The 57,671-nt window shown below is 38.6% G+C and carries 56 protein-coding genes (1 of these 56 running past the window's edge); 26 read left to right on the top strand and 30 right to left on the bottom strand.

From position 1 onward, the window contains the following. The 3 genes from ACT3RM_RS02615 to ACT3RM_RS02605 form a co-directional block, all read left to right on the top strand. Positions 1-108, top strand: the 3' portion of a protein-coding gene (locus ACT3RM_RS02615) for an efflux RND transporter permease subunit (protein ID WP_441835032.1). Its footprint begins 2,973 nt before the window's first position; only the last 108 of its 3,081 coding nucleotides appear in the window; its start codon lies off the left edge, out of view; its stop codon occupies positions 106-108. A 95-nt stretch (positions 109-203) separates the two neighbouring features. Further along, entirely contained in the window at positions 204-2,114 is a 1,911-nt protein-coding gene (locus ACT3RM_RS02610) for a DUF294 nucleotidyltransferase-like domain-containing protein (RefSeq protein WP_441835031.1), read from the top strand. Continuing rightward, positions 2,104-2,808, top strand: coding sequence for a 3'-5' exonuclease (locus tag ACT3RM_RS02605; protein ID WP_441835030.1), 705 nt, complete (start codon positions 2,104-2,106; stop codon positions 2,806-2,808). The genes ACT3RM_RS02610 and ACT3RM_RS02605 overlap by 11 nt, the downstream gene beginning before the upstream one ends. 118 nt (positions 2,809-2,926) lie before the next feature. Here ACT3RM_RS02605 and ACT3RM_RS02600 read toward each other — a convergent pair whose 3' ends face one another. Next, on the bottom strand, positions 2,927-4,504 hold the full coding sequence (locus tag ACT3RM_RS02600; RefSeq protein WP_441835029.1) for a BCCT family transporter: 1,578 nt from the start codon (positions 4,502-4,504) through the stop codon (positions 2,927-2,929). A 380-nt stretch (positions 4,505-4,884) separates the two neighbouring features. Between ACT3RM_RS02600 and egtB the strand changes: the two genes are divergently transcribed. Together egtB and egtD are read left to right on the top strand one after the other, a co-directional pair. Beyond that, complete coding sequence (egtB, locus tag ACT3RM_RS02595) at positions 4,885-6,105, top strand: ergothioneine biosynthesis protein EgtB (protein ID WP_441835028.1); 1,221 nt, start codon at positions 4,885-4,887, stop codon at positions 6,103-6,105. After that, positions 6,102-7,079, top strand: a complete 978-nt coding sequence (gene egtD, locus ACT3RM_RS02590; RefSeq protein WP_441835027.1) for an L-histidine N(alpha)-methyltransferase — start codon at positions 6,102-6,104, stop codon at positions 7,077-7,079. Before egtB ends, egtD begins: the two co-directional genes overlap by 4 nt. Before the next feature lie 77 nt (positions 7,080-7,156). Here egtD and ACT3RM_RS02585 read toward each other — a convergent pair whose 3' ends face one another. After that, positions 7,157-7,561: a DUF6678 family protein gene (locus tag ACT3RM_RS02585; RefSeq protein WP_441835026.1), complete on the bottom strand. Its 405-nt coding sequence runs from the start codon at positions 7,559-7,561 to the stop codon at positions 7,157-7,159. 320 nt (positions 7,562-7,881) lie between these two features. On the opposite strand from ACT3RM_RS02585, the gene ACT3RM_RS02580 reads away from it, so the two are divergent. From ACT3RM_RS02580 to ACT3RM_RS02570, 3 genes are read left to right on the top strand one after another with little or no spacing between them, the layout of a single operon-like run. Continuing rightward, the gene (locus ACT3RM_RS02580; RefSeq protein WP_441994544.1) at positions 7,882-8,361 is read left to right on the top strand and encodes a YcxB family protein; all 480 of its coding nucleotides are present in this window, start codon (positions 7,882-7,884) and stop codon (positions 8,359-8,361) included. 51 nt (positions 8,362-8,412) lie between these two features. Beyond that, positions 8,413-8,820 (top strand): DUF6228 family protein, encoded by a 408-nt coding sequence (locus ACT3RM_RS02575; protein WP_441835024.1) that lies wholly within the window; start codon positions 8,413-8,415, stop codon positions 8,818-8,820. Positions 8,821-8,879: 59 nt separating this feature from the next. Further along, positions 8,880-9,260 carry a DUF2750 domain-containing protein gene (locus tag ACT3RM_RS02570; RefSeq protein ID WP_441835023.1) on the top strand — a complete coding sequence of 127 codons (381 nt, stop codon included), beginning with the start codon at positions 8,880-8,882 and terminating at the stop codon, positions 9,258-9,260. Positions 9,261-9,337: 77 nt separating this feature from the next. Here ACT3RM_RS02570 and ACT3RM_RS02565 read toward each other — a convergent pair whose 3' ends face one another. The 5 genes from ACT3RM_RS02565 to ACT3RM_RS02545 form a co-directional block, all read right to left on the bottom strand. Then, entirely contained in the window at positions 9,338-10,186 is an 849-nt protein-coding gene (locus ACT3RM_RS02565) for a PhzF family phenazine biosynthesis protein (protein WP_441835022.1), read from the bottom strand. Continuing rightward, on the bottom strand, positions 10,170-11,843 hold the full coding sequence (gene asnB / locus ACT3RM_RS02560; protein WP_441835021.1) for an asparagine synthase B: 1,674 nt from the start codon (positions 11,841-11,843) through the stop codon (positions 10,170-10,172). The genes ACT3RM_RS02565 and asnB overlap by 17 nt, the downstream gene beginning before the upstream one ends. A 265-nt stretch (positions 11,844-12,108) precedes the next feature. Then, positions 12,109-13,044: a biotin-dependent carboxyltransferase family protein gene (locus tag ACT3RM_RS02555; protein ID WP_441835020.1), complete on the bottom strand. Its 936-nt coding sequence runs from the start codon at positions 13,042-13,044 to the stop codon at positions 12,109-12,111. Positions 13,045-13,046: 2 nt separating this feature from the next. Next, positions 13,047-13,703: a 5-oxoprolinase subunit PxpB gene (pxpB, locus tag ACT3RM_RS02550; RefSeq protein WP_441835019.1), complete on the bottom strand. Its 657-nt coding sequence runs from the start codon at positions 13,701-13,703 to the stop codon at positions 13,047-13,049. 217 nt (positions 13,704-13,920) lie between these two features. Beyond that, positions 13,921-15,438: a leucyl aminopeptidase gene (locus ACT3RM_RS02545; RefSeq protein WP_441835018.1), complete on the bottom strand. Its 1,518-nt coding sequence runs from the start codon at positions 15,436-15,438 to the stop codon at positions 13,921-13,923. A gap of 214 nt (positions 15,439-15,652) precedes the next feature. Here ACT3RM_RS02545 and msrA point away from each other — a divergent pair, with 214 nt between their 5' ends. Beyond that, a complete protein-coding gene (msrA, locus tag ACT3RM_RS02540) occupies positions 15,653-16,897 on the top strand; it encodes a peptide-methionine (S)-S-oxide reductase MsrA (RefSeq protein ID WP_441835036.1) in 1,245 nt (414 codons plus the stop codon). An 85-nt stretch (positions 16,898-16,982) separates the two neighbouring features. Here the strand turns inward: msrA and ACT3RM_RS02535 are convergent, their stop codons facing one another. The 10 genes from ACT3RM_RS02535 to ACT3RM_RS02490 all read right to left on the bottom strand — a co-directional run bounded on the left by ACT3RM_RS02535 (position 16,983) and on the right by ACT3RM_RS02490 (position 27,206). Then, positions 16,983-17,459, bottom strand: a complete 477-nt coding sequence (locus tag ACT3RM_RS02535) for a hypothetical protein (protein WP_441992954.1) — start codon at positions 17,457-17,459, stop codon at positions 16,983-16,985. 268 nt (positions 17,460-17,727) lie between these two features. Further along, a complete protein-coding gene (locus ACT3RM_RS02530) occupies positions 17,728-18,606 on the bottom strand; it encodes a LysR family transcriptional regulator (protein WP_441834778.1) in 879 nt (292 codons plus the stop codon). A gap of 258 nt (positions 18,607-18,864) precedes the next feature. Further along, entirely contained in the window at positions 18,865-19,521 is a 657-nt protein-coding gene (locus ACT3RM_RS02525; RefSeq protein WP_441834777.1) for a 3-oxoacid CoA-transferase subunit B, read from the bottom strand. 12 nt (positions 19,522-19,533) lie between these two features. Beyond that, complete coding sequence (locus ACT3RM_RS02520) at positions 19,534-20,235, bottom strand: CoA transferase subunit A (protein ID WP_441834776.1); 702 nt, start codon at positions 20,233-20,235, stop codon at positions 19,534-19,536. Then, the gene (locus tag ACT3RM_RS02515) at positions 20,235-21,176 is read right to left on the bottom strand and encodes a hydroxymethylglutaryl-CoA lyase (protein WP_441834775.1); all 942 of its coding nucleotides are present in this window, start codon (positions 21,174-21,176) and stop codon (positions 20,235-20,237) included. Before ACT3RM_RS02515 ends, ACT3RM_RS02520 begins: the two co-directional genes overlap by 1 nt. After that, a complete protein-coding gene (locus ACT3RM_RS02510) occupies positions 21,176-23,143 on the bottom strand; it encodes an acetyl-CoA carboxylase biotin carboxylase subunit (protein ID WP_441834774.1) in 1,968 nt (655 codons plus the stop codon). The genes ACT3RM_RS02515 and ACT3RM_RS02510 overlap by 1 nt, the downstream gene beginning before the upstream one ends. A gap of 8 nt (positions 23,144-23,151) precedes the next feature. Beyond that, positions 23,152-23,922, bottom strand: coding sequence for an enoyl-CoA hydratase/isomerase family protein (locus ACT3RM_RS02505; protein WP_441834773.1), 771 nt, complete (start codon positions 23,920-23,922; stop codon positions 23,152-23,154). An 11-nt stretch (positions 23,923-23,933) separates the two neighbouring features. Beyond that, positions 23,934-25,544 (bottom strand): carboxyl transferase domain-containing protein, encoded by a 1,611-nt coding sequence (locus ACT3RM_RS02500; protein ID WP_441834772.1) that lies wholly within the window; start codon positions 25,542-25,544, stop codon positions 23,934-23,936. Between the two features lie 11 nt (positions 25,545-25,555). After that, positions 25,556-26,731, bottom strand: coding sequence for an isovaleryl-CoA dehydrogenase (locus tag ACT3RM_RS02495; protein ID WP_441834771.1), 1,176 nt, complete (start codon positions 26,729-26,731; stop codon positions 25,556-25,558). Positions 26,732-26,771: 40 nt separating this feature from the next. Next, the gene (locus tag ACT3RM_RS02490; protein WP_441834770.1) at positions 26,772-27,206 is read right to left on the bottom strand and encodes a MerR family transcriptional regulator; all 435 of its coding nucleotides are present in this window, start codon (positions 27,204-27,206) and stop codon (positions 26,772-26,774) included. Between the two features lie 316 nt (positions 27,207-27,522). Here ACT3RM_RS02490 and ACT3RM_RS02485 point away from each other — a divergent pair, with 316 nt between their 5' ends. The 9 genes from ACT3RM_RS02485 (at position 27,523) to ACT3RM_RS02445 (ending at position 37,807) form a co-directional block, all read left to right on the top strand. Continuing rightward, positions 27,523-28,704, top strand: a complete 1,182-nt coding sequence (locus ACT3RM_RS02485) for an acetyl-CoA C-acyltransferase (protein WP_441834769.1) — start codon at positions 27,523-27,525, stop codon at positions 28,702-28,704. An 86-nt stretch (positions 28,705-28,790) separates the two neighbouring features. Beyond that, positions 28,791-30,281: a CoA-acylating methylmalonate-semialdehyde dehydrogenase gene (locus ACT3RM_RS02480; protein WP_441834768.1), complete on the top strand. Its 1,491-nt coding sequence runs from the start codon at positions 28,791-28,793 to the stop codon at positions 30,279-30,281. An 89-nt stretch (positions 30,282-30,370) separates the two neighbouring features. Continuing rightward, complete coding sequence (locus tag ACT3RM_RS02475; protein WP_441834767.1) at positions 30,371-31,528, top strand: acyl-CoA dehydrogenase family protein; 1,158 nt, start codon at positions 30,371-30,373, stop codon at positions 31,526-31,528. A gap of 10 nt (positions 31,529-31,538) precedes the next feature. Further along, positions 31,539-32,318, top strand: a complete 780-nt coding sequence (locus tag ACT3RM_RS02470) for an enoyl-CoA hydratase (RefSeq protein ID WP_441834780.1) — start codon at positions 31,539-31,541, stop codon at positions 32,316-32,318. Beyond that, a complete protein-coding gene (locus tag ACT3RM_RS02465) occupies positions 32,318-33,463 on the top strand; it encodes an enoyl-CoA hydratase/isomerase family protein (protein ID WP_441834766.1) in 1,146 nt (381 codons plus the stop codon). The genes ACT3RM_RS02470 and ACT3RM_RS02465 overlap by 1 nt, the downstream gene beginning before the upstream one ends. Positions 33,464-33,467: 4 nt before the next feature. Further along, positions 33,468-34,358 (top strand): 3-hydroxyisobutyrate dehydrogenase, encoded by an 891-nt coding sequence (gene mmsB, locus ACT3RM_RS02460; protein WP_441834765.1) that lies wholly within the window; start codon positions 33,468-33,470, stop codon positions 34,356-34,358. Positions 34,359-34,367: 9 nt separating this feature from the next. After that, positions 34,368-35,141, top strand: coding sequence for an SDR family oxidoreductase (locus ACT3RM_RS02455; protein WP_441834764.1), 774 nt, complete (start codon positions 34,368-34,370; stop codon positions 35,139-35,141). A gap of 463 nt (positions 35,142-35,604) precedes the next feature. After that, positions 35,605-37,425 (top strand): protein kinase domain-containing protein, encoded by a 1,821-nt coding sequence (locus tag ACT3RM_RS02450; RefSeq protein WP_441834763.1) that lies wholly within the window; start codon positions 35,605-35,607, stop codon positions 37,423-37,425. Next, positions 37,418-37,807, top strand: a complete 390-nt coding sequence (locus tag ACT3RM_RS02445; RefSeq protein ID WP_441834762.1) for a DUF3859 domain-containing protein — start codon at positions 37,418-37,420, stop codon at positions 37,805-37,807. The genes ACT3RM_RS02450 and ACT3RM_RS02445 overlap by 8 nt, the downstream gene beginning before the upstream one ends. A gap of 82 nt (positions 37,808-37,889) precedes the next feature. Here ACT3RM_RS02445 and ACT3RM_RS02440 read toward each other — a convergent pair whose 3' ends face one another. From ACT3RM_RS02440 to acuR, 3 genes are all read right to left on the bottom strand, one after another. After that, the gene (locus tag ACT3RM_RS02440) at positions 37,890-38,306 is read right to left on the bottom strand and encodes a VF530 family DNA-binding protein (RefSeq protein WP_441834761.1); all 417 of its coding nucleotides are present in this window, start codon (positions 38,304-38,306) and stop codon (positions 37,890-37,892) included. A 122-nt stretch (positions 38,307-38,428) separates the two neighbouring features. Further along, on the bottom strand, positions 38,429-39,424 hold the full coding sequence (acuI, locus tag ACT3RM_RS02435; RefSeq protein ID WP_441834760.1) for an acrylyl-CoA reductase (NADPH): 996 nt from the start codon (positions 39,422-39,424) through the stop codon (positions 38,429-38,431). A 48-nt stretch (positions 39,425-39,472) separates the two neighbouring features. Next, positions 39,473-40,108 (bottom strand): acrylate utilization transcriptional regulator AcuR, encoded by a 636-nt coding sequence (acuR, locus tag ACT3RM_RS02430; protein ID WP_441834759.1) that lies wholly within the window; start codon positions 40,106-40,108, stop codon positions 39,473-39,475. Between the two features lie 438 nt (positions 40,109-40,546). On the opposite strand from acuR, the gene rmf reads away from it, so the two are divergent. Beyond that, entirely contained in the window at positions 40,547-40,717 is a 171-nt protein-coding gene (gene rmf / locus ACT3RM_RS02425) for a ribosome modulation factor (RefSeq protein WP_441834758.1), read from the top strand. 75 nt (positions 40,718-40,792) lie between these two features. Here the strand turns inward: rmf and fabA are convergent, their stop codons facing one another. Further along, complete coding sequence (fabA, locus tag ACT3RM_RS02420; RefSeq protein ID WP_441834779.1) at positions 40,793-41,308, bottom strand: bifunctional 3-hydroxydecanoyl-ACP dehydratase/trans-2-decenoyl-ACP isomerase; 516 nt, start codon at positions 41,306-41,308, stop codon at positions 40,793-40,795. Positions 41,309-41,511: 203 nt separating this feature from the next. Between fabA and ACT3RM_RS02415 the strand changes: the two genes are divergently transcribed. Genes ACT3RM_RS02415 through ACT3RM_RS02405 form a run of 3 tightly spaced genes read left to right on the top strand, consistent with a single transcriptional unit; the run spans position 41,512 to position 43,619 of the window. Continuing rightward, complete coding sequence (locus ACT3RM_RS02415; protein WP_441834757.1) at positions 41,512-42,366, top strand: 6-carboxytetrahydropterin synthase; 855 nt, start codon at positions 41,512-41,514, stop codon at positions 42,364-42,366. Further along, positions 42,359-43,195, top strand: coding sequence for a M23 family metallopeptidase (locus ACT3RM_RS02410; RefSeq protein ID WP_441834756.1), 837 nt, complete (start codon positions 42,359-42,361; stop codon positions 43,193-43,195). Before ACT3RM_RS02415 ends, ACT3RM_RS02410 begins: the two co-directional genes overlap by 8 nt. Then, positions 43,182-43,619, top strand: a complete 438-nt coding sequence (locus ACT3RM_RS02405; RefSeq protein ID WP_441834755.1) for an acyl-CoA thioesterase — start codon at positions 43,182-43,184, stop codon at positions 43,617-43,619. The genes ACT3RM_RS02410 and ACT3RM_RS02405 overlap by 14 nt, the downstream gene beginning before the upstream one ends. Positions 43,620-43,835: 216 nt before the next feature. Here the strand turns inward: ACT3RM_RS02405 and ACT3RM_RS02400 are convergent, their stop codons facing one another. Genes ACT3RM_RS02400 through ACT3RM_RS02380 form a run of 5 tightly spaced genes read right to left on the bottom strand, consistent with a single transcriptional unit; the run spans position 43,836 to position 49,495 of the window. Further along, positions 43,836-45,158, bottom strand: coding sequence for a Na+/H+ antiporter family protein (locus ACT3RM_RS02400; protein ID WP_441834754.1), 1,323 nt, complete (start codon positions 45,156-45,158; stop codon positions 43,836-43,838). Beyond that, entirely contained in the window at positions 45,155-47,173 is a 2,019-nt protein-coding gene (locus tag ACT3RM_RS02395) for a transglutaminase family protein (RefSeq protein ID WP_441993578.1), read from the bottom strand. The genes ACT3RM_RS02400 and ACT3RM_RS02395 overlap by 4 nt, the downstream gene beginning before the upstream one ends. Beyond that, the gene (locus tag ACT3RM_RS02390) at positions 47,157-48,176 is read right to left on the bottom strand and encodes a DUF58 domain-containing protein (RefSeq protein WP_441836422.1); all 1,020 of its coding nucleotides are present in this window, start codon (positions 48,174-48,176) and stop codon (positions 47,157-47,159) included. The genes ACT3RM_RS02395 and ACT3RM_RS02390 overlap by 17 nt, the downstream gene beginning before the upstream one ends. Positions 48,177-48,179: 3 nt before the next feature. After that, positions 48,180-49,085 carry an AAA family ATPase gene (locus ACT3RM_RS02385; protein WP_441836423.1) on the bottom strand — a complete coding sequence of 302 codons (906 nt, stop codon included), beginning with the start codon at positions 49,083-49,085 and terminating at the stop codon, positions 48,180-48,182. A 29-nt stretch (positions 49,086-49,114) separates the two neighbouring features. Further along, the gene (locus tag ACT3RM_RS02380; RefSeq protein ID WP_441836424.1) at positions 49,115-49,495 is read right to left on the bottom strand and encodes a response regulator; all 381 of its coding nucleotides are present in this window, start codon (positions 49,493-49,495) and stop codon (positions 49,115-49,117) included. Positions 49,496-49,982: 487 nt separating this feature from the next. Here ACT3RM_RS02380 and ACT3RM_RS02375 point away from each other — a divergent pair, with 487 nt between their 5' ends. The 3 genes from ACT3RM_RS02375 (at position 49,983) to ACT3RM_RS02365 (ending at position 53,529) form a co-directional block, all read left to right on the top strand. Continuing rightward, positions 49,983-51,311, top strand: coding sequence for a hypothetical protein (locus tag ACT3RM_RS02375; RefSeq protein ID WP_441836425.1), 1,329 nt, complete (start codon positions 49,983-49,985; stop codon positions 51,309-51,311). A gap of 240 nt (positions 51,312-51,551) precedes the next feature. Continuing rightward, positions 51,552-52,511: a sugar-binding transcriptional regulator gene (locus ACT3RM_RS02370; protein ID WP_441836426.1), complete on the top strand. Its 960-nt coding sequence runs from the start codon at positions 51,552-51,554 to the stop codon at positions 52,509-52,511. 289 nt (positions 52,512-52,800) lie between these two features. Then, the gene (locus ACT3RM_RS02365) at positions 52,801-53,529 is read left to right on the top strand and encodes a metallophosphoesterase (protein ID WP_441833797.1); all 729 of its coding nucleotides are present in this window, start codon (positions 52,801-52,803) and stop codon (positions 53,527-53,529) included. A gap of 156 nt (positions 53,530-53,685) precedes the next feature. Here the strand turns inward: ACT3RM_RS02365 and ACT3RM_RS02360 are convergent, their stop codons facing one another. Genes ACT3RM_RS02360 through ACT3RM_RS02350 form a run of 3 tightly spaced genes read right to left on the bottom strand, consistent with a single transcriptional unit; the run spans position 53,686 to position 55,360 of the window. Next, positions 53,686-54,258 carry a tRNA-(ms[2]io[6]A)-hydroxylase gene (locus ACT3RM_RS02360; RefSeq protein WP_441833796.1) on the bottom strand — a complete coding sequence of 191 codons (573 nt, stop codon included), beginning with the start codon at positions 54,256-54,258 and terminating at the stop codon, positions 53,686-53,688. A 48-nt stretch (positions 54,259-54,306) separates the two neighbouring features. Next, positions 54,307-54,945: a sulfotransferase gene (locus tag ACT3RM_RS02355; RefSeq protein ID WP_441833795.1), complete on the bottom strand. Its 639-nt coding sequence runs from the start codon at positions 54,943-54,945 to the stop codon at positions 54,307-54,309. Between the two features lie 40 nt (positions 54,946-54,985). Continuing rightward, complete coding sequence (locus ACT3RM_RS02350) at positions 54,986-55,360, bottom strand: MAPEG family protein (RefSeq protein ID WP_441833794.1); 375 nt, start codon at positions 55,358-55,360, stop codon at positions 54,986-54,988. Between the two features lie 123 nt (positions 55,361-55,483). Here ACT3RM_RS02350 and ACT3RM_RS02345 point away from each other — a divergent pair, with 123 nt between their 5' ends. Beyond that, positions 55,484-56,830: a DUF2254 domain-containing protein gene (locus ACT3RM_RS02345; RefSeq protein WP_441833793.1), complete on the top strand. Its 1,347-nt coding sequence runs from the start codon at positions 55,484-55,486 to the stop codon at positions 56,828-56,830. Positions 56,831-56,850: 20 nt separating this feature from the next. On the opposite strand, the gene ACT3RM_RS02340 is transcribed toward ACT3RM_RS02345, so the two are convergent. Further along, positions 56,851-57,570, bottom strand: a complete 720-nt coding sequence (locus tag ACT3RM_RS02340) for an SIMPL domain-containing protein (protein WP_441833792.1) — start codon at positions 57,568-57,570, stop codon at positions 56,851-56,853. Between the last annotated feature and the right edge of the window lie 101 nt (positions 57,571-57,671).

The raw sequence follows: 57,671 nt of genomic DNA, 5'->3' as shown, positions 1-57,671 counted from the left end.
TTTACGCTTTACCTTACTCCTGTTATTTATTTAGGGCTTGCACGCTTCACTTCGCCTAGAGGTGATGAGTCTAAACAATTAGCCCAAGAACTTGATAAAATGACCTGAGCTACAACTAAAATCTGAAATCGACTATTTTTCTTTGAAAAAATAGTCGATTAGGCACACAATTAACGCCTAAACCGCGATTAGGAATGCTTGTTATGCAGACCGAACAATTTGAAGTAGCACAATTTTTAACTGTACATCCGCCATTCGATAAACTCCCTATTGAAGCGCTTAACAAGCTCGCTCAACAAATTGAGGTAAGTTATTTTCGTGCCGGTACTGATATTTTGCAATTTGGTGAAGACATCGCCGACTTATATATTATTCGTAGTGGCTCTGTGGAAATGTATCGCCGTGATGGCGAATTATATAATCGTTTAGCAATTGGTGGAATTTTTGGTCAAATGGGACTACTAATGAATCGTAAAGTACGATTCCCCGCCAAAGCCCTTGAAGACACGTTAGTGTATTGCATTAATGCAGAGCTTTTTGAGCATTATTGTAGTGAGTTTGATGCTTTCGCAGATTATTTTGAATCTGATGGTAATGTGCGCTTGCATCAAGCAATTTTAGAGCAAGCCGACAGTAATGATTTAACCACCGCAAAAATTAAATCGTTACTGCATCGAGGGGTAGTAACGGCCCCTAATGATGCTTCAATAAGAGACGTTGCTGAATTAATGACCCAAGAATCGGTATCGTCAGTTTTAGTTACCGATGCACAAAAACAACTAAGCGATGACCCAGAAGAAGATGATGGTCAAGTTGTGGGTATCATTACAGACCGAGATTTACGTAGTAAAGTGATCGCCAAGGGCATGACGTATGACACTCGGGCTGATGAAATTATGTCAACAAACTTAGTTTTATTAGATGCTAATGCCTATGTGTTTGAAGCGGTTCTTGCGATGCTTCGTGAAAATTTGCACCATCTACCTGTTGTCCATAAACGTAAACCTATTGGTGTTATTTCTTTATCGGATATTTTACGTCACGAGTCACAAAGTAGCTTACTATTAGTACGTGGGATATTAGCTCAGCAATCGATTGAGGACTTAACTCATTATGCCCGCCAAGTACCCAATGTATTTGTTCGTATGGTTAACGAAGATGCTAACTCGCACATGGTTGGTACAGCAATGGCTGTTATTGGCCGTACCTTTAAACAAAAATTACTGCAGTTAGCTGAAGAAAAATATGGCCCACCACCCGTTCCTTATTGCTTTATTGCACTTGGCTCAATGGCACGAGACGAGCAGTTGATTGTAACTGACCAAGATAACGCTTTGATTTTAGATAATAGCTTTGATGAAAAACTCCATGATGGCTACTTTCAAAAACTATCCGATTTTGTTTGTGACGGTTTAGCTTTGTGTGGTTATACCTATTGTACTGGGGAGATAATGGCGTCTTTTAAAAAGTGGCGTCTGACACGAGATCAATGGCGCGAGCAGTTTGCCAGTTGGATTAAAGAGCCTAAACCACAATCGCTGTTACATAGCTCCATTTTCTTTGATTTAGATGGTGTGTGGGGTAAATTAAAATGGGCCGATGAACTAAAAAGCTATGTGGGAAGAACGGGGCGACAAAACAAACGGTTTTTAGCTAACATGGCTGCAAATGCGCGTAACAGGACACCTCCACTTGGCTTTTTTAAAGGTTTTGTACTTGAGCATAATGGCCAGCATAAACGTGCAATGAATTTAAAGCGTCGAGGCACTGCGCCGTTATCGGATGTTATTCGAGTGCATGCTCTTGCGGTGGGTTCAAGAAAGCAAAATTCTTTTGAACGCCTTGAAGATATTATCGCAGCGAAACTATTACCTGAGGGCAAAGGACAAGACTTACGTGATGCGCTTGAATACATTGCCATGATGCGTATTCGTCATCAAGCATGGCAAATAGAACAGGGTGAAGCACCAGACAATGATTTAGACCCGCATTTACTATCACCATTTGAACAGCGCAACTTAAAAGAAGCCTTTGCTATTTTAGAAAAAGCACAGAGTTACTTAAAGTATAGTTATTTGGCCAATACAAGTATGACAGTATTAAATGGTAAATAAGCAAAAAGTAAACTGGCATAGTCGCTATAAGCAATTATTTGCAAGCGCTTGTGATCAACAGTTACAAAGCTTTTATAAGCACAGCATAAGTGATGGCAACTTAGCTATTAATGAAGTCCCTATGGTGGCGTTAGATTTTGAGACGACCGGTCTAAACTTCAAAAGTGATGATATTGTAAGCGTTGGGTTAGTGCCGTTTACGCTTGCACGTATTTATTGCCGAGAAAGTGCGCATTGGTTAGTACAGCCACGACAAGACTTAAAAGAAAAGTCGATTGTTATACATGGTATAACTCATTCAGAGGTTAATGATGCACCCGATTTAAGTGTTATTTTAAATCAGTTATTAGCAGCGTTAACCGGTAAAATTATAGTAGTACATTTTGGTGCAATTGAGCGGCATTTTTTAAATAAAGCCTTATTAGCAAGACTAGGAGAGGGTATTGAGTTTGCCGTTATAGACACGATGGAAATTGAAAAGCGCGCTTTACAAGCACGACAAGGCTTATTAGGGAAGATATTTAATACTAAGCTCGATTCGTTACGCTTAGGTGATACACGTGCGCGCTATTCATTACCAGCATATAATAGCCATAATGCGTTAACAGACGCGTTGGCAACCGCAGAGTTATTGCAAGCACAGTTATGTCACCATTATCGGCCTGACACACCGCTATCAGCTCTTTGGGTTTGATATAGAGGCGTATTTATATCGCAACATTTCAAACTGCATATTCATATTAATAAATTTATACCAATAAAAAACGCCGCAAAAATGCGGCGTTTTGTTGTTTACTAATTTGTTAAATCACTTATTTAGGGCGAGGCTCTGTGCGAAGGCCTAGCAATAAACTAACACACATTAATAAAAGTACGATAGTAAATGGTAAGCCTGTTGACACCGCACCAGCTTGTAATGCTTCAATAGCTTCAGTGCCGCCAATCCAAACGAGTGCAGCAGCAATTACGCCCTCAATGGTGGCCCAAAAGATACGTTGAGGTACAGGCGCATCAACTTTACCACCAGCGGTGATAGAATCAATAACCAACGACCCAGAATCAGATGAGGTGATAAAGAACACTAACACTAATACAATTGCAATAAATGACAGTACTTGCGACATCGGCAATACGTCAAACATTTGGAACATAGCCAGAGGTACCTCGGTTAAACCGTTTTGACCCAATTCGCCAATACCTTCTTTAACTTGATCAATCGCAATGCCACCGTAAATAGACATCCACACCACAGTGACTAGAGTTGGGATAAGTAATACTGCAATTAAAAACTCACGAATAGTACGTCCTCTAGATACGCGAGCAATGAACATACCTACAAACGGTGACCACGAAATCCACCATGCCCAGTAAGCTACAGTCCAGCCATGCATCCAGCCTTCATCTTCACGTCCGTGAGGGTTACTAAGAGGAATAATATTTTCAACATAGCCCATTATAGTATTTGGAAGATTGCCCACTGCAACAGCAAAACCTACTAGACAAACAAATAGTAATAATACAAATGCTAGGCCCATATTAACGTTACTTAATAATTTAACGCCACCATCAATACCACGAATAACTGAAAATACAGCGAGTAGTGTCACTGCCGCGATGACAATTATTTCTAAGCCGATGCCACCATCTGTACCAAATACATGGTTAATACCAGCAGAGGCTTGTTGTGCACCTAATCCTAGGGATGTTGCAAGACCAAATAGGGTTGCAAGTACCGCTAAGATATCAATTATATGTCCTGGCCAACCCCACACTCTATCACCTAGGATAGGAAAGAAAATAGAACGAATTGAAAGTGGTAATCCTTTATTATATGTGAAAAAGGCTAATGATAAGGCCACTACTGCGTATATTGCCCATGGGTGTAAACCCCAATGAAACATGGTTGCTCCCATGGCAAGTTTTGCAGCTTCAGGTGTATTAGCTGCAACATTCAGTGGCGTTTCGAACCACCCAGTATAATAAGCTAGCGGCTCTGCGACCCCCCAAAACATTAAACCAATACCCATACCTGCAGCAAATAACATTGCCATCCAAGACAATCTAGTGTAGGTAGGGCGTGCTTCATCACCACCTAAACGAATTTTCCCGTAAGGAGAAACAATTAAGCCAATACAAAATAATACAAAGAAATTCGCAGCCCACATAAAAAGGCCATCGAAATTATTAATTATATCTTTTTTGATACCATCAAGGGTGGCTTTCGCTGTTTCAGCATCAGTTATTAAGACAGCGAGTAAAAAAATGATAATTAAGCCCGCACTGAACCCAAAAACGGGATTATGAACATCAAACCCCCACTTTTTCACATTATCTTGACCTACGGTATAGTCCGTATTGTCTATACTGTATTTATCATGGTTTTCGCTCATGTAATACCTCTTGTTGTTGCTATCTATTTTGATGCTAGATCAGCTGATAGGACTCTAATATAGTCAAAACTAGTTATGTCGTTTAAAAATAATACCAAAATTGGGTAAATTATTTTGAAAGTGCCCCATTAGTTTAGGTGGTATATTACAAATGTAAACAGTAGCACTGCTAAATATCTGAATAATAGGTAATATTCATAAAAAATAATGAGCTGTTAGCTATTTACTACTATACTAAATTAGTGATAAATAATTTTTATGATAAATGGGGTAGCTCTATTTTGCATAAACAATTAATCTGGGTGTCATCTAAATATGATTTAAAAGAATAGAGGCCTATTTTATTTCTAGTTAGGCAAGGATAAAGGCAGAATAATAAAATGATAGATCAAAGGATAACTGCATCGACACTCAACGAGTCACTTATTTTACGTTTTAAACAAACGCGACAAGTAACACGAAGCATTATAAGTGATTTATCAACAGAGGATTGCCAATTACAGGCAATGGCAGATGTAAGTCCTAGCAAGTGGCACTTAGCCCATACAAGTTGGTTTTTTGAAACGTTTTTACTCAAGGCCCACATGGCCAATTACACTGAGTTTAATAAATATTACACCGTGTTATTTAATTCTTATTATAACGGCATTGGTTCGCAATTTAGTCGTGCCCAGCGGGGCTGCTTATCAAGACCGAGCTTGACTGATATCCTAAGTTATCGTGAATATATAGATAACCAAGTAACCACACTTTTAAGTGCAACAGTTAATCATGAGCACTTTGAAATAGTTGAGTTGGGCATTAATCATGAGCAGCAGCACCAAGAATTAATGTTAATGGATATAAAGTATAACTTTTCAGTTAACCCTATTTTTCCAAGCTACCGCAAAAATGACGATAAACCCAGTAAACACACTTCATCATCTGCAATGGTATTTTACGACTTTGACCAATCTATAATTAATATTGGAGCGATGAGTGAAGGCTTTAGTTATGACAATGAGAGACCTTGCCACCAAGTATTGAGCCATGACTTTAGTTTAGCTAATAGGCTGGTAACAAATGGTGAATACTTAGCCTTTATAGAAGCGAAAGGCTATCAGAATCCAGAGTATTGGCTAAGTGATGGGTGGGCACATATTAATACACTCGATACTAAAGCACCGCTTTATTGGCATTTAATAGAAGGGTGTTGGTTTGAGTTTACTTTACATGGCTTAAAAAAACTTGATTTAAATGCCCCTGTTTCACATGTTTCTTTTTATGAAGCCAGTGCTTATGCGGCCTTTGCCGATGCTCGTCTGCCTACTGAGTTTGAGTGGGAGCGAGCGGCGAGTTCGCCTGAGCGTGCTTTATTTTCTCAGTTGGATGATTGCTGTTGGCAATGGACAAACAGTAGTTATTTACCCTATCCCGGATTTCAACCTATTGCTGGTGTTGCTGGTGAGTACAACGGAAAGTTTATGAGTAACCAAATGGTACTACGTGGTGGTTGCGCACTAACTCCAGATAAACACTTACGTGTTAGCTATCGTAACTTTTACTATGCACATCAAGCATGGATGCAAAGCGGAATTAGACTCGCTAAGGATAAATTATGAACCAAATTCAAGGTGACTTTAAGTTAACTGAGATGATTGATAATGATTTTTTAAATGATGTAACTACAGGACTTGTACAACAGCAAAAAAACTTACCATGTAAATACTTTTACGATGATGCGGGCGCTGCTCTTTTTGAACAAATAACTGAATTAAATGAATATTATGTAACCCGAGCAGAACTTTCAATTTTAACTAAGCATAGCCAAGCTATTGCACAGTTATTGCCAGATAATTTATCAATAATAGAGCCAGGCTGTGGCTCAGGCAAAAAAATTGCTTATTTACTGGCACATTTAAAAGCCGTTAAAAATTTTGTACCTTTTGAAATATCTGCAGAAATGTTGAACTATTCTCTTGCACATTTAGGCCCGTTATTTCCAACATTGGCAATCAGCCCATTGCTTGGTGATTTTACTGACAGTCACATGGTAAAACAGTTATCAGTAGAGCATGCATTAGATAATCAGACCAACTTAGTGTACTTTCCAGGTTCTACTATTGGCAACTTCTCACCAGTAAAAGCAATCGAGATCTTAAAAAACTTTAACCGATTGTGTGGTGTAGGCGGCTATGTATTGGTCGGAATTGATTTGGTTAAACAAAGGCAAGTGCTTCTTGATGCCTATGACGATAAAGCGGGGATTACTGCTGCATTTAACAAAAATTTATTGCAGCGTATTAATAATGAATTAGGTGGTACTTTCATGCTCGAGCATTTTAGCCATGAATCGCGCTTTAATGAGCAACATAGTCGTATAGAAATGCATTTAGTCAGTGATATCGCACAAACAGTTACTATTGATGGTCAATCAGTTAGGTTTGAAAAAGGAGAGAGTATACACACTGAAAATTCGCACAAGTACACACTCGAATCATTTAATAACTTAGCCAAACAAGCCAATTTGTCATTAGAGAATACCTGGCAAGATGATAAGAACTACTTTGCCTTATGCCTATTAAGGCCAATTTGAGTCTATTAAGCTTAGCTAATCGTAGTCAGTTATAGTTTGTTGTAGCTGAGTGTTTAATTCACCAAGCGGTAGTTACCTTATTGATACCCGTGTATATAAATATTTTCCTCGGTTATTTCTATCGGGAACCTACCAAATGCTTGCAGGCTATCTAAAAATGCATTGCTTGATGTTGTTGTATTCTCGTACCTTCCCGTTGCAGCATTTTGGCTTTTGTTAAAGCGTATTATTTTCACTGCATATATTTCCTTAAAGTACGTAGGTCCCCCGCATACACACCCATCTGCTAAGTGGTCATCAATAACATCTAACGTATGAATCTTTTGTAATGATCCGTACTTATGCTCACGTACAAAAGCTATTTGAAATATCATTTGAAACTCTGTTAGCTTTTTGAAAACATGCTTCCATTTAGTATTATTCATCAAAGCGACAGAATAATTAGCAATTGCAGAGTCGATTCTTTGTTGTACTTTACTCAATGATTAAGCCTCTTTACGGTTTAGTTTACGATTGCTGTGTTATCAAACATAAACAGCCATTAGGGCACAATATAATATGAAACATGAATGACAGCGCTTTATAAGAACAGCATGTATGATTACCAAGGTTATGTAAACAGTAAGCTATTCAGTTTAGACTAAGTTGGAAATTTATATAATTAACAAAAGCCTGTATGAAATAGTCAAACCTATGGGGCGTACGTTCGGTAAATTAATGTTAGAAGTGTTTATCAATAACTCACTAAACCATTTGGTTCATAAAACTTGCACATTAAATAAATCATAAAAAGGGTTAAAGTTTGAAAATTGAATATACATTAAAAGAATCCGAGTTTCACCAAGCGGTCAAAATAAGCGTTAAAAACAATAAAATTTTACTACCTATCTATCTAACTATGGGAAGCATTTTTTTCGTTGCGGGTTTACTAACAGGCATGTATTTATTGTTTTTCACACCGTTGGTATTTGGCTTTTTAGGCTTCTTAGGTGCCCAGCTTTGGCTCATGCCTTATATTAGTAAAAAGCATTTTACGCAAAATAAGGCGATAGCAAGTTATACTGAAGTTGAATTAACTCCTGAGTATGTTACCCATAAGAACTCCCAAACAATCAGTAAGTTTACATGGGAAGAGATTCATAAATGGGCTAATACTCCAGATCTTTACTTAATTTATATTAGCAATCAGTTTTTTCATATAATACCTAAACGAGCTGTAACAGAGCATGACGATTTTATAGCTTTAATGAGCGAAAAAGTTGGTCCTGCTGAATTAACCTAATTAGATTGTAAGTTAAATTACTAATTACAATAGGAAACTATAGCAATACAAATGAAAATAACCTCAACAGAAAATATATCAATAGAATTACATTCACCAGAAGTTAATTCCCAAGGCTGGGTTGATTTTTATTGTGTATCCTTAATCGGGAACGAATTAAGTGCTAATATTCGTGTTACTAATCATGTATACGGTGAAAGTCCGATAGATTTTTTCAATCAGTTATTTCAAAATAGAAATGGCTGGGAAGGTGAAAAATCCTGGAGTGCCCTCGAAGGGGAGTTTCAGCTTTTCGCAACTTCTGACAAAACAGGCCATATAACTTTAACAGCAAAACTATGTACAGGGACGTGGGAGCCTTTTTGGAGTACCCAAGTTTCACTTATTATAGAGTCTGGACAATTAGAGCATTTGATTTCTGAAGCAGAAACCTTTTTTCATCCAACAGTAATAGAATAAAATTTACAATTTGTTGTATTAATTTATATAGTGAGCGTTTGGTTTTTATGCCATATAAAATGAATGAGCATCAATTCAGTGCAGTGTTATCTTTAAGTGCTGAAAAACGCAGTCGCCATTTTATTGAGCGAGTCGCAGATTGGGAACAACTCTGGGGTGTGAAAAATGATGACGGTTTCTTTTTTTGTATAAATGCTGAAGGCATGAAATCGGTTCCTGTGTGGCCGCATCCCGATTATGCAGACGTTTTCACAAATAGCATTGAGAACTACGCTGTATGTGAACTATCGTTACATGAATTTATAGATTACTGGTTACCACTTTTTAAAAACGAAAGTATTAATATAGCAGTGTTTCCAAACCAACAATGGGTATTTGATGAAATTGAACCTGATGTATTAAGTGAACTTTTAAACCAAGAAACCTCTCAATACGTTTAAATTAAATAATGTTGAGCTTTAAATTGACACATTTGCTATTAAAAGGAGTACTTTATAGCTATATAAAAAGTGCTAGGTTAACTGATATTGATGACATTATTTTTTAATTGATAATTAATAACAGCACCGCTCGGTGACTCCTGTATTAGTACGGCGTGAGTTTGGGCGCTTAGTGATTTTATGATAGGTGCTATTATACTCAGTGCTGAACCTGTTGCATTATCTTCGTTGACGCCAAAATAAGGTGCAAAATACCTAAACCTCCATTGCGTCTGATGTCGTTTGTTTTTCGTTTTTTGTAAAATAATTAAAGCGAAAGGGTGGAGCTTCAGCTGTTCCACGTTAACCTTTAAATTTTTTAGGGATACTTCACTATCAATTAACGCCGTTGTATAACCCTCATGGCCAGTTGTTTGATAAAGCCTCTTTAAAGTTACCGGAACTGCTTTTGATAATATCTCAATATTGTTAATAGTGTTACTGATGATAGGTGCTAGTTGAAGTTGTAATGCGCCATTTTGACTTATTATCTTAAACTCTTCATTACTTACAATCCCTTTACCCCTTCTAAATACAGCCGGACAATACCCTTGGTATTTTTTTAAAAAATAGGCCGCCGCTAATGTACCGTGACCGCAGCGAAGAATTTCTTTATTTGGATTAAACCACCTAATTGCACATTTTGGTTTGGATATATCGGCTTTATTTAAAAAAACAGTGGCGGGTTGATCTGTTTTTTTTGCTATTTTCTGCATCATGAATGTAGTCAATCCATGTGTATAAATAACAATTAATGCAGATGAACCTTGTTGGTGTGTCTTTGTATGATAAAAAACACGCTCTATACCCACAAACTGCACAAAGCGGGTTGCTTTGTGCAGTGAGCCGGCTAATAAGTAAGGATACTTATTATTTCTTTTGGGCATAGGCGTCGTTGTGAATACCTGAGGCACGGCCTGAAGGATCTGCATTGTTTTGAAATGATGCATCCCAAGCTAGCGCTTCAGGAGTCGAACATGCGACAGACTTACCGTGTGGTACGCATTTAGCCGCGGCATCACCTGGAAAGTGTGATTCAAAAATACGGCGATAAAAATATGCTTCTTTTGAATCAGGCGTATTAATAGGATACTTGAAGTGGGCGTTAGCTAAGTCTTGGTCACTTACTTGTTCAGCGACATATTCCTTTAAAGTATCTATCCAGCTGTAACCTACGCCATCAGAAAACTGCTCTTTTTGGCGCCATAAAACTTCATCAGGTAAGTAACCTTCAAAGCCTTCGCGTAATATATGTTTTTCGATTTTTTCATCTATACACATCTTTGCTTCTGGATTTATACGCATGGCGGTATCAACAAATTCTTTATCTAAGAAAGGAACTCGTGCTTCAACTCCCCAAGCCGCCATTGATTTATTGGCGCGTAGGCAGTCAAACATATGTAGTTTTGATACTTTGCGATTAAGTTCTTCATGAAACTCTTTTGCATTAGGCGCCTTATGAAAATACAAGTAACCACCAAATAATTCATCAGCGCCTTCGCCTGATAGTACCATTTTAATACCCATAGCTTTAATTTGACGAGCCATTAAATACATTGGGGTTGATGCACGAATTGTTGTTACATCATAAGTTTCAATGTGGTAAATCACTTCTTTAAGCGCGTCTATACCTTCTTGAATCGTAAAATGGATAGGGTGGTGAATTGTACCAATCTTATCAGCTACTTTTTGTGCTGCAGCTAAATCCGGTGAACCTTCAAGACCAACAGAAAACGAATGAAGTCTTGGCCACCATGCATCGCTTTCGTCGTTATCTTCAACACGTTTAGCAGCAAAGCGCTGTGTGATTGCTGAAATTACAGAAGAGTCTAAACCACCAGAAAGTAATACACCGTAAGGTACATCACACATTAACTGGCGTTTTACGGCCGCCTCTAATGCTTCTTTAACGTCTTGGGCTTGTGCGCTGTTATCTTTAACTGCATCGAATGTTTCCCAATCACGTTTGTAATAAGGCTTAAGCTCACCATCTTTACTGTAAAGGTAATGACCAGGTGGAAACTCTTCAATCTGCTTACAAATAGGCGATAATGCTTTGAGTTCAGAGGCAACATAAAAGTTACCATGCTCGTCATGCCCAGTATAAAGCGGGATAATACCGATATGGTCGCGTCCAATAAGGTAGGCGTCTTGCTCTTCATCGTATAAGCAAAAAGCAAAAATGCCATTTAGGTCATCTAAAAACTCAGGCCCTTTTTGTTTATATAGGGCTAAAATAACTTCACAGTCAGATTGGGTTTGAAAAGTGAAATCGGTTTCTAAATTTGCTGCTAGCTCTTTGTGGTTATAAATTTCACCATTAACAGCTAAAATATTTGTTTTTTCTGGGTTATATAAAGGCTGTGCACCACTTGATACGCCGACAATAGCTAAACGTTCGTGCACTAAAATAGCTTTGTCTGATGAATAAACACCTGACCAGTCAGGTCCGCGATGACGTAGTAATTTTGACATTTCAATTGCTTGGCTTCGCAATTTGCTAGGATCAGACTTTATATCTAATACCCCAAAAATTGAACACATAGTGACTCCTCATTCCAATTATGTGTGCAGCTAACCATTCGCTAACTGCTAACCTTTGTTTTAACAGAAATATTTAACTAAGTCACATAGCTTTTAGAAAAAATATAGAATAATTAATGCACCACTATAGTGCTAGGTGCACCAAAATAGTCGGTGGTGAGGGGGTTATTTCGCCATTTGAATTTACTAGACCGATTGTGAGCACTTTCGGCGCTATCACTACACATTTTACTATGCAGTGCGCGCCATTTTGGTGCGTTGATAATTAATTTTTTTGTAAAGCAATCATCCATTGGTTTAAATGGCTGTCTAGTTTTCGCTGGGCTTTCTCAGCAGTTGCTAAATCAACATATTCAAATTGTACATTATCACCCGTTTTAAACTGTGCAAACTGATGTAGATCTGCGCTTATTACGGTACCGAGTAACGGGTAACCACCAGTCGTTTGACAGTCATTAAGTAATATAATGGGTTCACCATTAGGCGGTAGTTGAATGCTCCCTGGTTCAACGCCTAATGATGGCAGTGAATGGTTATGCTCAAGAGATATGTTGGCAGCAGATAAACGTAGCCCCATTCGGTTACTTTGCGGGGTAATTTGCCATTTTTTATTAATAAACTCATTGAGTTTTTCCTTGCCAATAAGTTCACTGTGGGCGCTGGAATGCAGACGAATAATACGACGTTTAGCCGGAGCCATAGCCCCTTTTTCTGGTTGAGGGTTGGGTTGTGTATTGAAGTTTCCAAACGTAAGCTTATCATCGCTTGCCAATGCGCGAGAATTGAAGCCGCCAAAATCAGCGCCTAAATCAGTTGATGCGCTATTCATCACAGTTGACACATCAATACCGCCTTTAACAGCTAAATAACACCTAAATCCATTACGTGCAGAGGCAAAGGTAAGCGTTTGACCTTGTTTTACTTCATGTCGCCAGCCGGGGTAAATGGGGGTGTCATCCAGTTTTGCTTTTAAGTCAGCGCCTTGTAAAGCAATGCTCGTGTCGCATTGGAATTTTAATTCAGCTAAACCTAAAGTAATTTCAATTACCGGGGCATTATCAGTATTATCAACAAGTCGATTAGCAATAATTTGTGAATACTTATCAAGTACACCTGATTTAGCCACGCCAAGGTGTCGAAAACCTGCGCGGCCAGCATCTTGTACACTCATTTGTATTCCAGGTTTAATAATTGTCAGCATGGTTAATCCTCAACTACAAATTCTAGTGTGTCACCGGGTGCTATAGTGCAAGGTGTTTCTTTACTGGTGTCAAATAAAGGATGATTTGTATGACCAATAATATGCCAGCCTCCAGGTGAGTCAGCAGGATAAATAGCGGTTTGATTGGCACCAATAGCAACCGAGCCTTTTGGTACGCGGGTGCGTGGCTCGCTGCGTCTTGGGGTGGTGAGCTTCTTATCGAGCCCGTGTAAATAAGCAAAACCTGGTTGGAAGCCTAAAAACAACACCTGATAATGTACCTGGCTGTGTAATTGGATAACTTGAGATACCGATAATTTATGTACTTGTGCAACGTAATCTAAATCAGGGCCATGAACACCACCATAGCGGGTTATTATTTTGTGGTGCGAACCTTGATGCTGCTTTTCATCTACTTCTTGCCACCAATTTGTTAAGGTCGTTTGCCAAAAAGTTAGCTCATCACTATTTATTAAATACACGGTTAATGAATTCATTGCAGGGACTACATCTACAAAAGCTTTAGATTCATTACATTTGGCAACCAAAGCCCAAATTTTTTTTTGAATCGATAAGATGTTATCACCAAGATGTGTTGCATCTAAAAGTAAGCTGTTATTACTAAGAATATAGGTAGCTACGCTTAAGTCTTTAGTCATCACTTATAACTTTATTAATAATTGATTAAACTAAGCTAACACAAATGACATAAAATGTTGATAGCGTTATTTATTGTTATATATCCAAGCGATCTAAAGATGTGAGTTTCAGTTAGAATTAAAAAGTGATTTAGGCAAGACATTTTGAGGCTGTTTGGGTATATATAAGTGACTACGCATAAATGTAAGCCTAACACTTATGCGCAGTCAAATGGCTTTAGTCTTTTAATAGCCATTCACTTAATAAACGAACTCCGTAACCTGTACCTCCTGGTGAGATTTCTCCTTTACCTTTAGTCGCTAGCGCATTACCAGCTATATCAAGGTGTACCCAGCGAGTTTCTCCAGCGAAATGCTCTAAAAAGCTTGCTGCTGTTGTTGCCCCAGGACCGCTAGAACCAATATTTGTAAGGTCAGCAATAGGTGACTCAAGGGTTTCTTTATAGCCTAAAGGTAAGCGCCATAAATTTTCATTCACTTGTTTACCCGCAAAGGTTAATTCAGTCACAAGTTCATCATCTGAAGAAAATACTGCTGCGTAATCGTTTCCTACAGCGCCAATTTTTGACCCTGTTAACGTCGCTATATCAACCATAATCTCAGGTTTATAGTACTCACGTGCATACCACATTGCGTCGCTCAACACTAAGCGTCCTTCAGCGTCAGTATTTAAAATTTCTACACTTAATCCTTCAGCAGTATTAACTACATCACCTGGTGCGACAGAAAACTGTGAGACCATATTAGCTGCCATGCCCATTACGGCTACAACATTCTTGTCCGCTTTGGCTAAGGCCATTGCTTTTACGGTGCCTAATACCGCAGCAGCACCTGCCATGTCCGATTTCATCCGCGCAATTGACGAGCCAGTCTTTATACTATAACCACCAGAGTCAAAGGTAATTCCTTTTCCGACTAAAGCAATAGGAGTATCATTTGAGCCTTTGTAGTGTGCAACAATGAGTCGTGATCCTTGTTCGCTACCACGGCCAACAGCTTCAAGTGCTCCCATGCCAAGCTCTTTCATTTTTGAGGGTTCTAAAACCTTTACCTCAACCCCTAATTCTTGAAGTTTTTTAGCCGCATTCGCAAAATCAACAGGGGTCATTTCAGTGGGAACTTCAGAGGTTAAGTCTCGCGCCAAGAAAACACCAGCTTGAATGCTTTTAAGTACTGAATACATCTTATCAGTGGTTTTAGAATCGTTAACATCAAAGGTATAGTTAACTGTATTTATGCTCGGTTTTTGTTTGTATTTTTCAAAGCGATGATCACGTAAGTTGATACCATGAGCAAAGTTTGCAGCTAAATCACTATTATTAATAGTTCCTTTTATACCTTCAAATGCAACACTTGCTGTTGTCGTTTTATTTTTTAGTAGGCGAGCATGAATATCTCCTCCTAACTTTGCTGCCGCCGCTTTATCAAAAGAGTCTTGTTCACCAGTGCCGACAATCAGTATACGTTCGAAACCGCTGTCGTGCGGGGCTAACAGCTCAACTACGCTGCCAAGTTTGCCAGTAAATTTTTCAATTTCAATTGCTCGCTTAAGCTGCTCTGTAAGTTGCTTATCTTGGGTACTTAAAGAGTACTGCTGTTCATTTTTACTATAAAAAACGACCAGCGCTTGCGCCTCGTCATTAATGCTCGATGAAAAGTTGAACTCAGCGGCGTTAAGCTGCGTACTTAATGTCATTGTTAGTGCTAAAGCCGATGCTTTAAATAGTTTACTCATGATAATGATACCTTTTAATTATAATATCAGGGGTTGTACCTTAATTAGACTACAAGGTTAAGTTATACACGCTGAGTGTGCAAAAATTAGCGATTAAAGCAGTATAAATTTGAAATAAAGTTGTTTAATGCATGGTCTACTAAAATAAGCAATTACCTAGTAAGGAATTAATATATTGAATAAATTAACAAAGGCAGGTTTTATTCTGTTTGTTATTGGCAGTACAGGTGTTACTTTTTCCTCTACCGCAGCTCAAAACAGCAAAACACAAGCCACCATGCATGTGCAAACATTGGTACTAGGTTCTGGTTGTTTCTGGGGCGCAGAGAAACGCTACGAAGCATTAAACGGCGTACTGGATGCACAATCTGGTTATGCAGATGGGAGCGGATTTCGTGCTAGTTACCGTGAAATTACAAAAGCGTCACGTAGGCACGATGAAAATAATTACGCTGAGGTAGTTAAAGTTACCTTTAATAGTACCATCATCAGCGCAGAAGCTTTATTGAAAAATTATTTTGAAGGCCATGATCCAACTAAAAAAAATCGTCAGGGCAACGATATTGGTACGCAATATCGCTCAACCGTTCTGACTTCCAGCTCTGAACAACTTGCTACTGCAAATACAATCAAAGATGAGTATCAGAAAAAGCTTACCGCAGCAGGTTATGGTGAAATTAAAACAATCATTAAACCGCTAACTACGTTTTATCCGGCTGAGGAGTATCACCAAAACTATTTGGTCAAAAACCCTAATGGATATTGCCCTGATCACTCAACTGGCGTAGTGTTTGAAAAACGTCAAGAAGAGCAGGTAAGTAACAAGGCATTATTAGCTGGAAAACACATTGTTATTATAGATTCTCGTGATTACTGCCCCTATTGTGAAAAGCTTAAAAAAGAGGTGCTTAACGATTATAAAGGTTCTATTCCCGTTACTTTTCGTAAAGCTGATCAACTTGACGGTTTAACAATTAAGTCAGCAACTTGGGCAACTCCGACTATACTGTTTATAGAAAATGGAGAAGAAGTTTATGGACGACAAGGCTATGTAACCAGTGAAGATTTTTATAAAGCACTTGGCGCATTTAAGTTAGGTAATAGTCAAGGTTATGATGTTGCTTTTGACTCTGATACAGATAGGCCTTATTGTAAGGAATATAAAGAATTTAAAAATACACCGGATGGTATTTTTATCGATAAGCTAAGTGGTGAAGCTTTATTTGATACTCGTGAGCGTTTTGACTCTGGCACGGGTTGGTTATCCTTTACTCATCCTATTGAAAGTAATATCACTGAGCACGAAGATAATAGCTGGGGTATGCGCCGTATAGAAATTCGTTCTAAAACATCTGGAATACATTTAGGACATATGTTCCCAGGCGAAGGGCCACAGGGTCAAGATCGTTATTGTATAAACGCTACAGTACTTGAGTTTGTGCCGCGGGTAGAAAGTTAATCTTTACAAGATTTAAAAGCTTTAGACAAATAAAAACAGCGCCATAGAGCGCTGTTTTTATTTGTCTAGTATAGGGTATTTAGTATTAAAGCGATAAATTCTGTTTAGCGCGATTAAGGTTATGTGAAACCAAATCGTTACCTGAAACATTAACTGCTTCATAAAAATCTGATAGTCCAGCCGTATTATTATTTGCCATTATACGTGCGATGCCACGGTTACTTAATGCAAAAGAAGTTAATTCACGACGCTTATAGCCAGGTACTTTACTGTTTTTTAGTAAGGTAATTGCCTGTGTACATAACGTTTCTGCATCGACAAATTTTTTCATTTTTATATTTGCGGCGCAGCGGTTAAATGCAAGTTCATATTTACGTTCTAAATCAATACTTTGTTCTACATTACTACTTAATACAGTTTCGTACTGGCCTGAAATAATTGCCTGAGATGTTTGCAAGTCTTTAATAACCATTAACTTATAGTCACTTTGATCAGCGACTGCTACAGCTGAACAAGTTAAAAGAGCGGTAAGTGCAATGCGTTTCAAAAGTGGGTTAAACATAATAAAAATCCTCTGGTTAAGTTGGTGTTCATCGCCAACAATTAAATTCTAGGATCTTAGCCTCAATGCGACAAACGATAAAAATAAACCTAATGAGTGAATTTTTCTAACTTGTAGACTTTAGTCTTATGCTTAACTTAAAGAGCAAAATTAAAGTTGTAATAAATTTTAACTTCCAAAGAGGTGTTGCTAAAGTTGAGCATAATTAAGTAGGGTTCAAGAGTTACCTACTTTATGCACTAATACAGAGCACCACGGTATTTTATATCTATTTTAAATACTGAAACGTATCTACCATCCATTTTGTAAATAAGTCTAGTGATGGGTTACTTTGGTTAGACTCATGCTGGACAAGATAATATTTGTCTTTCGTTTTATATGGAATATCCGTTAATTTATGGAGCCATTCTTCATCAAGCCAAGTTTGACTAATAGGTAGAGGAATTAAAGCAATGCCCATACCTTGTTGGGCGGCGCGAGTCACCCCAAACATACTGTCTATTTGGATAATTTGCTTAGGTGAAAAATCATCAACACCCGCATGATCAGCCCATTGATGCCAAGACCATGGACGAGATTTATGTAAGATCAGTGGGACTTGGTTTAAAGCATCGAGTGGATCTTCTTTCCAGCGCTGTAGGTTTTGTTTATTACATGCAGGGATATATTCAAGAGCGAATAACTCATGTACTAAACCGTCAATAGGCTTGGATGATGATAAAACAACTGATACATCGCTTAGCTGACTCAGTTCTTTTCTGGTTTTCATGGTATTTAGCTGTAAATTAATATTAGGATGCTCGGTAGTCCATGCACTCAGTTTAGGCATTAATAATTCGCTGGCAAAAAACTCAGGTAGGGTGATGCTAATACTAACGTTTTCTTGTAGCTGACTAAATTCATTAATAGTACTTTCAAGTGCTTTAACTAAAGGCGATACGGAATCGTAAAAGTTTTTACCGGCTGAGGTGAGACTAATTGAGCGAGTTTGTCTCTCGAATAGATCTATACCTAATTGTTCTTCCAATTGCTTTATCTGATGACTTACGGCTGAAGGGGTTAAAAATAGCTGATTTGCAGCTTCTTTAAAACTTAAGCTTTTTGCTGCGACACAAAATGAGCGTAATCCACGAATAGGCGTTTGCATAATAACTCTATTTCATCCATTCATTAATATTATAAGTTAAGCAATTAATGACCCAACTTGTTAAGTGTATAATAGCCCAATAATGAGTGATCATATCAGCATTTTATTACCAAAATAATGTTTTAAAATAAAATGTGCATCATAGAAGTGCAAATAGGCTGTGAATAATAACTAAAAAAAATCCCTCTTGCGAGGGATTTTGGGTAACTCAGCGCCATTGGCACTGGGAATGAGGTCGGTACAGGGTTAGTTGGTGGCTTAAACAGCCATCTCAGGAACGTCACCGTCAACAAGTAATTTACCTGCTGTTTTACTAATTATTTCATCGACTGAGACACCTGGTGCACGTTCAATTAGATGAAATGCGCCGCCTTTTACTTCAAGCACGGCTAAATCAGTTACGATTTTCTTTACACAGTTAACCCCAGTTAACGGTAAAGTGCAACTTTCTAATAACTTAGAGTCTCCATGCTTACTAGCATGAGTCATCGTAACAATAATATTTTTTGCACCAGCGACTAAGTCCATCGCGCCGCCCATGCCTTTTATCAGCTTTTTAGGGATCATCCACGATGCAATAGAGCCATGCTGGTCTACTTCAAACGCGCCCAATACAGTTAAGTCTACATGACCACCCCGTATCATGGCAAAGCTATCTGCACTATTAAATATGGCAGCTCCTGTCGCTGCTGTCACGGTTTCTTTACCCGCGTTGATCATATCAGCATCAACTTCATCTTTACTCGGGTAGGCACCCATGCCTAATAGACCATTTTCAGATTGTAACATTACTTCGATACCGTCTGGAACATAGTTTGCCACAAGAGTAGGGATGCCAATGCCTAAATTAACGTAATAACCATCTTGTAGTTCTTTTGCTACGCGCATCGCAACTTGTTCACGTGATAATGCCATTGTTATTGCTCCTTAATCGCAAGTAGTGATACGTTCAATGCGTTTTTCAAAGTTATTACCTTTAATCACGCGGTTAACAAAAATACCTGGAGTATGAATTTGGCTTGGCTCAAGTTCACCTGGCTCTACAATTTCTTCTACTTCGGCGACCGTAATTTTACCTGCTGTGGCGGCCATTGGGTTGAAGTTCATCGCGGTATGGTGAAACACTAAATTGCCATAACGGTCTGCTTTCCACGCTTTTACAATTGCAAACTCACCCGTGATCGACTCTTCTAAAATATACGGGCGACCATCAAATTCTTTTACTTCTTTGCCTTCAGCAACCGGTGTGCCATAACCTGTGGCGGTATAAAATGCAGGTATTCCAGCACCGCCCGCACGCATTTTTTCAGCAAGTGTGCCTTGAGGGGTAAGTACGACATCAATTTCACCGCTTAGTAATTGCTGTTCAAATAGGGCGTTTTCACCTACATAAGAAGCCACAATTTTTTTAATTTGTTTGTCTTTTAATAAAATGCCCAGACCAAAATCGTCGATTCCACAATTGTTTGATACCACCGTAAGAGCTTGAGTTCGTTTTCTTTTTATTTCAGCAATTAAGCCCTCAGGAATACCACAAAGACCAAAGCCTCCAGCGATAACCGTATCGCCATCTTTTAAACCTGCCATTGCAGCTTCATAACTTGAAACTACTTTATCGAAACCGGCCATTAGCTTACTCCTTCATTATTCACGGTGTTTTTAAGCGCAAGAGAAACCTTGCTCATGGGTTGTTTATTGAGTGTGCTACAAATAATCCAACCTGCTTTAGCTAGTCTTTCTAAATCAATTCCATGTTCAATGCCAAGTCCTTGTAGTAAGTAAACAACATCTTCGGTGGCAACATTCCCTGACGCACCTTTAGCATAAGGACAACCACCAAGGCCAGACACTGCACTGTCAACTGTTGCTATACCGCGGTTTAGGGCCGTGTAAATATTTGTGAGCGCTTGGCCGTAAGTATCATGAAAATGTACAGCAAGCTTGGACTTATCAATATGCGTTAATAGCAAGTCTAGTAGAGCATTTACTTTTTTTGGATTACCAACTCCAATGGTATCGCCCAAGCTTATTTCATAGCAGCCTATTTCAAGTAGTCGCTGTGATACTTTGAGTACATCTGCAATATCAACATCACCTTGATATGGACACCCCATAACGCAGCTAACATAGCCCCGTACGCGAATATCATGCTGTTTAGCAAAGTCCATCACATCTTTAAAGCGGTCGATACTTTCATCAATTGAGCAGTTAATGTTTTTTTGGCAAAATACCTCACTGGCAGCGGTAAAAATTGCAAACTCTTTAATGCCTGCTTGATGAGCTGATTCGCCGCCGCGTAAGTTTGGCGTAAGCGCGCTAAAATTTATATTATTAAGTTCCGGGCACTTATTTAGCTGATTAATTACGTCAGTGGAGTCAGCCATTTGAGGCACCCATTTCGGGGATACAAAGGCGCCAGCTTCAATATCTTTCAATCCCGCTTTTGCTAAAGCGGTGATAAGCGCTACCTTGTCATCTGTACTAACACTTGTTTCATTCTGTAAGCCATCACGAGGGCCGACTTCAACAATACGGACATGTTTTGGTAGGTTGTTTGCACTGTCAGCCATTACGCCTCCTCATCCTCAACAATAGCAAGAAGGTTGCCATGGCTCACTAGTTGACCTTCAGCGAAGCAGTAGCTTTTTAATACACCATTGTGTGGCGCAGTTAAGGTGTATTCCATTTTCATGGCTTCAATAATTACCACTGCGTTACCTTTGGTGACAGTATCGCCAATCGCCATTAAGTGCTTCACAACAGTACCATTAAGTGGGGCTGCAAGCGGAAGGGCATCGCTTTCATGGTCACTAATATAGTGTTTACTTAATAACTCAAAATGTGCCTGTAGTGCGTTTACCATTACAGTAATGTCAGCACCTGTACTATAGACATGAGCGGTGTGTTTATCACCATTAATAAATACATTCCACAAGCTATTATTCACAGTACCTGATGCTGTATAGTCAACCCCTTGAAGACTGATTGTATAGCCCTCAGCGGTTTTAGTGGCTGTGATTTCATCGTGATCAACAAACGGTATTTTGATGACTCTGGCGCTATTTAATTTAAAACCCGATAACTGTTGCCATGCATTCGCCTCGCATCCAGCTAATCCAACAGCATAGCTAAAAGCAGCAATGATAGTACTTACTTTTGTAAGATCAGTATCGACGGCGACGAGTTCTTTACCTTCATCGGCAATAAAATGCGTGTTTGGTGCGCTTTGCTTAAAGACTTCGTGGTTTGCAAGGGTATGTAAAAAGTTTACGTTACAGCTAAAGCCCGCTAGATGAAATTGCTCAAGTGCTGTTGATAAACGCCCAAGAGCAGCATCACGGTTATCATCGTGTACAATTAATTTTGCGATCATCGGATCGTAAAATGGACTTATTTCATCGCCACAGGCAACACCAGTGTCGACACGTATAAACTCAGATTCAGCAGGTATGTTCAACGCTGTTATATACCCTGAGCAAGGAATAAAGTCATTGCTTGGATCTTCTGCATAAATACGCGCTTCAAAACTATGGCCTTGCGTTTGTATATCAGCTTGCTTTAAAGGAAGCGGCTTACCTGCTGCGACATTTATTTGCCATTGAACTAAATCTACGCCAGTCACCATTTCTGTAACCGGGTGTTCTACTTGTAAACGGGTGTTCATCTCCATAAAGAAAAATTCATCACCACAAAATAAAAACTCAACAGTACCCGCGCCGCGGTAGTTAATCGCTTGCGCGCAGCGTACAGCCGCTTCACCCATTTCTTTGCGTAACGCGTCAGACAAACCTGGAGCAGGGGCTTCTTCAATTACTTTTTGGTGACGGCGCTGTAATGAGCAATCTCTATCGCCTAAATAAACACAGTTGCCGTGACTATCAGCAAACACTTGAACCTCAACATGGCGTGGTTTATTGACATAGCGCTCAAGTAATACAAGATCGTTACCAAAACCTGTAATGGCTTCGCGCTTGGCGCCTTCTAGTGCGTCCATAAATTCTTTACTGTTTTCAACCACGCGCATGCCTTTACCGCCGCCGCCAAAGGCCGCTTTAATAAGTACTGGGTAACCAATTTTTTCAGCTTCAGCATGTAAAAACTCGGCGTCTTGGTTATCGCCATAATAACCAGGTACTAAGGGTACATTGGCTGCTGCCATAATTTCTTTTGCACGTGTTTTTGAGCCCATAGCTTCAATACTACTTGCTGGTGGGCCAATAAATGCAATGTTATTGGTTTCACATACTTTAGCAAACTCGCTGTTTTCAGATAAAAAACCATACCCTGGATGAATGCAATCAACGGCCGCTTGCTTAGCGACTGAAAGTATTTTTTTAATGTCTAAGTACGAGTCTTTACTTGGCGCAGCGCCAATGTGATATGCTTCATCGGCGAGTTTAACGTGCTGAGCGTTTTTATCTGCATCAGAATAAACAGCAACGGTGCTTAATCCCATTAACTTTGCGGTGCGCATAACCCGACAGGCAATTTCACCACGGTTTGCGATAAGGATTTTTTGTAATCTAGATGTTGTCATGGGTAATCCTACTTCTGCCAGTTAGGGGCACGTTTGTCAAAAAAGGCACTAAGGCCTTCTTGACCTTCATCGGAAACACGAATATTTGCAATTCGCTCAGCAGTTAAATTAATAATCTGGCCGTTTATTTCATGCCCTGCAACGTCATTTATAAGCTGTTTAGCGGCTTTAACAGCCAATGGACCATTGTCTAATAGTGTTTCTAATATCTTTTGGACCGCACAGTCTAAATCGCCTGTTATTTGATGAATAAGCCCTAAGCTTTTAGCCGTGTGCGCATCAAATACTTCTGCGGTTAAAAAATAACGGCGTGCGGCGCGCTCCCCAATTGCTCTAATAACGTAAGGGCTTATAACAGCTGGAATAAGACCAAGCTTAACTTCACTTAAACAAAATTGCGCATCGTCTTTACAAAGAGCAATATCACAACAGGCAATTAAACCCAGCGCACCACCAAAAGCAGCGCCTTGAACTGCGCAAATCGTTGGGTGTGGGCAGGTAGCTAACACATGCATTAATTTAGCGAGTTGTTTAGAGTCAGCCAAATTTTCGCTAAAGTTGTTTTCAGCCATCGACTTCATCCAATTCAAATCCGCACCAGCTGAAAAATGTTTACCTTCGGTTTTTAATACTAAAGCACAAATATTAAGCGTGTTTGCATGCTCAATACATTGAATTAGCTCGTGAATGACTTGTTCGTTAAACGCATTTCGTTTTTCAGGGCGGCTTAATAGGAGTACAGCCACATTTGATTTAGTTATTTGTAGTGTTACTGACATGCTGTGCTCCTTTACATTCTAAATACACCAAACTGAGAATCACGTTTAGGTGCATTTTTAGCAGCGCTAAGCGCAAGCCCTAATACATTGCGTGTATCAGCTGGGTCGATAATACCGTCATCCCACAAGCGGGCACTGGCATAATAGGGGTGGCCTTGTTGCTCGTACTGATCAACAATCGGCTTTTTAAATTCACTAATATGTTCTTCAGTCATGTTTTCGCCTTTACGGGCTAAACCATCTTGCTTTACCTGTGCCATAACGCCGGCGGCTTGTTCACCACCCATCACAGAAATACGGGCATTTGGCCACATCCACATCATAGTGGGTTCAAATGCCCGGCCACACATACCATAGTTGCCAGCGCCATAAGAACCACCAATCAATATGGTGAATTTTGGCACGTCAGCACATGAAACCGCCGTTACCATTTTTGCGCCGTGTTTAGCAATGCCCTCGGCTTCGTATTTTTTACCTACCATAAACCCGGTAATATTTTGCAAAAATACCAGTGGAATATTTCGTTGAGCGCATAGTTGAATAAAGTGAGCCCCTTTTTGTGCAGACTCACTAAATAAGATGCCATTGTTAGCGACAATACCGACAGGGTGGCCATATATTTTTGCAAAACCTGTGACTAAGGTATCGCCAAAATAGCGTTTAAATTCATCAAACGACGAATCATCAACAGTACGGGCTATAACTTCGCGCACATCAAATGGCTTTTTAAGGTCTGTGCCAACAACACCGTAAAGTTCGTTAATATCGTAACGTGGTGGTTTTACGTCCTCAGCAAGTAATGGTGCAGTAGGGCGTTGATAATTAATGCGTTCAATACATTGGCGAGCAATAGAAAGTGCATGCTCGTCATTTTCAGCGTAATGATCGGCAACGCCTGATGTTTTACAGTGAACGTCGGCGCCGCCTAGTTCTTCGGCAGTTACTTCTTCACCGGTGGCGGCTTTTACAAGCGGCGGACCTGCTAAAAATATAGTGCCTTGCTCTTTTACTATAATGCTTTCATCTGCCATGGCAGGTACGTACGCACCGCCTGCAGTACACAAACCCATTACCACCGCTATTTGTGGAATGCCTTTACCTGACATACGTGCTTGGTTATAAAAAATTCGTCCAAAATGCAGCTTGTCAGGGAATACGTCGTCTTGCTCAGGTAAGTTTGCACCGCCCGAATCGACTAAATAAATACAGGGTAAGTGACAGCGCTCGGCTATATCTTGTGCGCGTAAATGCTTTTTAACGGTGAGCGGAAAATAAGTACCGCCTTTTACGGTGGCATCATTTGCCACAATCATGCATTCAACGCCTTTAACACGGCCAATACCGGCAACAACACCGGCACATGGAATCGCTTGTTCATAAACGCCAAATGCAGCAAATTGTGAAATCTCTAGAAAAGGAGATCCTTCATCTAATAGTGTTTCAACACGGTCGCGTACAAATAACTTACCGCGATCTTGATGACGCTCAATAAGTGCAGCTCCACCGCCTTGGCTAATTTGATTTACTTGCGTTTGTAAGTCATCGACCAAAGCTGACATGTTTTGATGATTTTTTACAAACTGTGGGTCGTGTGGGTTAACACTCGATTTTAAAATCGTCATAGCGTTTTATCCTATCGGCTTTCAGTGAACAGTTCGCGACCAATTAACATGCGGCGAATTTCTGAAGTGCCCGCACCAATTTCATAAAGCTTTGCGTCACGTAGTAATCGACCCGTTGCGTACTCGTTTATATAACCATTACCGCCTAAAATTTGAATCGCATCAAGAGCCATTTTAGTAGCAAGTTCAGCAGCATATAAAATAGCGCCTGCTGAATCCTTTCGGGTGGTTTCACCACGATCACATGAACGTGCTACAGTATAAACATACGAACGAGCCGCGTTCATTTGTGTATACATATCGGCTATCTTGCCTTGAATAAGTTGGAACTGGCCGATAGGGGTGTCAAACTGTTTACGCTCGTGTACATAAGGTACAACAATATCCATACACGCTTGCATAATGCCAAGTGGGCCTGCAGCGAGCACTACTCGCTCATAATCTAGGCCACTCATTAATACTTTAACGCCTTCGTTTAAGTTACCTAAAATGTTCTCTTTTGGTATTTGGCAGTTTTCAAATACGAGCTCACAGGTATTTGAGCCACGCATACCTAATTTGTCGAGCTTTTGGGCTGTTGAAAACCCAGGAGTGTCAGCTTCAACAATAAAGGCAGTAATCCCTTTAGCGCCGGCGTTTAAATCAGTTTTTGCGTAAATAACAAAGGTGTGTGCATCAGGACCGTTAGTGATCCACATTTTATTACCGTTAAGTACGTAATTATCGCCTTTTTTCTCGGCTTTAAGTTTCATTGAAACTACATCAGAGCCTGCATTAGGTTCGCTCATAGCTAATGCACCAATATGCTCACCGCTAATTAACTTAGGTAAGAATTTTTCTTTTTGTGCTTGATTACCGTTACGGTTAATTTGGTTAACACATAAATTTGAATGCGCGCCATAGCTTAAACCAATAGAGGCACTTGCGCGGCTTACCTCTTCCATTGCAATTACATGTTCAAGGTAACCTAAGCCTGCGCCACCAAACTCTTCAGAGACAGTCATTCCTAATAAGCCCATTTCACCTAGTTGTGGCCATAACTGATTTGGAAACTCGTTGTCTATATCAGTTTTTTCAGCCAGTGGCGCGATTTCTTGACTGGCAAAACTATTAACATGATCGCGGATCATATCAGCGGTTTCACCAAGGCCAAAATTCATTTCTTTATAAAGGGAAATAGTGCTCATAAATAAGTTCCTGTGAGAGTCTGTGACGATTAGTAATAGGTTAGTCGTCTAAGTTGTTGAGGGTTTCACGACAACGACGTTCTGCTGTAACCAACTCCATTAAAACAACTTTAATGTCATCCATTTGTTGGCTTAAGTCAGCTTTCTTATCTGCGATTAAATCGAGCATAGTTACTAACTGCTTGGCGCTTGATTTATCTGCATCATAAAGTTCAAACAAGCGACCTGTTTCAGCAAGTGTAAAACCTAAACGCTTACCGCGTAAAATAAGCTTTAAGCGTACTTTGTCTCGTTTTGAATAAATGCGGGTTTGGCCATTACGATCAGGTGAAATCAAGCCTTGGTCTTCGTAAAAGCGAATTGAGCGGGTTGTAATATCAAATTCTTTAGCTAATTCACTAATACTAAACGTTTGCTCGTGACTTGCAGGCTCTGCCGCAGAACTTTCAAAATTTGTTTGATTGTCTCGTTTCATGTTGTGTTCCCTCATTCTAATACACCCAATATAAGTGAAGTTTACGTAAAGGTAAAGTGGTATCTAGAACTTATACATTAGACTTCTAAAAATGGAAGTTATCAAGTTAGGTTTATATGTTAAGTAAGCCTTTGCGAGGTGTTTTTTGCCACTGTAAACACAAAAAACAAAAAACTTTACAGTTTATTTTACCGCAAAAACGTTGATTTTAGATTTACGTTGGCGTAAACGTAAATCTTATGTATGCTTTTATACAAAGAATTAAATTAGTTTATTAATTAACTGATAAATGATAACTAAAAACATGGAGCCAATTATGACTACCGACGCCGTTGTTATTGTAGCAGCAAAACGCACCCCAATGGGGGGCTTTATGGGTGTACTAAGTGGAGCTGATGCCACTGAACTTGGTGCTACTGCTATTCAAAGTACTCTAGCTGATGCCGGTTTAAATACCGAATCAATTGATGAAGTAATTATGGGTTGCGTACTGCCTGCAGGCCTTGGCCAAGCACCTGCACGCCAAGCCATGCTAAAAGCAGGCCTTAAGCAAGGTACAGGAGCAACGACCATTAATAAAGTATGTGGTTCAGGCTTAAAAGCCACTATGTTGGCTCATGATTTAATTAGTGCAGGTTCAATTAATAGTGCAATTGCTGGTGGTATGGAAAGTATGAGCAACGCGCCTTACTTTATTCCTAAAGCACGTGGCGGAATGCGTATGGGTCACGGTGAAATTAAAGATCATATGATGAGCGATGGCCTTGAAGATGCTTACGATAACAAAGCAATGGGCTGTTTTGCACAAGACACTGCCGATCAATATGGTATTAGTCGCAAACAAATGGATGATTTTGCGGTTGCCTCGTTAACTAAAGCTAATACAGCGATAGAAAGTGGCGCTTTTAGTAACGAAGTTGCGCCGCATACAATTTCTACCCGTAAAGGTGATGTAACCGTGAGTTTTGACGAGCAACCAGGCAATGCACGCCCTGATAAAATTCCAAACTTGCGCGCCGCATTTAAAAAAGATGGCACTATAACCGCGGCAAATTCTTCGTCAATTTCAGATGGTGCGGCCGCGCTTGTGTTAATGCGTGAATCAGACGCTAAAGCACAAAATTTAACCCCCTTATGTAAAATTATTGCACACACTACGCATTCTCAAGCGCCAAGTGAATTTACCGTAGCTCCTGTGGGTGCTATGAGGTCCCTACTTGAAAAAGCGAGCTGGAGCGTCGATGACGTTGACCTTTGGGAAATTAATGAAGCATTTGCAATGGTAACTATGCTTGCAATTAATGAGTTAAAAATTGATGAAAACAAAGTAAATGTTAATGGCGGCGCTTGTGCATTAGGTCACCCAATTGGTGCCAGTGGTGCACGAATTTTAGTTACTTTAGTTCATGCTCTTAAAAATAAAGGTCTTAAAAAAGGAGTTGCTTCACTGTGTATCGGTGGTGGCGAAGCCGTGGCAATGGCAGTTGAAGCCTATTAATACATTTTTAATCTCTCACAGCCGCAGTGCCTCTTAATAATAATTAGCTGCGGTTTCACTATTTACCCTCAGACGAGGAGTGCATTATGCACCAAGTACCATTATTCATAAACGGCGAATTTACCCAATCAAGTTCAAAAGAATTAATTGACGTGATCAACCCTGCTAATCAAGAGGTACTAGCAAAAGTACCTTGTGCTACAGACGCTGAAATGGATGCAGCTATTAGCTCTGGCGCTGAAACCTTTAAAGCATGGAAAGAAGTGCCTATTTCAGAGCGTGCCCGCATAATGATGAAGTACGCAGCGCTTTTAAAAGAGCATCACGACGAGCTCGCAACCATTATTTGCCACGAACTAGGTAAAACGTTTGAAGATGCAAAAGGTGATGTCTGGCGTGGTATTGAAGTTGTTGAGCAAGCGGCTAATGCCCCTTCATTAATGATGGGCGAGACGATGGAAAACGTGGCACGTAAAATAGATACTGTATCTTATATGCAACCATTGGGTGTTTGTGCTGGTGTAACGCCGTTTAACTTTCCTGCGATGATCCCACTTTGGATGTTTCCTTTAGCCATTGTGTGCGGTAATACCTTTATTTTAAAACCTTCTGAACAAGATCCATTAACGCCAATGCGCTTAGCTGAACTATTTGTTGAAGCAGGCGCGCCAAAGGGCGTATTACAAGTTGTACATGGTACTAAGCCGCAAGTTGACCGTTTATTAGAAGATCCAATTGTGCGTGCTATTTCGTTTGTAGGCTCCTGTGGTGTAGGTGAATATATTTACTCAAAAGGCACTGCTAATTTAAAGCGTGTACAAGCATGTGTGGGTGCTAAAAACCACATGGTAATTATGCCAGACTCAAGTAAATCGCATGTGGTTAACAACCTTGTCGGTGCTTCAGTAGGGGCGGCAGGTCAACGTTGTATGGGTATTTCAGTTGGAGTATTTGTAGGCCAAGCAAAAGACTGGGTTGATGATATTAAAGCCGGTTTTGAAAACGTTCGTCCTGGAGTTTGGGATGATAAAGACGCCGCATACGGCCCTCAAACATCAAAAGCGGCAAAAAAGCGTATTTTATCGCTTATTGCTGGCGGTAAAAAACAAGGTGCAACGTGTTTGATTGATGGCTCAGATTACATGGTAGAAGGTTACGAGCAAGGTAACTGGGTAGGTCCAACGTTGTTTAGCGATGTCACCACCGAAATGGACTTATACAAAGAAGAAATCTTTGGCCCAGTACTCGCCTGTATGTTTGTTGATACCCTTGAAGAGGCGATAACACTTATTAATGCGTCACCATACGGTAATGGTACGTCGTTGTTTACCTCAAACGGTGCAGCAGCGCGTAAATTCCAACATGAAATAGAGGTAGGACAAGTAGGAATTAACGTACCAATTCCTGTGCCGCTGCCGTTCTTCTCGTTTACAGGTTGGAAAGGCTCATTTTATGGCGACCAGCATACTTACGGCAAACAAGGCATTCGCTTTTACACCGAGACAAAAACGGTTACCTCTCGTTGGTTTGAAGATGATATTGCCTCAGGCCCAAATATGAGTATTAACCTTAAATAATCAACTTAAAACAATAAAAAAGATGAACGCTAAGTTATTAACGTTCATCACTATTTTGACAACACACAATTTAAAATAAGAGGTCTATCATGGACTTTAATTTAACCGAAGATCAACAAGCCTTTGCCGATACGGCTCGCCAGTTTGCACAAACTGAGCTTGCGCCACATGCAGCTAAATGGGACCGCGAACATATTTTTCCAAAAGACACTATCAAAGCCGCAGGTGAACTTGGTTTTTGTGGACTTTACAGCCCAGAAGAAGCGGGCGGTTTAGGTCTTTCTCGTCTTGATTCGAGCATTATTTTCGAACAATTAGCTATGGGCTGCACAGCTACTACTGCGATGTTAACTATCCATAATATGGCAACCTGGATGATCACAAGCTTTGGCACAGAGCAAGTGAAATCAGCGTACTGCGAGCAATTAGTAATGGGCAAGTTACTAGCATCATATTGTTTAACCGAGCCTGGCTCAGGATCAGATGCTGCGTCACTTAAAACCAAAGCTGTACGCGAAGGTGATGAGTATGTAATAAGTGGCTCAAAAATGTTTATCTCTGGTGCAGGAGAAACAGAGGTGCTTGTTGTTATGGCGCGTACTGGCGGCGAAGGTGCTGCAGGTATTTCAGCATTTTTAGTACCTGCTGATGCAAGTGGTGTTGAATACGGTAAAGCCGAAGAAAAAATGGGCTGGAACGCTCAACCGACTCGTTTAATTAGTTTTGAAGAAGTACGTATTCCTGCGCATAACTTATTAGGCAGCGAAGGCGAAGGCTTTAAATTTGCTATGCAAGGTTTAGATGGTGGGCGAATTAATATCGCGACCTGTTCACTAGGTACAGCGCAAGCAGCCTTAAATACAGCCCGTGAATACTTAAAAGAACGTCATCAATTTGGTAAGCCTTTGGCTGCATTTCAGGCATTGCAATTTAAACTGGCTGATATGAACACTGAACTAGTTGCAGCACGCCAAATGGTGAGATTAGCTGCCTTTAAGCTTGATACCGGCGATAGTGAAAAAACAACTTATTGCGCCATGGCAAAACGCTTTGCTACCGATGTTGGCTTTAAAGTATGTGATGATGCGCTGCAAATTCACGGCGGCTACGGTTATATCAAAGAATACCCGCTTGAGCGTCATGTGCGTGATGTACGTGTTCACCAAATACTAGAAGGAACGAACGAAATTATGCGTGTGATCATTGCGCGTTGTATTTTAGCCGAATCTGCCAGCGATATTTTATAAGGAGACTATGATGTCAAACCCAAGTATAGATTTAACTATTGAAGGTCATGTTGCCATATTGACCATGAATAATCCGCCAGCAAATACATGGACTGAAGACACCTTAACCACTTTAAAAAATACAGTTTATGAATTGAACGATAATAAAAATATATATTCATTGGTATTAACTGGTGAAGGTGAAAAATTTTTTAGTGCCGGTGCAGATTTAAATATGTTTGCCGAAGGCGATAAAGGCGTTGCTGCTACTATGTCAAAAGTGTTTGGTGATGCATTTGAAGCACTGAGCAATTTTCGTGGAGTTTCAATCGCGGCAATTAATGGTTATGCCATGGGAGGGGGTCTTGAAGTTGCGCTTGCTTGCGATATTCGAATTGCAGAAGAGCAAACTCAAATGGCACTGCCTGAGGCTAAAGTGGGCTTGTTACCGTGCGCCGGTGGTACACAAAACCTTGCTTGGCTTGTCGGCGAAGGCTGGGCAAAACGAATGATTTTATGCGGCGAGCGTCTAAAAGCAGATAAAGCCTTACAAATAGGCCTTGTCGAAGAAGTTGTTGCTAAAGGTGAAAGCTTTACAAGCGCCTTAAAACTTGCCAACCAAGTGGCTGAGCAAAGTCCTGTTGCAGTAAGTGCTTGTAAAACGCTAATACAAAAAGGGCGTACTCAACCAATGGCCAATGTATTACCACTTGAACGTGAGTTATTTATTGGCTTGTTTGATAGCGAAGATCAGCGCGAAGGCGTGAATGCCTTTTTAGATAAACGCAAAGCAAACTGGGTAAACGGATAATGGTTGATTTAACACTATTAAATGAGGCTGATGCACCTGTGATGTTTGAAACTGCAAGTGCAGATAATGGCAGCTTAATTGGTATTGCGACTTTAAATTCGCCTAAAGCACTTAACGCTCTTAATTTTGACATGATCAAGTTATTAGAACCCCAATTGCGATTGTGGGCAGATGATGATGCTATTGCGATGGTCATTTTAAAGGGCGCAGGTGATAAAGCCTTTTGTGCAGGCGGGGATGTTGTAAGCTTGCATGGGGTTATGAAAACCAAGCAACCCGAAAACTATATTCAAGATTACTTTGCTTGTGAGTATCGCTTAGATTACTTAATTCATTGCTATGACAAGCCCATATTACTATGGGGTAATGGCATTGTAATGGGGGGCGGCTTAGGTTTAATGGCAGGTGCTAGCCACCGCGTGGTAACCGAAACTTCGCGTATTGCTATGCCTGAGCAAACTATAGGATTGTATCCGGATGTTGGTGGCAGTTATTTTTTACATAAAATGCCTGAACAAGTCGGTTTATTTTTAGGGCTAACATCTGCTTCAATGAATTGCGACGATGCATTGTTCGTGAAGCTTGCCGATCACTATGCAAGCAGCGACAAGTACGAGAGTATTTTAAGCGCGATAGTTAGTGAAAAGTGGAGTAAAACTTCATCACTTAACCATGACAAACTTACCAAGTTACTTATTCAAATAGAAAGTTTATCAGGTCGTATGCCAAAGGGGAATGTAAAAGCTAATTTAGCCACAATTCAAAAGCTGGGCAAATTTAATGATTTACAAAGTAAAGTTGATTACATCCACGGTCTTGAAACGGATGATAAGTGGCTATTACGAGCACAAAAAGCATTAGCGCATGGTTGTCCATTAAGCTCTGCATTGGTTGAGCAACAGCTTAAAAACTCTCAACATAAAACGCTTATAGAGTGTTTTAAAATGGAGCTAGGTATTTCAGTTCGTTGTGCTGAAGTGGGTGAATTTCAAGAAGGTGTACGTGCTTTGTTAGTTGATAAAGACGGAAAACCTAACTGGCAGTTTAAGTCGATTAATGAAATTGATGAAGCACTGTTAGCTAGCTTTTTCACACCACGATGGGATGAACAAGCTCACCCACTTAAACTGTTAACTCAAGGATAATATAATGGCTAAATTAACGATTGGTTTTATCGGCTTAGGTAATATGGGCGGCCCAATGGCAGCTAATCTAATTAAAGCAGGCCACACTGTAAGAGTCTTTGACTTAAATGAGATGGCTGTGACCGACCTTGAAAAGCAAGGCGCAATAGCGGCAAAAAGCGCCAGTGAATGTGCAAAAGGTGCTGAGCTACTAATTAGTATGCTACCTGCGAGTAAGCATGTTAAATCACTTTATTTAGGCGAAGCTGGGCTTATCCATGCACTTGCTGAAAACACTTTAGTAGTAGATTGTTCAACTATTGATGCAGAATCGGCACGCCATGTCGGCAGTGAACTTGGCGCTAAGGGCATTAGCTTTGTGGATGCACCAGTATCAGGAGGAGTTTCAGGTGCAACCGCAGGTACGCTTACCTTTATTGTCGGTGGTGAACAAAGTGATTTTGCCAAAGCAAAATCGGCTCTTGATGATATGGGGAAAAATATTTTCCATGCCGGGCAAGTGGGGGCAGGACAAGTCGCTAAAATTTGCAATAACATGCTGCTGAGTATTTTAATGGCGGGTACCAGCGAAGCTCTACAAATGGGTATTAATAATGGTTTAGATGTCAAAGTGCTTAGCGATATTATGGCCGCAAGTTCTGGGCGAAATTGGACACTTGAACTTTATAACCCATGCCCTGGTGTGATGGAAAATAGCCCCGCAAGTAATGATTATAAACCGGGCTTTATGGTCGACTTAATGGCTAAAGATTTAGGCCTTGCGATGGAGTCAGCCCAGCAAAGTAACTCGGTTACGCCAATGGGTGCTATGGCTAAGAACTTATACACTATGCTACAACACAAAGGCGCAGGAAGTGATGACTTTAGCGCCATATTTAAATTATTTTCAAAGTAGGAGTGTGTTGTGGATATTAAAAACAACAACATTGTAATTACTGGTGGCGCACAAGGACTAGGCTTGGCAATGGCTGAAAAATTTGCAGTTATGGGCGCTAATATCGCCCTTATTGATATGCAGCAATCAATACTTGACGACGCTGTTGCTATGCTAAGTGTTCACACGGCTAAACACAGCACAACCGTTAAAGCGTACGCTGCTGATGTGACTGACGAAGACGAAATGGTCAATACTTTTAATACCATTAACGCCGATTTTGGTTACATCGGGGTGCTTATTAATAATGCGGGTATTCTACGAGATGGCATGTTTATTAAAGCCAAAGAGGGAAAAGTTGTAGATAAAATGTCATTGTCACAATTTCAATCAGTGATTGATGTTAATCTCACTGGGGTATTTTTAGCAGGACGTGAAGCTGCAAGTCATATGATTGAGTCAGGCAAAGGCGGCGTAATTGTCAATATGTCGAGTGTTGCCCGTGCGGGTAATATTGGGCAAACTAACTACGCGGCATCCAAAGCCGGTGTGGTGTCAATGACTACAGGGTGGGCTAAAGAACTTGGCCGGTTTGGCATTCGTGTTGGTGCGATTGCCCCTGGTGTTATACGCACCAAGATGACCGATGCCATGAAGCCAGAAGCAAAGCAACGTATGCTTGCAGTAACACCGGTTGGGCGCTTTGGCGAAGCAGATGAAATTGCTCAAACAGCGAAATATATTGTTGAAAACGACTTTTTCTCTGGTCGTGTAATTGAAATAGACGGCGGTATTCGTTTGTAAAACAATTCATGAAGTAAATCAATGATTAGTTTAACTAAAAAGGCATAACTTTAATTGAGTTATGCCTTTTGTACTACGTTTATAAAGTTAAATTATGTTTACTAACATCTTATATTCTAATTTGTTAGAATTAGCTGGTTATTATTGTTGATCTTTAATGTGCAAACTTATTCACTTTTATTCGTAAATAGTTTTCAGCACCTTTGTTTATTACTTTAGAGTTACTACGCGGTTGGGTATAATTTTTTACTTAACTAAAAAGAATGGTGAAACACGCTTTTGGTAAAAATTAATTGCTAATTTAATAAATTAATAGCGCGGGTACAGAAACAGCTTATTTTTGATAAAACTAAAGTTTTACATTTTAAACAACAGGCTTAAAGCTTGTAATTAACGATTATAAAATCAATAATTGAAAGCTACCCAGATGAGTAGCTGCTTTACTTTAAACTGAGTTTGTGTAGTGAACCCCAAAGAAATCCGCAATTTTTATATCAATGAAGAGCAATCGGTTTATTTGCTCTCCCATCATGATGCGAAAAAACATCGCCAATGGTTAAATATCTGTATTAAACAGCTTACTAACCTTGGTTATAGTGACGTTGAAATGATCGGCTCTGGGGCATTTGGTTTCGTGTTCGCAGGAATTGATGACGAAGGAAAACCGTGGGTTTTTAAATTTTCCCGAATAACACTTGCGCAAAGTGTACGAGATAGGCTTGAGGATGAAGCCTATATGCTCTCACAAGTGAATAACCCTTTAGTACCCGAGTTTTATGCTTTTGAGCGTATAAAAAAGCAGGGCATTCTGATGATGGAGCGCGCTCTTGGGGAGGATCTGGAAAAAATATCCCTAAAGCAAGGGCGTTTTAACGCAGCACAAATAATGGCGCTGGCTTTAAAGTTGCGCAATGTACTGCTTGATTTACGTAATCATAAAAATGGCATCACCCCCCAGCCTATAGTCCATGGTGATATCAAGCCTTCGAATATCGTTTATGACGAAACGTACCATAAGCTATCACTGGTTGACTGGGGGAGCTCTGTGTATGCCCAAGTAGATAGTGATGGAAACCCTATAGCTAGCAACTTTATGGATTTAATGTCTGCAGATTTAAGTACAACAAATGCACGAATGGGTGATGTGTACTTTATCGGTGAAGCTCAAATGTCGGGGGAAAAATCTTCCCCGCGTTTTGATGAGCAAGGAGTAGCAGCTACACTATATGCACTCGCTTCAGCGCAATCATGTCGGTTTGGTGCAAGTGTGATCCCGGCAACCAGTTTATACCTACCGCAAGAGCTTGCTAAAGTTATTGACGGCATGCTGGCAAAAGATAAAGCCACGCGTGATGACGCTGGTAATTATTTTATGCGAAATATGCCAAGCATTGCTAAAGCATATTTACCTGAATTACAACGCCAAGCTGTGCGAGCGATCATTCCTTTTTGGTATAGTGAAACAGACGATTTGCCTGATACTGTCGTTTATAGCTCACGAAAACAGTTTTTACGCCAAGCTGATCATGAACATCACTTACTTGACGTAAACGATGCCCAATTAGATAGGTATTATAAAGAGTTTTTATTTGATACCGGTGATACAGAAAAAGCCTTTCTAGCTTCAATAAGTCGCTTAGCAAAATATCCTGTAGTAGGGGGCCTAAGCTTTCATTGGAAACAAGACTCATTATTCGTTGAATCATCTTTAATTATGCACGATGAAAATCTTGATTTAGCATTTACTGATGCAATAAATAACACTGTAATGCTGGCGCAAGGGATAAGCCAAAAAGGCTTATTTAAATGTTGTTTATTTGATGCCCGTAGAACTATTCAATTAGAGCGTGATGGCACTGGGGCTTTTAAGTTTGACCAGTTACCCGAATTAAATTATGAAGTAATGGATGTTACTGCGGCTGATGTAACAAGACCACACTCTTATTTTGAAGACGGTAAAGATCCTGATGAGCAATTACAACTTCCTAAAAAAGTAATCCGCTGTGTCTTTGAACTTAATCAAATTCATCATACCGGATGTATTATCTTTGAAGCCTTGCCAGATAGGATGAAAATACACCATTACTACCGATTACTTGATGCAAGTAAAGAGGGGGAATTTAAGCGCTTGCTTGATAAGTTAATGCAATATGCCGTGAGTATAACCGATGTTGGCGTAGCAGGTTTTATGAAGCTACCTTATAAAAATACCCGAGAATTTAATTTATGTGTAAAGCAAAACGATCATTTTTATCCAAAAAACCCCAGAGAGATTAATGGCTAAATCAACACCGATAATCAACATGCAAAGCTATGGTATTTATACACATTGGGACGAGAAGTCTAAGGCCTTACCGCAGATTGAAGCTTTTACAACCAAGGTAAATGCGCAGCTTGATATTGAATTTGGTTTTATTATTAATATTAAAAAAGCAAAGGGTGAAAAACTACATTACTGCATTTATCATCCAGATATACCGGATAAAGACGGTGAAGTAATGCCACCTTTTAATGGTGTTGAGTATGTAAAAGATAATAATTGGGACTTTTATCTAGGTGATACTTTATGGGCACCGATAGAAAATAAAGTAGGTGATTGGCGAATGACACTTGAATTAAATGGTAAAATCATTGCTGAGAAAACATTTAAAGTTAAACTTTCCTAGAGCTGCAACAAAAATGCCTTATGAAGAGCAATAGAGTATAAATAATGATTAGCGGGGCGTTTAGAACCCCGCATAAACGCGCTTAGTTACCCCAAGGGTTGCTAGCATTAGAGCGTTGTTTGCGTGTACGCGCACGATCTTTCGCTTCTTTTTTAGCTTGAATTCGTTTTGCATCACTAAAGCTTAGTTCACAAGGCTCACCGGGTTTGTGATCTTCTGGTATAACACGATCGCGGGGTGGTAATTGGTATTGCACATCATCAGGTTTGGGTAGATTTTTTAAGCGATATAAATAAAAATTTTCAACCTTGTCTTGCGCCCATTGTGTTTTACGTAAAAATTTAACTGTCGACTTTAAATCAGGGTTAGTCTTAAAACAATTAAGTTGCATATAAGCATAAAGCAACTCCCAGCTGTATTGGTCAACAAGCTCGGACACTACCTGTTCAAGCTTTACACCTTGTAGTGGATTATTTCCAAAAATTTTTTCGTTACTCATTGCTTCACCCTGATTACTTTAAACAAGCGCAAGTATAAATTGCTTTAGCCCTGTTTAATAGGTTTAAGTTAAATAGGGCTATATTTTCTTGAACCAAACAATTAGCTCAACATGTTTAAATGCTATTCATTGCACTTAACTACAACGCGACCTCGCAAAGTGCCGGCGAGCAAGTATTGGGCATGTTCGATACTTTGCTCAAGGCTAATTTCTTTACTTATGGTATCGAGATAATCGCTGTCGACAAGTTGTGCCAAACGCTGCCATGCTTCAATGCGGTCATGTTTTGGACGCATTACACTATCAATACCTATTAAGGATATACCACGTAAGATAAAAGGCGCTACGGAAGCTGGGAAGTCCATTCCTTGTGCTAAGCCACAAGCTGTAACAACACCGCCATATTTTAATGAGGCGCATACATTCGCTAAAGTATGACTACCTACTGAGTCTATTGCGCCAATGAAACGTTCTTTAGCAAGTGGTTTACCGGGCACGGAAAAGTCCTCTCTTGATAGAACATCACTTGCGCCAAGCTGTTTTAAATAGCCTTTCTCTTTTAATCTGCCTGTTACTGCGATTACGCGATAGCCTAATTTATTAAGTAGATATATTGCAAAACTACCAACGCCACCACTAGCGCCTGTGACTAATATATCACCAGAGTCAGGTTTTATTCCTTGTTTTTCAAGGGCAATAATACTTAACATAGCGGTGTATCCAGCTGTACCAATTTGCATTGCATGTTTTGGAGTTAATTGTTCTGGTAAAGGGATCAACCAATCGCTCTTTAAGCTCGCTTTTTGTGCAAGTCCGCCCCAATATTTTTCTCCAACAGAAAAACCATTTAGTAACACGTACTGGTTAACAGAAAACTCAGAACTATCAGAGTGAGTCACTTTACCGACTAAATCAATCCCTGGAATCATGGGGAAGCTACGAACAACAGGTCCTTTTCCAGTTATTGCCAGTGCATCTTTATAATTAAGAGAGCTGTAAAGTACATCAACATCAACATCATTACTTGGCATATCAGTAGTGGAAACATCACAATACGAAGCCGAGTAGGGGGTATTTTCATCTTTGTTGACCATGATTGCTTTAGTTACATTCTTCATATCGCACCTTTTAGACCGATCGTCTTTAAATTGATAAATAAAAAAGCACTACCTAAGCAGCGCACGTAAAAACATTTCTGTGTACAAAATAAGTGGAGAAGCGTTATTCAATAGCTTAGCCCGCATAACTGCACCTTCCCAACCGAGCCAAAAGAACTCACTCATTTTTTGAGTATCAACATCATCAGCAATTGCTTTTTGTTGTTTAGCTAACTGAAGGCAATGATTAACTTCAAGTTGCCATAAGCTATAGCTTTTTAATAACCGGGTTTTAAATTCACTGCTTAAGTGATTCAGCTCTTGATTTAAATTACCCACTAAACAACCACGTTTGAAGTTGTATTTCTTCATGCCAGCGCTTGCACTTTGGGTAAAGTTAATAATGCGCTCCAAGGGAGGGATATTATCTTGTTTGAGATAACGACTTAGCTTGGCTATAAAGTAATCGTCGTATGCGTCAATTACAGCTAAGCCAAAAGCTTCTTTGTTTTTAAAATAATGATAAAAAGAGCCTTTTGGAACACCGACTTTCTTAAGAACAGTATCTATACCTGTAGCACTAAAACCAAACTCAGTGAATGTTTCAACTCCCGTCTGAATCAGCAGTGCGCGGGTATCACTATTACTGCGAGCAACCTTTGGTGGCCTGCCTCTGCGTGGTGTTATATCAGGTACTGTAGTCATTGCCTTAACCATTAAGTTTAAAAACACATTGTTATATTAGACCGATCGTATTTTATTGCAAGTTGTTTTTTAACCAGCCTTTTAACTCAATACAAATAAATTCAAAAAGTCAGAAGCTTAGATTAAATGTGTAATGAAATTGTCATTGTTGCGATTTTTATAGGAACTCTTGCTAAAGCCTTAGGTCATAAATGTTGCAGTTAAATGCAATTTTTAGATTATTAAATCGTATTTATTTTGAACGTTTTTGGTCATCACCTTTTTAAGGTATGACCACTTTACTTTTTTTAATGTTAATTCATTTTTGCATCAGCAACTTAGTTAAAGTCAATTTTTTTAATTGCTTTTGTGGTTTGAAATTAACACTTTTATTTACTATTCATTAGATGTAGATGTGATTTGCACTACAAATATACAATAAAAGGTGAGGATTTACCTATGAAGAGACAGAAGAGAGATCGTTTAGAAAGAGCTCACTCTCAAGGCTTTAAAGCAGGTTTAGCAGGACGTTCTAAAGAACATTGTCCGTATCAACAAGTGGATCCGAAGTCAGAATGGTTAGGTGGGTGGCGAGAGGCCATTGATAACCGAAACTTATACAAAATATAATGGTTATAACCCTTCTTATTTAAGCAAAAACGCCCCAACGATAATGTTGGGGCGTTTTTGTTATGCGTTTATATATTAAAACGCGCTGGTATCTTGAAACAGACCGACTTTTAAATCTTTTGCTTCATAAATTACTCGGCCATCGACTTCGACTATACCATCAGCCATTCCCATGAATAACTTACGCTTGATTACACGCTTCATTTCAAGACGGTAAGTTACTTTTTTAGCCGTAGGTAGAATTTGGCCTGTGAATTTTACTTCACCCACACCTAGTGCACGTCCAAGACCAGGACCACCAGACCAACCTAAGAAAAAGCCGACTAATTGCCACATAGCATCAAGCCCTAAGCAACCAGGCATTACCGGGTCACCTCTAAAGTGGCAATCAAAAAACCATAAGTCTGGATTAATATCTAGCTCTGCAACAATTTGACCTTTACCGTATTCACCACCATCATCAGTGATTGAAACGATACGGTCCATCATTAGCATGTTGTCAATTGGTAAACGGCAGTTGCCTTCACCAAACATTTCACCTTGACCACATAGGATCAAATCTTCTTTTGTATAACTATTTTTAGGTTCCATAACACTTTTCATCGCTTAGAAATTGCCTAGTACTTTAGCGTACACTTGTACGCTAAACAACTCGGAGCAGTTAAAAAAATAGACATTTCGCCTGAAAAATCACCAGTTAACTTTGTAAGTTAACTATAAAGTGATTTGCACGCGCTTTTTTGTTTAAAAATCATTATAATTACCGTGAATTTTAACCAGTTTAAAGGAAGTTTATGATCCTTTTTGTTAACGCACTTACTGTTATCGATTTTTCCTACTTATGTTCAAAGCGAGGCGCTGTTGGCGAGAGCTGGATTGTTGACTTAACATTGCATGGCAAATTAAATGATGAATCAATGCTACTAGATTTTGGGCTTGTTAAAAAGCAAATAAAGGGCATTATTGATGAGTGTATTGATCATAAGTTGGCTATTCCAAATACCTTTGATGGTGAGGTAGTTAAGCACGCAGATCATACTACTGTTGATTGTCATTTTGGTAAGCACCATTTAGCGATGAGTGCACCTAATCAAGCGTATTGTTTTATTGATGCGCCACAGGTTGATGAAGCTGCAGTTATTGATTTTCTAATTGCTACAATTACCCCTCAATTGCCAGATAATATTGATAAAATAGAAATTGAAGTAAAGCCTGAACATAGTAAAAGCTTTTTTTATCATTATAGTCATGGCTTGAAAAAACACGATGGTAATTGTCAGCGCATTATACATGGACATCGCTCACAAATTGGTATTAGCTTAAATGGTATGTCAATGCCAAGGCTACAAAAAGAGTGGGCCGATAAGTGGCAAGATATATACTTAGCTACAGCTGAAGACCAAATTCAAGCCTCTAAGCTAAAACACATTACTGCAAATAATAATGATGTATGTTTTGCCTATACAGCACAGCAAGGTTATTTTGAGATGGCTATAAGTGAAGCTCGCTGTGATATTTTACCTTGTGATACAACGGTAGAATGTATTGCTAATTATTTGGCAGGACAAGTGAAACAAGATAATCCTGAGTGCGAAGTGAAAATCACCGCTTATGAAGGTGTCGCTAAAGGATCTATTTGCTATGCATAAATTGATTTCAGCAACAATTTTAGCTGCACTTAGTTTTTCTAGCCAAAGCGTTGAGCTTAAGGGCAATTTAACCCAAGGCGGTTTAGTTGTCGGCTCAGTTGATGGTGACTCTTCAGTGTCACTTAACGATGAACCACTAAAAGTATCTAAAGCTGGGCAATTTGTATTTGGTTTTGGTCGTGATGCAAAGTTAACTCATACCTTAAGCTGGGTTGATAAAAACGGTAAATCTCAGCAAAAAGAATTAACTATTACAAAGCGTGAATACGATATTGATAAAATAACCGGTGTGGCTAAAAAATATGTATCTCCACCTAAAGAAGTCAGCGAACGGATCACCCGTGATGCCATTGCGGTAAAAAAAGCACGTCAAGTTGACTCTGACCTTACTTACTTTTTAGACCCTGTTTATAAGCCTGCAAAAGGGCGCATCTCAGGTGTTTATGGTAGCCAGCGTTATTTTAATGGTAAGCCTCGTCGTCCGCACTTTGGTTTAGACATAGCTAATAAAACAGGCAGCCCCGTTTATGCCCCCGTTAGTGGTAATGTAGTATTTGCGGATAATGACTTATATTATTCTGGCGGTACATTAATTTTAGATCATGGTCATGGTGTTACCTCAACCTATATTCATTTGAGTAAATTGAATGTAAAGGTAGGGGAGATGGTTACACATGGTGATAAAATTGCAGAAATTGGGGCTACTGGCCGAGTAACTGGCCCGCACCTTGATTGGCGCTTTAACTGGAAGAACGAACGTTTAGATCCAGGTCTAATGATGATCGATACCCTAGCAAAAACGAAAAGTAGAGATAATGACAACAGATAAAACCCGTGATGAAATCATCACTGAACGAATAAAAAAATCCACAACCTCAGTTACAAAAACTGTATTTCCCGGACGTACAAATCACCATAACACTTTATTTGGCGGAGATGCATTAGCCTGGATGGATGAGGTTGCTTTTATTGCTGCGACTCGTTTTTGTCGTAAGCCTTTAGTGACTATTTCATCAGACAGAGTCGACTTTAAAGAAGCAATCCCAGTAGGTACATTTGCTGAGCTTGTTTCTAAGGTTGTATATGTCGGTAATACAAGTTTAAAAGTTGATGTTGAAATTTTCTTAGAAGCAATGCACAGAGATGACCAACATTCAGCTATAACTGGAAGCTTTACGTTTGTTGCAGTTGATGACAACCACAGACCTACACCCGTTGTGTGCGATAAAATGAAGAATGGTTTTGAAGATTAATTGTTAGTATAAATAAAATGGGTAAATTAATAAGCACTCGATTGTGCTTATTAACTTCACATAAAGAACACATCATACTAGATATCGTAATAACTAATCTAAACTATTATTATAAATTATTAATAGATTACCAAGAGGGTGGCTAATGCTTTTTATAATTTTACCTCTACAACAAACATTAGCACATGGTATGTAATTTTATGCGGTACATTCTTATCAAAGAACCATTGCAGCTATCCATCCGAAAATAAGCAAAGGTATATTAAAGTGTAAAAAAGTTGGAACGACTGTTTCCCAAATATGATCATGTTGTCCGTCAACATTTAAACCAGAGGTTGGTCCTAACGTTGAATCTGAAGCAGGAGAACCAGCATCTCCTAAAGCACCAGCTGTACCTACAAGTGCAGCCGTTGCCATAATCGAGAAGTTAAGTTCTAAACATAAAGGTACAAATAGAGTTGCTATGATCGGTACCGTTGAAAATGAGCTCCCAATACCCATTGTAATCATTAGACCCACTAATAAAATTAACGCAGCAGCTAACGGTTGATTGCCTTCTATAATTGAGGCCGCGCTTTTTACTAAACTATTTACATCGCCTGTTGCTTCAATAACTGATGAAAAACCATTAGCCGAAATCATAATAAAGCCAATCATTGCCATCATAGCAACACCTTTACTAAAGACATCGCTATTTTGTTCCCACTTAACAACACCCAATAAGCTAAAGACCGTAACACCAACTAAGCCACCTAATATCATAGACTCACTTATAGTCTGGGCAATTAAGGATGTTATTACAGCGGCAAAGCCAACAATTAAAACTTTTTTTGGTTTTTCTACTCGGACTTTTACAGCATCAACTTGAGTGTTATCTTGCGTATAATCTCGTTTTTTACGATAGCTAAAAAACACCGCGATAATTAACCCTATAACCATTCCGCAAGCTGGGATAACCATGGCAATAGGCACTTGAGTAGTGATAATATCTAGGCCGTTTTTCTCTAAGTTTTTGTGTAATATTTTATAGAGGTACATTCCTCCAAAACCATAGGGTATGACCATATATGAAGTAGCTAAACCAAATGTCATCACACAAGCGATAGCTCTGCGGTCCAATCTTAATTTGTTGAAAACAACGAGTAATGGTGGGATCAGAATTGGTATAAAGGCGATATGAACAGGGATAATATTTTGTGATGAAATACCACAAAGCAAAATAATCCCGAGAATTAAATAACTTAATGAGGTTTCAGCCCAATTAGAGCTATTTTCTACTTTCTCTAATAACTTTGCAGCTAAAATACGGGTTAAGCCCGATTTAGAGATTGCGACTGCAAATGCCCCCAACATGGCATAACTTAAGGCTATTTCAGCACCGCCTGAAAGCCCAGCGTTAAATGCATCAATCGTTTCTGACAAGCTAAGACCAGCAACTAAACCTGCAACCATGGCACTTAATGTCATCGCGACAATTACATTTACTCGCGCAAGTGTAAGCCCAAGCATTGATATTACACCAATCAAAACTGCATTCATGACGATTTCTTTGTATTTGTTGTTCTTTTAATTAATTTTACCAGAGATTTACTGTGATTTTTACGTTCTTCGGTAAATATTTTTTCTTGATAACGAATATCGCTATAAAGCTTAGCAAATTTATCAAAATAAGGTTTAGCATCAGGAATAGAATTTCCTGCTTGCTTACAAAACTGTAGTGGTGTAATTGATTCAGAAAATTTAAAGCCTTGTTTTTCTACGTGTGCTTTTATAATTAAGTAATCATTTCCTAGAGTATGTAATTGGCTTTTGGGCTTCTTTGACCACTTTAAATGAATAAAGTAACTTGCAAATACCCCTGCAACACATAAAAGCACAACAACTGATATCTTCCAGAGATCTTTATTACCAAACAATGCTTTTAGCATTGATGACTGTTGCTGTTTATCAAATCCTAATACCCAGCTTGTCCATTGATAATCTAGGTTTTCAAGCTTTAACCGTATCCAGTTTATTGCCGCGACATTGCTCAGCCTTAATAAGCCAAAGTTAAGGTTATTATTAAATTCATTATTTAATTGTTGATGTTCAGATAAAGAACCGTTTAATCTTTCAGGTGATACGACAGCTGTAGCATCAAAAATCTTCCAACCTTTTTTTTCAATATAAACTTCAACCCACGCATGCGCATCGTATTGGTAGACGCTTAAATAGCCATCTTGCTGGTTATACTCACCCCCTAAATACCCCGAAACAACACGGGCAGGGATGCCAACAGAACGAAACATAAATGCTGCGCTGCTTGCATAATGGCCACAAAAACCGCGTTTATTATCAAATAAAAATTGGTCAATGGTGTTTTCTCCCAACATAGGTTCAGGTGATAACGTATAACTAAAACCATTGTTAGCAAAATGCTTAAATAAAGCATCATAAAACTGCTCTGGTTTAGAGTTTGATTTATAAATAGACGCAGCTAAGCGCTGTGCTTGTGGGTTATTTGTTTTTAAATTTATTTTTAGGTTTTCTGAACGTTCGGTTTCTGTAAGCTTCGAACTGTTCAACGGTTGGCTTTGTACTTGATAACTAATACTATTACTTAAATAACGCTGACGTAGTAATAAACCTTGCGCGGTATTTTTAATATCTTTGTGATTAGACTTAGCAAGCCCTAAGCCAAATAACCAAGGTTTGGCTGCCGGCTCAGCATATATTTGATAACTTACCCCTTTATTTTGTACCTGACTTTGCTCGTCAACATCCACTGAATGCCAACTTTTCTGACGCTTTTTTAAAAAGTCCGATATTACCCAAGTGCGACCATTAAATTCATCATGAATGAGTGCACGCCAATAATAAGGAGGCTTTAGTGGTGTTTGCGTAAGTTTAGCCCTAAATACCAACTCATCTGAATTTGATAATTTAGCAATAGCAAACGGATCGACTGATTCGGATAAACCCGTTTTAGCTAGCTTCGGTCCAGGCAACTGCCAAAACGCTGGCAATTTCGGTAAAAATAGTAATAAAAAAACTGCAATAGGCAGCGAAAGTAATAATAATTTTACACTTTGTTTTGAAGCAAACTGAAGGCTTTTCCCTGATTCTATTAATGCTAATACAGCAAAATTTAAAAAATATAATACACTTATAACAAGTGTGGTTATGATGGTTTGTGAGAATAAATAAACGGTAGAAAGACTAAAAAAACTTAGTAAAGTAATAGTTTGGTAATGCTTTTTGGTTGTCGCTTGTAATAGTTTAAACAAACTCGACAGGATTAACATTGCTACAAATAGTGTTACGGTATCGCTAAACCCAACAAAGTAAAACAGTATTAATAAACTAACACCGGCTAAGCAATTAGCCAGTAATGGCGATGGCTTATTTTTATTAAAATGGGTTATCAATAAGTTCCAACTACACAGCAACGCTAGTAACACGCTAAATATAATGGGTAATTCACTTACTAAAAAGCAAAGTACAAAAGCATATATAATACAAAGGCAAACATTAATAGTGCCTAAGTTATTTATAGATTTATGCGTTGTTTGCATCAAGCGACTCTGTAGTTTTATTAAAGCGACTAATTGCTTTTAGACAATCAGTGTAATGTTGATCCATAGTCAAATCATCATTGGGGGCAGAAAAGTAGGTGTCTGCAAGCACTAAACTAAATCGACTTTTTTGTTCACGTCCTTCGCTAATAAGAAAGCTAAGTTGGCTGAGCCTTGATTCAGTATCCCCTTGGAGTTGATTAAAGTCATAAAGCGTGGATTGTTCATTCAAATTAATAAACTCCTTGATCATTAGTTGCTGTGTTTTAGCGTAATGTTTCCAAGACACCCGGTTAATATTCATGCCTGTTTGATGTACTTTTAAAGAGTCAAACTCATCAATACCATTGGTTTGTTCATACGTGCCAACTGATGCAGAGCGAGCGTCGCTCGTTGAGCCTGGTAAATGTTGTGGCTTTAATTTTTTTGGGTAAACATAAAATGATTCACTCAATTGCATGTAACTCCAAACGGATACTAAACCAAACGGGTACAGGCTTAGCACTTTAAGTAGAGTCGGTTTGTACTCTCCGCGCTTACTGATTGGCAGAGGTAGTTGTAAAACTTTAGGTTCAGTGGTTATTTCATCAATAGTCGCTACTGTTATATTATCGTATATAAATGAAAACGCTTGACTTGATGAGGCTGCTTTTAGCTGTAAGTTCAAAAATGGTGAGGCCGGCGAGTAACTAGCAGAAAAATTTTGGTATTTAACCTGTAATCCTTGTGCATTGCTGTAAGCTGTTAAAAACGAAAAAATCATAACCACTAACATCAAATACGCCATCACTAAAACAAGGTTATTTTGATAGTTAATACCGAGAATGAAATTAAGCAATGTGACGCATAAAAAGCCTAAGCCCGCTTTAGAAGGGAAAATATAGGTAGTATTGTGCTTTAAAATTAGATGTTTTGTGTGGTGGTTGTTTTTTAGTAATAACTCAGTTAAACGTGATTTAACAGCATCAAAAAAAGCAGAGGAGCTAACTATGTTTGTATTCATATATTACAGCGGTACAGTTACTGAGTTTAACAGTTGTGCTATTTGTTGCTCGCGCCCTTCGTGTTGTAGACCTAACCTGTGTTCTGTGACACTTGCAAAAATAGCTTGAACATCTTCAGGTGTCGTAAAATCACGACCCTCTATAAAAGCCCATGCTTGAGATGCTTTCCCTAAAGCAATACTAGCGCGAGGTGATAAAGAGTTTGCATAATGTCCTTCCACTCGAGTTTTAGCAACTAGGGCTAAAATATAATCAACGACCGGCGCTGTAATCATAACGTTTTTAATTTCATTTTGTATATCAACCAATTGAGTCGGGTTGATACGCACGGGTAATTTTTCATAATTACGATCGTTTACACCTAAGATCAACTTTTGCTCAGCTTCTTTGGGTGGGTAGCCCAAACTAATACGCATGAAAAAACGATCTAACTGTGACTCAGGTAATGGGTAAGTTCCTGATTGACTTGATGGGTTTTGTGTAGCGAGAACAAAGAAAGGGCTTGGCAGGGGGTAGATATCGCCATCCATTGTCACTTGGTTTTCTTCCATAGCCTCAAGTAATGCGCTTTGTGTTTTAGGCCCCGCTCGATTTATTTCATCTGCAAGCACAACTTGACTAAATATCGGGCCTTTATGAAAAGTGAATTGGTGATTACTGGCATTAAAAATACTTGAACCTAAAATATCAGCGGGTAATAAATCACTGGTAAATTGCACTCGTTGATACGATAAGCCTAACACTGTCGCTAAAGCATGAGATAGCGTAGTTTTACCCATACCGGGTAAGTCTTCAATTAATAAGTGTCCTTGGCTAAATAAGCAACTAAGAGCTAATTTTATTTGTTTTTGTTTTCCATAAATAACTGTAGATAAATCATCTATTATTGCAGTAATTGTTCGTTGCATATAAGCCTTAAAGACATTGGAATGGGTGGTTAAACAAGTTCAAGCCGTTTCATTACTGTATCAACTTTTTTAGCATTAAATGGTTTAGCTATAAACCCTTTAGCACCTAGCTCCCAGGTGTTTTGTACGTTTTCAAGACTATTATGACCAGAGCACATAACAACATGAATTTTAGGGTAATGATCGTTAATGTATTCTAATATTTCGGTGCCTTCGGTATCTGGCATTTCAATATCTAAAAATATAACGTTAGGTGACTTAGTTTCGATTAGTTTTTTCGCTGACTGAAAGTCGGGGCTTTCAAGAATATTTTCAAACCCGAGCTCGGTTAAAATTTGATTTAAATAATCGCGAATATCTTTAACATCATCAATTATTAAAATAGGTTCTAGCGGGCGCACAAATTCCATATCGTTTACTTCTTATTTCAAACAGCTAAATATGCTTTTAATATTAAGCTAAGCAATAGATAAGCTCAAGAACGTTACTTAAAAATCACTAATAAATAACCTCTTTATTACCCGTTATAAATTTGCAATTTTGTAGGTTGTATTTAAAAGAATGACTTATTTAATATAATTAAGTGAATCCAGTAACTTATTACTCTCTAATTTGTGTGTTAAAAGTTATTACTTAACCTATTGATTCAAAATATATTTACGTGAAAGATTCAACCTTGTAAATTTATTGTAATAAAAAACAATTGACCTTCCAAATTGACTCTGTGATTATGCTCACGAGATGAGCTTATGCCCTTAACTTTGTTTTTGATTGGATTTACGGGTTTTTGCTCGGATCGACTTATCTATACACACTAAATTAATACCAATTTTATCAAGTAAAAATGCGATTTAATAAAGTTGGGATCAACACACCACACAAAATATAGAGTTTATTATGTTTAATGATAAAAAGACTAACTTTGCAATCTCGTTCATAGCACTAGCTATGGCTACATCAACGCCTGCACATGCTGATATCTCTGAGTACCTAGATCGCGTTGAGCTAGATTTCTTGTTAATGCAAAACTTTCAGTCAATTCAGGCAAAAGGAGGCGCATTTCGCCCAGAAGACGAAGAGCAAGAATCTGGATTTGGCCGCATTAGAGCAAATCTTATGCTTAAATTTCATATTAATGAGTTTATTACTGCTGATATAGACATTGCAGAAGAGCCTAATGATTTTGGTGGTGAAGGCCAGGATTTTTCATTCCACAACGATTTTGCTGGTATTGAATTTGACTTACTAGGCCTTTATGGAACACCAAAAGATAATGCAAACTTAACACTGCGTTTAGGTAACATTGGCGGATCACCTTTTCAATTTAAAGGTTTTCAGGACGGCGCAGATAACCAAGGTAATGCACTTATTGGTAATGGTATTACAGATTATTCAACAGCAGAAAATGGTGCCCAGTTAAGTTATAGCGAAACATTAAATAGCGGTGTAGTCCGTGCTTATAATGTAACAGGCCATATTACAACGTCTAGTTTTGGTGAAGCTTTTCAAGATGGTCGCGGTTATAACTACCGACTTCAAGGTACCCTAGAGTTTCAAGGTGGCTTTAAAGCGGGTTTAAACTTATTAAAAGCGAACCAAGGCGATCAATTACGCTTTGAAAATGGGGTAGCTAGTCTTGATGGGGTGACAACAACAAACTATCGCTTTGGCGATGGTGAAAACTATAATTTTTCAGCATCACCTTCAAACGAAAGAGATACCCACGTTGGAGTAATGCCTGGACTTGAGCAATCAATCATTCAGCTGAATTTAGCTTATCAACCATCTGACCAAACGAGCTTAATTTTTATGCTTGGTAAATCATCTGATGATTACACGTTTGCTGATGCTGCTGGTAATGCAGTTGCGGGTATTACATATTTTGGTACAAACGGGATAGCTGACGAAAATGGCACTACTTTTGATTCAAATAGTGTAATTGAAGGTGACACATCAGTAGAGTACTTCGTTTTTGAAGCGCAGCAATATCTAATCCCTAAAAAGTTATACATAGCAGCTCGCTATGCTGAAGCCGAAAACACCTCAGACTTAATTGACCACACAGACAATACAGTAGAGCGCATTCAAGTAGCCACTGGCTACTGGTTTAATGATAAAACGCTTCTAAAAGTTGAGTATGTTAATCAAAAAGAAGGCATTAACTCTGGCGGACAAATCGGTAAAGGGTTTGATGGCTTCACTTCGGAAATCTCAGTTAAATTTTGAATCATTAGTCGAATAGCTATATTTATTAATCCAAAATGGTTACAGTAGCGACCAAAATAGCACCTTTGTAAGCAATTTAAGGGTGCTATTACTCAAGTTATGATTTCATAATACTATGAAACCTCGTTGTTTTTATTAAAAAAAGGTATATTTGTTGTTATATATAAATTTTATATAGCAACACATACAATTAAAATTAAAAATCAGGGTTTACTTATCCTTCTAATTTAAGAGGTTTACGTGATTAAGCTATCAAATACAGAAATTAGGAAGCTCGATGATGCAGCTAGAGCAGGGTGGTTATATTATGTTGGCGGTAACACACAAGATGAAATAGCTAAAAAACTCAATGTTTCTCGCCAGTCAGCACAAAGAATGGTCGCATTATCAGTTAGCCAAAGTTTAATTAAAGTTAGGCTCGATCACCCAATTGCTAAATGTATGGATTTAGCAGAAAAATTAAAAAGCCGTTTTGGCTTAGATTCGTGTGAAGTTGTGCCTAGTGATCCATCTGAACCTTCATCTACTTTAGGTTTGGCACAAGCTGGTGCAGCAGAAATAGAGCGGCACTTAAAATCTGAGCGACCCAAAGTACTTGCTATGGGAACTGGTCGAGTGTTACGTGCGTGTGTAAATGAGCTCAGAATTGTTGATTGTCCACAACATAAAATCGTAGCTATGTTAGGCAATATGGCATTGGACGGATCTGCTTCACCTTATGATGTTGTTGTAAGAATGGCCGGGCACACCAATGCAAAACATTACCCAATGCCATTACCAGTCTTACCAAGAAGTATTGAAGAGAAAGAGCAATTACATGCACAACAAAATATTACCGGGAACTTAAAACTCGCTAGAGATGCAGATGTTACATTTGTTGGTATTGGTAGCTTAGGTGAAAAATCGCCATTACACATAGATGGTTTTATTGATGCACAAGAGCTTAAACAGTTACAAAGTTTGGGTGGCGTAGGTGAAATGATTAGTTGGGTATTTGATAAAAACGGTAATCTTTTAGATTGTAATGTTAATCAACGTGTAGCTAGTACGCCTTTAAAAACAAACGCTAATAAACAGATTTATGCGATAGCTGCTGGCGAAGAAAAAGTGTTAGCCATTTTAGGTGCAGTAAGGTCAAACATGATAAGCGGCTTAATTACTAACGAATATACAGCTGAGCGTTTACTCAGTGTTGATTAACCAAATAACCATAGTGTTTTTTAATAAAGTTTTAAAATTACTTTATGTCCGATACCGTCTAGTATTGGACTTAGTGGTATCAAGAAATGCTTAAGTTTCGTTAGTTAACTAATAGCCCATAATTTATATTATGTTAAATAAGATAAAGATCTCGTTTTAATGTTGTCATTACCTTGTTTATAAGCCTCTACTAACCCAACTTCGTGTCAGTTTTTTTATAAGGGTTTAGAAATTACATTAAACCAATGTTAATATAAATTGTTCAGTTCATTTGGAGTCTTTTATTTTGATGCGCATTAGTGCTAACGCAATTTTGAAATCACCAACTCAACAGTCTCTTCATATTAATGCTGATAAACGCATATTTGTTATTGGTGATTTAGATGCAGATTTAGCAAAGTTTCACTATGCACTTAAGTCGGTAAACTTTAATAAAGAAAAAGATGTTTTAATTTCTCTTGGTGATGTTATTGACCGTGGTAATGACAGCTTAAAACTACTCAATACTTTTTCGACCCTTGGCGTACATATGGTGCTTGGGAACCATGAACATATGATGCTTGAATCAATAATTGCTAATGATAAAAAAGCGCACGCACTTTGGACTAAAAATGGTGGTAATTGGCACCTTAATGTTGATAAGCAAACATTGCGAACGGCATGTGAAAAGTTAGTATCTTACCCGCTGTCTATTTTGCTTGATTATCAAGGTGAGAAAATTGGCTTGTCACATACTCTAGGTCAGCAATGGGATTGGAGTGATTTAAATAGTGATAAGAAAAAGCTTGTAAGCGAGTTACTATGGGATCGGGAAGTTGTAAAACAAGATAAAATTTTTAGTAATCGCGGCGTTTTATTTTCAATTCACGGCCATAATGCCACAAAAAAACCTTTTTGGATCTTTAATACTTACCATATAGATACAAATTACAAAGCCGGGCGCCCTACTATCGTAGAACTTTCAGAGCTAATAAATTACTTTAAAGCAACGCCTTTAAGGGAGCTTAGCTATTGTTGAAAGTTTTTTTCTATATGTTTATTAAGTTGTTCACCAATTTTTTCAAGTAAATAATTAACTATTAAGTAAATACCTTAATTTTATATACTCAAGCTTATCTATCTTCCAGCAGATAAATAATCTTAAGTATAATTACTGGGGCTTTTTATAAAAAATTTAGTGAAGCGCTGACGTAAATGGAATGCTTTCACAGATTTTTGCTTCCGCAATTAAAATTTCTTCTAAACGTATATCAACTTCATTTTTAGAGAAGTACTCGTATGCAAGCTCTACAAAAAGGTTTTTATGTTTTTCTTCTGATTTGGCGATGGCTATATAAAACTCTTTTTCTTTCCCATCTGGTAGTGCTTCAGCTACAAGAGAAAAACGTTCATGTCCCCTAGCCTCTATAACACCAGCAACTAAAAGTCGATCCATTAGAAACTCATCACGGCCATTTCTAAATAAGCCACGGATTTGTTTTACGTATGGGTCTTTTTGGTCGTTGCCAAGGTTTACTCCTCGGTCTATTAATAGTTTTAATACTTGTTTAAAGTGAATCATTTCTTCAAGTGCTAAATCTGTCATTGATTTAACTAACTTTAGGCGATCGGGGTAATGAGAAAGCATCGACATTGCCATGCCTGCAGCTTTTTTTTCAGCCGCGGCATGATCTTGTAAAAATGCACTGAAGTCAGCCATTACGGTTTCTGTCCACGAGAAAGGCGTGTGATATTTTAGTTCAAACATGGATACAACTATTTTTAAAATCTATAACTAGATTCTACAATATTTGCATTATAAAATCTTGTGGTCATAGCCTAGTGATTTATCAATTTTACCATTTCTGGTTGAGGATATTTTACTAGGATGCTTTAGATCATTCCAAGCGGTTACTTTGCCAGCAACATTCATTTTAGTAAAATTAATCGGTAGTCCGTTATTGATAAAAGCTTGTAGTTTGGGGCCACTGTCTGCTTTTGCGATATCAATGTTTAATAAATCACTACTGCGCTGTTTAAAGTAATTCATTACGGTATCTTGGTGCTTGTAATAGCAATCTGTTAAATACGTATCAGAGTTAATTTTATCGAGATTAATATTTTCAAATGTAGACATATAACAACGTTTTATATGAATATTAAAACCGCCATCTGGGCGTGTTAAGTTAGTATACATACGGGTTAAGAGTTGTCTAATTGACGGAACCCATAACGAAAGCTCCCGAGTTAAGTTGATAAATTGGGCGCCGCTAAACTGCTTGTCAAGCAGCTGATATTCACTAAATATAGGTGTGTCAGCAATAACCTTTGCTTGTGTTAGTGTCTTTTTAGTATATGCAGTATGTGCCGTAGTGTAACCAAGCTCTAAAAAGCTATTACAAACACTGGTTGTACCTGTTCTTGGTAAGCCAATTATAAAAATTTTGTTACTCATTAATGTTTACTTATTTATGGCTAAAACAAAATGACTTTCTCTAAAAAAAACTTGTAAGCAGCAGTAAAAATGCGCTGAGAATAAACACAGAAAATGTTAGCACCATGCCAATAGCGCGTATTTTTAGAGAGTTTTCAGGTAATGCATAACTATGACAAACTCTGCCAATGACTAATAAAAAGCCAAGTATGTAACAATAGTGGCTCCCTACTCCTTGATATTCAACCAAAAACAAGAGTATTAAAGCGAATGGCACATATTCAATAAAATTCCCATGGGTGCGTATTGCCATAATTAACTCAGGGTCATCACCATCACCTAATGATATTTGTTGTGCTTTACGTACTTTAACAACTCTAAAACTTAATTGTATATACATTATGGCCAGTATTGCAGCATATAAAGAAACGATCACATTAATTCCAATTTATTATTTGTTAGACTAATAAGCCATTTTATTGCTACGCTAAAAACAACTCAAGTTCAGCGCTATTATGACTAGATTGAACTTAAAGTCTAACCTTGTTTAAGGATTTTTATGTTCGCACCTAGAAAAATTGCTAATAAATATCGAGATTTAATTAGTAGTATTGGTTTTTACCCCTCATTGATCTCTGTATTCTTTTTATTATTTGCAGTTTTAACTATGTCTGTAGAATACATTGGCTTTGTACAAAAATTTAAAGAATCAATAAACGTCATACTAGTTGATAGCGAAGAAAATGCACGTACCATTTTAAGTACTTTAGCTGGCAGTATCATTTCGTTAACGGTGTTTAGCTTTTCAATGGTAATGATTGTACTCAATAGTGCCAGCGCGTCATTATCCCCTCGGGTTATCCCTGGTCTTATTACTCGTAAATCACATCAAATGGTGCTGGGGTTTTATCTTGGCAGTATTATTTATTCAATTATTATGCTGATCAATATTAATAAGCTTGCCGACGGTAGTACAGCGGTACCTTCATTAGGCGTATTTTTTGCGCTGGTTTTTGGTTTAATTTCGTTGGCACTTTTTGTATTTTTTATACATTCTATTTCTCGGTCTATCCAAGCTGATAATGTTTTAAATGACTTGTACAAACATACTAAACTTGAAATGGTCGCTAGTGTCCAGCGCCAAGATGAACATAGCATAAATGAATTTCCTGACTTTGATTCATGGCATTCTATTACCAGTAACACTGAGGGTTATTTTAAAGGCGTGCACACCGAAAAGCTCACTTCACTTTTAGCAGAGAATAATTTAAATGCTTATGTAACCATCAAGCAGGGTTTCTTTACCGTAGAAGGTTATCCCTTTTTAAAATGCGATAAAGACATCACCGATAATAAAGAGCTTATAGAACAAGTATTAGGTTGTTTTATTTTTTATATTGAAGAATACATAAGCGATCACTATCGCTATGGCTTAACGCAAATTTCAGAAATTGCAGTCAAGGCCATGAGCCCAGGTATTAACGATCCAGGGACAGCTGTTAAAGCTATTGATATGCTGAGCATTTTACTAATTATACGGCTAGATATTAAAGATGTTAATTACTCACTTAGAAATAGTGAGAATGGTGTACCTCTTTTATACTTTCATGAAACATCATTTGATGAACTGCTTAATGATAACTTTACCCCCCTTAGAAATTATTCTAAAAGTGATGCCTATGTAATGACTAATATATTAGAGGCCTTTAAAAACATTCTTTTCACGTCGCATAAATATCAATCAGCGAATGCCAGCCTATTTATTTATCTGAATGCCATTGTTGATGATATTAATGAGCATATTACTAATGAGTATGACCGTAATCAGGTAAATAACATGCTCAAGTCTATCTCGCGCATCAGTCCTGAAAAGGGAGAGAAATTAGCTGCTCGGTTTAACAGCTAAATTCTAAAATCAACGTGTAACTATTTATCTTCAATTAGATAAATAGCATAACTTGATGCAGTAATATTTATTTCACCTGCATGATACGCGTCAGGTACGAATCCACCACTGGCAGTGTCTTGCAGCATCGTTTTTTCAGCGCGCATATAAGGCTGCGCTCCTGAATTCAATGGGCTAGATGATACGCTATATAGCCCTTTTAACTCCACATCATAGTCATCAGCTAACTCTTCTGCGGCTTTTTTAGCATCAGCAATCGCCATTTTTTGAACTTGTTTTTGTAAGGCTACTTCACGACTTGAGGTAAACTGGGTTTGCTGTATTTCATTAATGCCTGCATCCACTAAATTTTGTAATAGTTGTGGGTACTTATCAACCTCGTTAAGAGTAAATGTTAAACTGCGCCCCACTCTGTATCCGTTAAAGTCTTGCGTTCCCATTTTACTATTATATTGCGTGTCTCGGTTTATTTGGATTTGCGCTGCGTTAATCCCTTTTTTATCTACGCCGGTTTGTTTAGCAATTTTTATGGCTTTGGCCATGGTTTGATCTGCTTTTTGTTTTGCAGCCATTAAATTTTTATCTACTTCGACAATAGCAACTCTTAGCCGAACATTATCAGGTACGGTAGTAACAGAAGCTTGTCCCTGTATATAAAGATGTGGAGCATCCGGTGTACTTGCCGCAAAACTATTAAAAGTCATTGTAGATGCTAGTATTGTCATCGATAAAGTACGCATTAATTAATTCCTTCTTGAATCCATAATAATTTCTATTGCTAGGCCATAGTAAACACCTTAGCGGGTTAATTCGCAATGAACAATTTATTAACTATATAAAC

This window comes from Pseudoalteromonas sp. AOP7-A1-14 (genome assembly GCF_052376275.1).
Taxonomy (GTDB): domain Bacteria; phylum Pseudomonadota; class Gammaproteobacteria; order Enterobacterales; family Alteromonadaceae; genus Pseudoalteromonas.
The sequence above is the reverse complement of the archived record's forward strand: the minus strand, read 5'-3'. Positions and strand labels throughout refer to the sequence as shown.

What these genes read in the sequence shown, in the direction of transcription:
- ACT3RM_RS02555 (WP_441835020.1), bottom strand. Translation starts at nt 13,044, where the DNA reads ATGCTGACAATTATTAAACCTGGAATACAAATGAGTGTACAAGATGCT.
- ACT3RM_RS02385 (WP_441836423.1), bottom strand. Translation starts at nt 49,085, where the DNA reads ATGCAACGAACAATTACTGCAATAATAGATGATTTATCTACAGTTATT.
- ACT3RM_RS02610 (WP_441835031.1), top strand. Translation starts at nt 204, where the DNA reads ATGCAGACCGAACAATTTGAAGTAGCACAATTTTTAACTGTACATCCG.
- ACT3RM_RS02445 (WP_441834762.1), top strand. Translation starts at nt 37,418, where the DNA reads ATGGCTAAATCAACACCGATAATCAACATGCAAAGCTATGGTATTTAT.
- mmsB (WP_441834765.1), top strand. Translation starts at nt 33,468, where the DNA reads ATGGCTAAATTAACGATTGGTTTTATCGGCTTAGGTAATATGGGCGGC.
- ACT3RM_RS02575 (WP_441835024.1), top strand. Translation starts at nt 8,413, where the DNA reads ATGAAAATAACCTCAACAGAAAATATATCAATAGAATTACATTCACCA.
- ACT3RM_RS02545 (WP_441835018.1), bottom strand. Translation starts at nt 15,438, where the DNA reads ATGAGTAAACTATTTAAAGCATCGGCTTTAGCACTAACAATGACATTA.
- rmf (WP_441834758.1), top strand. Translation starts at nt 40,547, where the DNA reads ATGAAGAGACAGAAGAGAGATCGTTTAGAAAGAGCTCACTCTCAAGGC.
- ACT3RM_RS02605 (WP_441835030.1), top strand. Translation starts at nt 2,104, where the DNA reads ATGGTAAATAAGCAAAAAGTAAACTGGCATAGTCGCTATAAGCAATTA.
- ACT3RM_RS02490 (WP_441834770.1), bottom strand. Translation starts at nt 27,206, where the DNA reads ATGAAACGAGACAATCAAACAAATTTTGAAAGTTCTGCGGCAGAGCCT.
- acuR (WP_441834759.1), bottom strand. Translation starts at nt 40,108, where the DNA reads ATGACTACAGTACCTGATATAACACCACGCAGAGGCAGGCCACCAAAG.
- ACT3RM_RS02525 (WP_441834777.1), bottom strand. Translation starts at nt 19,521, where the DNA reads ATGGCATTATCACGTGAACAAGTTGCGATGCGCGTAGCAAAAGAACTA.
- ACT3RM_RS02415 (WP_441834757.1), top strand. Translation starts at nt 41,512, where the DNA reads ATGATCCTTTTTGTTAACGCACTTACTGTTATCGATTTTTCCTACTTA.
- ACT3RM_RS02495 (WP_441834771.1), bottom strand. Translation starts at nt 26,731, where the DNA reads ATGAGCACTATTTCCCTTTATAAAGAAATGAATTTTGGCCTTGGTGAA.
- ACT3RM_RS02410 (WP_441834756.1), top strand. Translation starts at nt 42,359, where the DNA reads ATGCATAAATTGATTTCAGCAACAATTTTAGCTGCACTTAGTTTTTCT.
- ACT3RM_RS02480 (WP_441834768.1), top strand. Translation starts at nt 28,791, where the DNA reads ATGCACCAAGTACCATTATTCATAAACGGCGAATTTACCCAATCAAGT.
- ACT3RM_RS02390 (WP_441836422.1), bottom strand. Translation starts at nt 48,176, where the DNA reads ATGAATACAAACATAGTTAGCTCCTCTGCTTTTTTTGATGCTGTTAAA.
- ACT3RM_RS02600 (WP_441835029.1), bottom strand. Translation starts at nt 4,504, where the DNA reads ATGAGCGAAAACCATGATAAATACAGTATAGACAATACGGACTATACC.
- egtD (WP_441835027.1), top strand. Translation starts at nt 6,102, where the DNA reads ATGAACCAAATTCAAGGTGACTTTAAGTTAACTGAGATGATTGATAAT.
- asnB (WP_441835021.1), bottom strand. Translation starts at nt 11,843, where the DNA reads ATGTGTTCAATTTTTGGGGTATTAGATATAAAGTCTGATCCTAGCAAA.
- ACT3RM_RS02395 (WP_441993578.1), bottom strand. Translation starts at nt 47,173, where the DNA reads ATGCAAACAACGCATAAATCTATAAATAACTTAGGCACTATTAATGTT.
- ACT3RM_RS02505 (WP_441834773.1), bottom strand. Translation starts at nt 23,922, where the DNA reads ATGTCAGTAACACTACAAATAACTAAATCAAATGTGGCTGTACTCCTA.
- ACT3RM_RS02340 (WP_441833792.1), bottom strand. Translation starts at nt 57,570, where the DNA reads ATGCGTACTTTATCGATGACAATACTAGCATCTACAATGACTTTTAAT.
- pxpB (WP_441835019.1), bottom strand. Translation starts at nt 13,703, where the DNA reads ATGACTAAAGACTTAAGCGTAGCTACCTATATTCTTAGTAATAACAGC.
- ACT3RM_RS02500 (WP_441834772.1), bottom strand. Translation starts at nt 25,544, where the DNA reads ATGACGATTTTAAAATCGAGTGTTAACCCACACGACCCACAGTTTGTA.
- ACT3RM_RS02465 (WP_441834766.1), top strand. Translation starts at nt 32,318, where the DNA reads ATGGTTGATTTAACACTATTAAATGAGGCTGATGCACCTGTGATGTTT.
- ACT3RM_RS02345 (WP_441833793.1), top strand. Translation starts at nt 55,484, where the DNA reads ATGTTCGCACCTAGAAAAATTGCTAATAAATATCGAGATTTAATTAGT.
- ACT3RM_RS02485 (WP_441834769.1), top strand. Translation starts at nt 27,523, where the DNA reads ATGACTACCGACGCCGTTGTTATTGTAGCAGCAAAACGCACCCCAATG.
- ACT3RM_RS02520 (WP_441834776.1), bottom strand. Translation starts at nt 20,235, where the DNA reads ATGGCCGGTTTCGATAAAGTAGTTTCAAGTTATGAAGCTGCAATGGCA.
- ACT3RM_RS02440 (WP_441834761.1), bottom strand. Translation starts at nt 38,306, where the DNA reads ATGAGTAACGAAAAAATTTTTGGAAATAATCCACTACAAGGTGTAAAG.
- ACT3RM_RS02570 (WP_441835023.1), top strand. Translation starts at nt 8,880, where the DNA reads ATGAATGAGCATCAATTCAGTGCAGTGTTATCTTTAAGTGCTGAAAAA.
- ACT3RM_RS02375 (WP_441836425.1), top strand. Translation starts at nt 49,983, where the DNA reads ATGTTTAATGATAAAAAGACTAACTTTGCAATCTCGTTCATAGCACTA.
- ACT3RM_RS02400 (WP_441834754.1), bottom strand. Translation starts at nt 45,158, where the DNA reads ATGAATGCAGTTTTGATTGGTGTAATATCAATGCTTGGGCTTACACTT.
- ACT3RM_RS02470 (WP_441834780.1), top strand. Translation starts at nt 31,539, where the DNA reads ATGTCAAACCCAAGTATAGATTTAACTATTGAAGGTCATGTTGCCATA.
- ACT3RM_RS02565 (WP_441835022.1), bottom strand. Translation starts at nt 10,186, where the DNA reads ATGCCCAAAAGAAATAATAAGTATCCTTACTTATTAGCCGGCTCACTG.
- ACT3RM_RS02475 (WP_441834767.1), top strand. Translation starts at nt 30,371, where the DNA reads ATGGACTTTAATTTAACCGAAGATCAACAAGCCTTTGCCGATACGGCT.
- egtB (WP_441835028.1), top strand. Translation starts at nt 4,885, where the DNA reads ATGATAGATCAAAGGATAACTGCATCGACACTCAACGAGTCACTTATT.
- ACT3RM_RS02405 (WP_441834755.1), top strand. Translation starts at nt 43,182, where the DNA reads ATGACAACAGATAAAACCCGTGATGAAATCATCACTGAACGAATAAAA.
- ACT3RM_RS02380 (WP_441836424.1), bottom strand. Translation starts at nt 49,495, where the DNA reads ATGGAATTTGTGCGCCCGCTAGAACCTATTTTAATAATTGATGATGTT.
- ACT3RM_RS02530 (WP_441834778.1), bottom strand. Translation starts at nt 18,606, where the DNA reads ATGCAAACGCCTATTCGTGGATTACGCTCATTTTGTGTCGCAGCAAAA.
- ACT3RM_RS02355 (WP_441833795.1), bottom strand. Translation starts at nt 54,945, where the DNA reads ATGAGTAACAAAATTTTTATAATTGGCTTACCAAGAACAGGTACAACC.
- ACT3RM_RS02365 (WP_441833797.1), top strand. Translation starts at nt 52,801, where the DNA reads ATGCGCATTAGTGCTAACGCAATTTTGAAATCACCAACTCAACAGTCT.
- acuI (WP_441834760.1), bottom strand. Translation starts at nt 39,424, where the DNA reads ATGAAGAATGTAACTAAAGCAATCATGGTCAACAAAGATGAAAATACC.
- ACT3RM_RS02515 (WP_441834775.1), bottom strand. Translation starts at nt 21,176, where the DNA reads ATGGCTGACAGTGCAAACAACCTACCAAAACATGTCCGTATTGTTGAA.
- ACT3RM_RS02510 (WP_441834774.1), bottom strand. Translation starts at nt 23,143, where the DNA reads ATGACAACATCTAGATTACAAAAAATCCTTATCGCAAACCGTGGTGAA.
- fabA (WP_441834779.1), bottom strand. Translation starts at nt 41,308, where the DNA reads ATGGAACCTAAAAATAGTTATACAAAAGAAGATTTGATCCTATGTGGT.
- ACT3RM_RS02535 (WP_441992954.1), bottom strand. Translation starts at nt 17,459, where the DNA reads ATGTTTAACCCACTTTTGAAACGCATTGCACTTACCGCTCTTTTAACT.
- ACT3RM_RS02360 (WP_441833796.1), bottom strand. Translation starts at nt 54,258, where the DNA reads ATGTTTGAACTAAAATATCACACGCCTTTCTCGTGGACAGAAACCGTA.